Source organism: Paenibacillus alba (assembly GCF_013204855.1).
Classification (GTDB): Bacteria; Bacillota; Bacilli; order Paenibacillales; family NBRC-103111; genus Paenibacillus_E; species Paenibacillus_E alba.
Window position 1 is genome coordinate 115,343 of the sequence record NZ_JABMKZ010000005.1, and the last position, 57,671, is coordinate 173,013.

Here is a 57,671-nt window from a genome sequence, read left to right on the forward strand (position 1 = left end):
ACATTTGTGATTGAGGCAAGCCGTCCCAATGAACTGCCTTCCGGTGAAGTCGTTGTAGTTGAGGGCGATGTCAATATGAGCGTGACCGGCAAAGGCTTCTCTGCCATTTTCTCGAAACAGGTAGGATCTCTGGTTTCGTTGAAATACGAGGGCCGCGAAATGATCGCTACGCCGCCTGCTCCTTTATTTTGGCGGGCAACCACGGATAATGACAAAGGAACCGCAATGAGCTTTACGGCCGGAGCTTGGTATGCAGCCAGTCTGGCACGCAAATGCGTCAAATGGGAACTGCAGCAAGAAAAGGGTTCAGCAACTGTCATTTTTGATTACAACTTCAGCATCAGCGCTGAAGTTAGCGTTCGCATTGCATACACGGTATTAGCGAACGGAACGATTCGCGTGAATACGCATTACAAGGGTGCCGCGGGTCTGCCGAATTTGCCGATACTCGCTGTATCGTTCAAGATGTCTGCGGATTATAATCAATCCGAATGGTACGCGATGGGACCTGAAGAAAACTATATCGACCGTAATTTCGGTGCTCGTTTAGGCATATTTAGTCGTCAGGTGGACCAGTTGCCTACGCCTTATCTGGTTCCACAGGAATCTGGCAATCGTACTGGCGTACGCCGTGTGAATATAACGGATATGACAGGTATCGGTTTATCGATTCAGTCTGACCCATTAGCACCTGTAGAGTGCAACTTGTCTCCGTATACGGCATTTGAACTTGAGCATGCGGATCATGCTTTTGAGCTGCCGGAGGTTCATTATACGGTTGTTACCGTTGCAGGCAAACAGATGGGTGTTGGGGGGGATGACAGTTGGGGTGCACCTGTCCATGAAGAATATCAGATTCCATCCCACCAAGAGATTCAGTTTGAGTTCATCTTGACAAGTTATAACGTGCCTTCGTAAGTAGATGAATTTGATGGTTGTGGTGCAAGAATAAAAATGGATTGCAAATACCCAACAACATTTGGTTAATCTAACGCGAAACTATAGTTTAGGATCTGCTTAGCGGCAGATCCTATTTTGTTTATTGAAGCAGCGGGAGTTTAGTATGATGAACCGGCCCCATAATGTGGTAATATAAATAGTAGCTCGAATTAGAAGTGGGGCATGGTCGACACGTGAGCACTTTGACTATTATGTTTTTCGTTTTCTATCAAAAGGGTTTCAATCGTTAACATGTGGTTCATTCTTGAGACTTTTTGACAGAAACTAAGTATTATATTATAGTCCTACAAGTTATAAAGAGCCGTCACTATGGGAAGAATACGGCAATTAACGCCACTTGGGGTTGATAGTCAAACGAAGTGGTGACCTATTTGACAATGAGGGGAGAAGGACAATTGGATTCACTTTGGTTGGAGTATGCATGGGCATTGCTGATACTTATCGGATTGGAAGGTTTGTTATCCGCGGATAATGCCCTTGTTCTGGCTGTAATCGCAAAGCATTTACCCGAGGAAGAGAAAAAGAAAGCCATCAACTATGGAATCATTATGGCGTTTGTTTTCCGCTTCGCCGCTCTGTTTGCGATATCATTTATTGCGAACGTCTGGCAAATACAGGCGATAGGTGCTGCTTACCTGCTATATCTCGGTTTAAAGCACATCATCAAAGCGTCTTTCTTCAAGGAAAATGAGAACATCCGTGGTGACATCAAGAAAGATTCTGAGAGAAAAAGATTTTGGCCAACCGTGGGGAAAATTGCTATTGCGGATTTGGCATTTGCGATTGATTCCATTCTTGCCGCAGTAGCATTGGCACTTGGTCTTCCGGACTCACCTCTTGGTGAATTCGGCGGGATGGACGGAGGGAAATTCCTGGTTGTCGTGCTTGGCGGAATCGCAGGGCTCATTCTGATCAAATTCGCGGCTTCTTGGTTTGTGAAACTGCTTGCTGAGCGGCCAGCACTCGAGACCACGGCTTATGCGATCGTGGCATGGGTCGGCGTAAAGCTGGCTGTAATTACCCTTGCCCATGAAGATGTTGGTGTGTTAGATCATCAATTCCCACATAGCACAACCTGGACCTTTATCTTCTATGGTGTCTTGATTGCGATAGCCATTTTCGGTTGGTTTGCGCCAGCAAATAAAAATCATTCACAAGCGGATCAACTTTAGTTCTTACATCAACAGTCAGTCCATCGAAATTCATAAAGGGTTCCACATATTAGTATGTACAATATGTGGAACCCTTTTTGTCATCTTGGTGATGGTGGATCTTGGAAATGTGGATGTTACAAAATTGGTGATTGAGCCAATCTTTGCGACGGATATAGTAGCGAATTATTCGGAATGTATTGACAATGTAAGTCAGATAGTTAAAATAATAATTAGTTATTTAGTTAGTTAGTTTTTATAACTAACTAAATTTCGATGACAACCTACAAGGAGTGAAGGAAATGAAGTTATTATGGGGAGATTTACATAATCATTGCGGTATTACCTACGGTTTTGGGAGTCTGGAGAACGCTTTGGAAGCTGCGAAGGAGCAGTTGGATTTTTGCGCTATTATTGGTCATGCGATGTGGCCCGATATGCCGAAACGAAGTGCCGAATTGGAATTTTTGGTCGACTTCCATCTCGAGGGCTTTGCCAAGCTAAGAACGAACTGGGAATCTGTGCGCGAAACAATAAAAGAATGGAATGTCCCTGGGCAGTTTGTTACGCTGCAAGGTTATGAAATTCACTCCAGCGAATTCGGAGACCATCATATCTTATCGCCATCTGATGAGATTCCGCTGATCACTGCGGAATCACCTGCCAAACTGGTTGCGGCGCTCGCTCCATATCCGGTGATTGCCGTTCCCCATCATGTCGGATATACGCCAGGTTATCGCGGAATGAATTGGGACGCCTTCTCCGAGCAGATAAGTCCGGTCGTCGAGGTGTTCTCGAAACACGGCTGCAGCATGTCGGATTCCAGTCCGTATGCCTACTTGCATACCATGGGCCCACGCGATTCGAGGAACACGATTGTTCATGCGATTCAGCGAGGAAAACGATTCAGCTTTGCCGGTTCAACCGATCACCATGCTGGATATCCAGGTTCTTACGGTGACGGCCGTGTTGCGGTTCTGGCGGCGGAGAAGACACGAGAAGCGGTTTGGGAAGCGCTGTTGGCCAGACGCACGTATGCGATAACCGGAGATAAAATCGCATGCCATTTCACCGTGAATGGCGCAATTTTCGGAAGTGAAGTTAAAGACATCGGCAGCAGACAGCTTCAGCTGGATGTAACGGCTTGTGACGGGATCGAAAAAATAACCATATTTAAAAACGGCAAACCGTGGGCTTTGGCCAACGGGACTAGCTCAACTAGCCCAATAATATCAGCGCCTGCAAAAGGCAAATATAAAGTGCGAGTCGAACTGGGTTGGGGCGATAACGAGCAAGGCTACGAATGGCAGGCAAACGCACATCTGGACAGTGGTAAAATCATATCTATCGAAACATGTTTTCGGGGAAGAAGCGTCTTGGCGCCGACGCCAGGAATGAGAGAAAATCCAAATATGAACGCGCTCGGAAACAAGCTCATTTCTTCAACTGAAACAGGAGCACAGTGGTCATGTACGACGTTTAAAAATGCAACGACCCTGCATCCTCAAACGGCGGCGCTTATTTTTGAAATTGAAGGAGATTCCAGCAGTGTCTTGACCGTTGAGGCAAACGGCTCAACATTTGCTTATTCGATCGGTGAATTGCTGACAGGCAGTCGTTCTGTCCATATGAAGCCGCATAATTCTGAAGCGATATTGTTTCATCGTGCTGTGCCAGTATCCGAGTACGTCTTCAATGGGGAATGGACCGATACAGAGAAAGAGCATGACGTTGATGCCTACCATGTGGAAATTAAACAATGGAATGGACAATTTGCGTGGATCTCTCCTGTATTTGTAATTGCATAACGCTTAGCTCGCTGCCGTAAGGCGCCAAGCGACGCAAGTCTGCAGGGACAATCGCTCACGATTGTCCCTCTACATGAATCCGAGAAAAAAATAAGCTCTTAAGGAGAGATTGTCATGTCTGCACAAACAAATGAAGTGTGGGTGAGCGAGGCTTGGAGTAAGACAATGGCCAAAATTGAGCAAACGAGCAAGACGATCGGAGCGAATTTTCCGCATGCTTCCAAGCAAGGGAAATATGACTGCACACAGCCTCAAGGCTGGACAGCCGGGTTTTGGCCTGGTCTTCTATGGCTGAGCTACCGGGATACGAAACGCGAATCGCTGCTGCGAATCGACGAAGAATGTGAAGCTAAGATGGACATAGGGATTGAAGAATATGCGGGACTTCATCATGATGTCGGATTCATGTGGAGTCTGAGCTCCGTGGCTAATTACAAGCTGACAGGAAGCCCAGCTTCAAAGCTTCGTGCGTTGAAGGCGGCTGCCTTCTTGGCGAGCCGATTCAATCTTCGTGGCCAGTTCATCCGGGCCTGGAATGAAGACAATTGGCAAAGCGAGAAAGGCAATGCCGGATGGGCGATCATCGATTGTATGATGAACTTGCATCTGCTTTTCTGGGCTTCGCAAGAGATCAACGACCCGAGATACAAGCATATTGCCATGGCACATGCAGATACAGTATTGAAACAATTTATTCGGGAGGATGGCTCCACCTATCATATCGTGCAGTTCGATCCAGAAACGGGACAACGTGTCGGTGAACTCGGAGGACAAGGCTTTGCGCCGGAATCGGCTTGGGCAAGAGGAGCCTCTTGGGCGATTTATGGTTTTGCGCTATGCTATCAATATACGAAGGAAGACCGCTACTTGCAGGCCAGCAAAAGAGTAGCGCATTTCTTTCTGGCGAATTTGTCGGAGGATTCGGTTCCCTATTGGGATTTCCGCTTGCCGACCCAGGAAGGTGCGCCAAGAGACTCATCGGCTGCAGCGATTGCAGCCAGCGGTATGCTGCTCCTTGCAGCATTGTTGCCAGCGGAAGAGGGATCCTTATACGAATCTTGGGCTAAGCGGATTGTGAAATCACTTTGTGACCATTACACAGTTTGGGACACAAGTGACGAAGCGATTTTACAACACGGTACGGGTCACTGGCCAGCTAATAAAAATATTGATATCGGCCTGATTTATGGAGATTACTTTTTTGTAGAGGCATTGGCCAAACTTCGCGGATACCAGGATGTATTTTGGTAATGATGACAAGATGGAAGGGGCAAGTATAATGTGTGAGAAACCTGTGCAAACGCCTCCGGAGGAATATCCCCGATTATTCATCAGAAAGAAAGATGTGCCTGATCTAAGGGAAAAACGAACAAAACCGGAGATGCTTCTCCTATGGGAACGACTTGTTCATTTCAGCAAGGTGGGTATCGAAGAAGCCTCAACGTGCGGCTATCCTGATGATGTCTATGTCATGGAAGCCAAAGCATTGCTATATGTGTTGGATGGAGACGTCCATGCAGGCTTGCAGGCAAAAACAATGGCGCTTAGAAGCTTAAGGAGAACATTTAACCCTCATTATCCCGATATTTCAAGAACGATAGGCCGACTCATGTTGTCTGCCGCTGTCGTGTATGACTGGTGCCGTGATTTAATCACCGACGAGGAACGGTCCGTGATGATCATTCATTTTCAGAGGCTTGCTCAATTACTGGAATGCGGGTATCCGCCGGAGAAGGGGAGCTCAGCTGTAGGCCATGCAAGCGAATGGATGCTGATGCGGGATCTCTTGGGGACAGGGATCGCCATTTTCGATGAAGATCCCGATATGTTCACCTGGTCTGCCGGACGTTTCTTTGCAGAAATGGTACCTGTCCGGAATTTCTTCTATCCGTCGGGATGGCATCATCAGGGAGACAATTATGGTTCATACCGCTATCAGGCCGATTTGTATGCTACCTGGATCATGGACAGAATGGGCGCTGGAAACCCGTTCCATCCCTCCCAGGAAAATGTCGGCTACCAATGGATTTATACGAGACGCCCAGACGGCAAATTGCTTCGCGATGGCGATACGGACAATCCCTTGTATGAGGAGAACCGGTATATTCAGCTGTTTCCGCTCGTGTATTTGATGGCAGGAAGCTACTACAATAACCCGTATTTTCTGGAACAGCAGTACCGTGAATTTCCTTTGATACCAGACATGTACGTTTTTCATGCCTTTTTATTTTATAACGCTTCTGTGCCAACGAAGTCGATCGCTGAATTGCCTTTGACCCGGTATTTTGGGTCGCCGACAGGGATCATGATTGCGCGTACAGGGTGGGACGAAGGGATAGATGTTGCATCCTCTACCGTGATCGCGGAAATGCGCATCGGAGAATACCAATACAACAATCACCAGCATCTGGATGCAGGCTCCTTTCAGCTTTATTACAAAGGATATTTAGCGATCGATTCCGGTATATATAAAGGCTCTTCGGGAAGTTATCATTCACCCCACAACAAGTATTATTTCAAAAGGACGATTGCCCATAATTCGGTGCTGGTCTACGATCCTGACGAACTCGGGCAGCATCCTTCCATCAGGGATGGGGGACTCGTATGGCCAAACGTAAACGACGGCGGGCAGCGCTGGCCCAACGATGGCCGGCCATCCCTGAATTTGGACGATATCCTGCAAAGCGGCTTCAAGCGGGGGGAAGTGCTTGCCCATGCTTATGGACCTGATCCGATTAAGCCGGCATACTCCTATTTGAAAGGCGATATAACGGCAGCTTATTCGAGTAAAATAAAGCAGTTTCAGCGTTCATTCCTCTTCCTCAATTTGATGGATCAAGCCCATCCTGCCGCATTCATTGTGTTTGACCGGGTTGTATCCGCAAAAGCGGATTTCAAGAAGTTCTGGCTGCTGCACAGTGTGGAAGAACCGCAGATTAACGGCAGTCGAACCGCCATTACTCGCAGCGAGGACGGCTATAACGGTCAATTAATTGCAGATACGCTGCTTCCGGAACCGGACAATCAGGAGATTGTGCCGATAGGAGGTCCAGGCAAGGAGTTCTGCTGTTCGGTACAAATTACGAAAATGATTACCCCGGCACAAAAGAGCAAGGGGCTTGGCGAATTGAGGTCAGCCCGAAACGTGCTGCCGAACATGACTATTTTCTCCATGTGATGCAAGTAAAAGACAGGGATCTCTTGAAGCCATTGGACACCGTGAAGGTGGAAACGGAGACGCATATTGGTGCGAGCATCGGGCATTGGATCGTACTGTTCGGCAAGAGCGGTCTTCGAATTCGGGAGGAGATTGTGTTTTCCATTCAAGCCTTGGCCGGACAGCACGGCCTGTACCCTGGAACAGGCAACAGCGAACAGATGAAGCTGGCCATTGCCGACCTGGGGGCAGGCTTGTGGAAAGCTGTGGTGAATGGCGTTTGTGAATCGCATCTTGTTGCAGACGACGACGGACTTCTTTATTTAACCGGGGTTCAAGGTGAGGTTCGTCTGATCCCGATATTGGGTTAAAAAAGTAAAAAATAGACCCCCTCATGTACAATCACTGTTCTGTTTGGCTATCAAGGCAACAGATTATAATAAAATTGTAGATAAGAGAACTTACCTATTTGAAGGGGGAATACGTTTGAAACGTTTGACAACGAAGGCAATCTTAACGGTTATGATCTCAGCTTTAACCCTCACTGCTTGTACGTCCGGAGAGGAGAAACCGGCGGCATCTTCAAACGGAACAGCAACCGATCCAAAGAAGGAAGAGATTACGATCAAGGTTGCAGGTTTCAGTGATTTTTTTAAGGGGGACGAGAGCCCTGGTATGAAGGTAGTCAAGGAATTCAATGAGAAAAACAAAGGTTCTATCCAGGTTGTTGTGCAATACATGCCAAGCGCCCAGTATAGTACAGCCATTCAGGCAGGCATTGCCAGCAACGATTTGCCAGATATTTTTTTAACACCAACAGGCATGGATATTAGTTCCATTGTGAAAAACGGCTGGGTCAAACCTTTGGACGAATATGTATCCAAGGATTTTAAAAACCGTTTTACGCAAGGTTCTTTCGAAGAGGGAATTAACCAGATTGACGGCAAAACGTACAGTTGGCCTCTTGGCGGAAAAGGCCTGCGCGCCATACTCTATTACAATAAGAAAGTGATGCGGGATGCGGGATTGGATCCAAACAAACCGCCAAAAACATGGGATGAACTGAAGGAAATGTCGAAAGTGATTTCACAAAAAGGCAAGGGTGATACCTATGGCTTGATTTTTCCAGGTGGTGATTACACGCTGCTTGATCAGGTTGTCCTGGGCCTAACTGCTAGTACCGTTCCGGCACATGGAGACTTCCCAGGGTTCAATCTGAAAACAGGCAAATATATTTACGACTCGAAAGGGTGGACGGACGCCATCAAATTGTTGCGTTCGATGAAGAAAGACGAATCCATTCTCCCTTCCTCGTATACGATTAATTCAGCGGAAGCAACGACACTGTTCGGTTCCAATAAAGCGGCATTTTTCATTGATGCCAGATACCGGATGTGGCAAGTGAAAAGGGACACGCCGAATGCTGAATTCGATATGGCACCTGCTCCGCAGCAAGATGGCAAAGAGCCTTTCTATGGCTATACACTGGCAACGAAAACAGGTTATATGATCTCTGCCAATTCCAAGCACCCGAAAGAAGCGGGTAAATTTATTGATGAAACGTTTGCTGCCAAACCATTCTTCAAGAGTACACTGCAAAGCGGCGTTCAGCTATCACCGATCGAAGAGTTGAATAAGGACAAATCCCTGTTCCCTTATCCAGAATTTACTTCGTTCTACAATCTGCACGAAACCGAGATGAGACTTGGTCCAAGCATCGCCAAGCGAAATATCAACACATCTTCCGTCGTAGCTGAGCTTGGCGAAATTAAGCAGCTGAAAATGAAACCGAGCTTCGGCGACCTGTTTATCAAAATGCTCGCGGATGATAAAACCGATGTCGATGCGACCATGAAGGAGTATGCAAATAAAATGAATGCCGGACTGCAAGCCGCAATCGATAAAGTGAATGCTTCTGGATCGAAAGTGAGTCTGAACGACTTTACATTCCCGAACTGGGAGCCTTCGAAAGACTATACGGACGAGGCTTACAAGTCATTAAAGTAATTCACCCATTGGAGGGCTTCCAACCATGAATGTACTGGTTATTATGTCGGACGAGCATTCCAACAATACGATGGGCTGTACGGGCCACACAATCGTGAAAACACCTAATTTGGATCAATTGGCGGAGGAAGGCGCCGTATTCACGAATGCGTATACGAATTGCCCGGTATGTACCCCAGCGCGAGCGAGCTTTGTGGCAGGGCGATATGTGCACGAACTCGGGACTTGGGACAACTCGACACCGTATGACGGACAATTGAAAGACATGCCGCAGCATTTAGCTGAACATGGCCAAGCGATGTACAGCTTCGGCAAATTGGATTTGCATCCGGAAGGCGAGTATGAAGGTCTTGTAGCCGCTCACCCCGGACATCGCAATATCGTTGATATAGGCGCCTTCTTCCGGGAAACGGGCGAAGCTAAACCTAAAGTGGAGGAAAGATACCAGAAAATCGGGATTCGCGAGGGCATTAACAAGGATCAAACGATCCTTGCGGAAACGGTTCAGTGGTTGAAGCAGCACTCCCAGGAGCAGCAGAAGGATCCGGATAAGCCATGGTTTCTATACGTAGGCTTCCTCAATCCGCATTTTCCATTCTATGTGAAACAAGAGCACTGGGATTATTACGATAAGCTGGTGCCGAACGTACCGGCAGAGCTGAACCGTCCTTTTACAGAACTGAATGAGCCGCTTAACGCACTGCGTCATTATTTCCGTTCGGATCTCGTGGATGAAAATACGATCCGCCGCATGCAAGTGGGGTATTACGCACTGACAAGCGAGCTGGACGACAACGTCGGCACGATTCTGCAAACCTTGAAAGAGGAGGGGATGTATGACGACACGCTGATTATTTATACGAGCGATCATGGCGAACAGCTTGGGTGTCACGGACTTTGGTTCAAATGCTGCATGTACGAAGAAACGGCCAATATTCCGCTGATTATGAAAGGTCCTTCGGTAGCCAGGCATAACACCGTTGAACATCCAGTTTCACTTGTCGACATCTATCCTACAGTTTGCGATGCGCTTGGCGTGCCAGTACCGCAAGATGTGCCCGGCCGGTCGCTCCTCAAGCTGGCAGCAGGACAAACCGATGAGGATCGCAAGGACTTCGTCTTTAGCGAATATCATGGACACGGTATACCCGTGGGCATGTACATGATCCGTTGGAAGCAGTGGAAGTATGTGTATTATACCGGCGGATACGCACCTCAGCTGTTCGATGTAGAGCAGGATCCGCAAGAGATGGTGAATCTGGCAGAAGCTTTAGAGCAAACTTCGGATATCAAAGAAGTCTTGCAGGAATGTCATAGCAGGCTGCTTCAACTCTGCGATCCGGAGGCAACCGAGGATCGGGCCAAAGCGTTTCAGGCAAAAACAAAGAAAGAGCTCGGCATCGAATCTTTTGCGGTCGGAGATCCTTCATCTAGCGGATTTGTGAATCAACAATGGAAGATACCTCATCCGGAACCGCTGCTCGGGCAAGCTTAATTATCAGATAGGGCAGTTTCTACACAAGTAGTACCGCCCTATTTTCTTTAGATTCAAGATTTATTTCTGCGAGGGGAAACGCACATGGTAGCAGTGAAGGGAACAAGCAAGAAGGCTATTGGGAAAATAAGCAAAACTCGAAGAAAAAAGCTGCTGTACTGTTACTTATTTATACTTCCGCAGCTGGTTTTATTTCTAGCTTTTACGATTTATCCTATCATTATGAGCTATGTGTACAGTTTTTTTGAATGGAGCGGCTATGGCCCGTTAAAGGGATTTGTCGGATTGCATAACTACCTGGAGACGATATCCGATCCTTTCTTTTGGAATGCGTTCAAGAATAGCTTTGTGTTTATGTTCTTTCTGGTACTGATTCAAGTACCGTTTGCTTTGCTCATGGCTATGTTGTTAAATGCCTCGTGGTTAAAAGGCGCCGTCGTGTATCGTACCATTTATTTTTTGCCGGTCGTTACGACTACCGCTGTCATCGGTGTTATAATGCGGTTTATTTTCGGAGTCTACAAAGGGCTTATCAATGAGATTCTCATCACGTTGGGATTACTGGACAAGCCTGTCGATTGGCTCGGTTCACTAGATACGGCAATGATGATTATCGTCCTGGTAGGCGTGTGGAAGACTTTCGGAATGAAGATGATTTACTGGCTGGCAGCGCTTCAATCGCTTCCGAAGGATCTGTTCGAAGCTGCAAAAGTGGATGGAGCAAATCCCCTGCAGGTCTTCCGCTACGTTATGCTGCCCCTCCTGCTGCCGGTCGGCAGTGTCATTGTGCTCTTGTCTGCGGTCAATGCTTTGCATGTCTTCGATTTGGTAAAATCGATGACGAATGGCGGGCCAGCGTATCATACGGATATGGTAGATTTATATATCTACCGGTATGCCTTCGAAGGCGGAAGCATGCCGAGGGCCGGATTTGCTTCGGCCGCAGGCGTCGTATACGGGTTCGCAATTCTTTTCGTCTCTTTGATTCTTGGATTTATCGTCAAAAAAACGGGTGGCAGGCAAACATCGCACTAAGGGGAGAGTTTCATGAATTTGTCCAGTCAGGGAAAAAGAACGCTGCGAGGTCTTGTTCATTTCATTTTAATCGCGATCGGCATCGTATGGGTATATCCATTCGTGTGGATGATTACTTCGTCTTTCAAAACAAATGCGGAATACATCGCCAAAGGCTATACGTTTTTCCCGGAGAAGTTTCAGTTTGATAATTTCAAACGGGCTTGGGAAACGGCCAATTTCTCTGCCTACTTTTTGAACTCTGTCATTGTTTCGGTGTTTGTAGTGGCGATAGTCGTAGCTGTATGTGCCATGACAGGGTATGTGCTGGGCAGATATCGATTCCCGGGGAGGTTATTGTTTATCTCATTAATTACTGCTACGATGTTTATGCCAAAAGGTTATACGATCATACCGATTTATTATTTGATCAATCTTCTGGGGCTAAACAATACACTGGCGGGTATCATTGTAGCGGAGATTGGCGGTGCCCACGTCTTGTTTATCCTGCTCTTTACGGCTCATTTTAGCGGAATTCCCAAAGAGCTTGAAGAAGCAGCGGAAATCGACGGCAGCGGATTTATGCGGACGTTCGTTCAGGTCATGCTGCCGTTATCTAAACCAATCATCGCAACGACGTGTATACTCCAATTTATGTGGGCGTGGAATTCGTTCTTATTGCCGCTAATATTCACTTTGAACAAACCAGAGCTTCGAACGCTCGGCGTCGGCATGTATCAGTTCGTTGGAGAGAACAGTGTGGACTGGACAGGGATGGCCGCTGCTGCCTGCATTTCCTTGCTCCCGATTATCACTGTGTTTATCCTCTTCCAGCGATATTTCGTAGAAGGGGTTGCCGGCTCCGTGAAAGGATAATATCGGGGGAGAACCTATGAGAAAAGCGCACATTGCTCAGGCTGATTTTTTCCGCAACATGAATATGAAGAACAAATTGTTGATTGTCTTTTTACTGATCGGACTTGTGCCGGTACTTTGTTTCGCTCTGATTACCTATCAGCAATCCACCAAAGCCTTTGAAGCAGAGTTGAGCAAATATACCGTAGAAATTGCCAAGCAGGCGGGAGGGCGTCTCGATTCGTTCGGACAGGAAATGGAAAGAATCAGCAACATTGTGCGTTTTGACGGGGATGTGCAAACGATCTTATATCAGGCGCCTCACCCCTCTGATTCAGAATTCATTCAATCGGTAAGGTCTGTAAGAAATTTATTTGAGACGATTTCCAATTTCCGCAGTCATTTAAAAGGTATTTATCTTATAGAAGATCCGGGTATACTCGTGTACAGCTCCACAGGGGACGTTGCCAATATGGACTTTGCCTTTGATCAAGACCCCTGGTTCAAGCAAATTAAGCAACAGCAGCAGTTCCATTTAAACCCGGTCCATCCCCAGAATTACGTAAAAGGCGATCCTGTGGTGACGTTCTCGACTCGTGTACTGGATAATCGCGAGTTCCATACGAAAGGAACGCTGTTGTTCGATTTCTCGCCGACCATTTTACGTGAAATGAGCGATACGATTCAGTTAGGGAAAACTGGATATGTGTTTATGATGACGGAAGACGGCGAAAGTGTCATTCCAACGGATCACTCACTTTCCTGGCTGAAGGAGAATAATCGATTAGAGCTGTTCAAAGGTCGAACCTCGGGTCACTTTCTTCTCGAAGTCAATGGAAGGAAAACGCTGGTAGGATTTCATACCTCCACACAAACAGGATGGAAAATCGTCGGCGTTGTTCCCTTTGCGGAATTGGCGACAGAGATGAATGCCATTCGTGTAGGTATAATTATCATGATTCTGGCGGCACTGATCGGCATATTTCTCTTATCCACAGCGCTAAGCAAAATGTTCACTGAACCGCTTAAATTGCTTGTACATCATATGAAAGCGGTGGAGATGGGGAATTTTGACGTGTCTCTCGCTTTAAACCGGCGTGATGAAATCGGCAAGTTGAACAACTCCTTTAACCAGATGGTAGAGGAACTTCATCGCATGAAAAATGTCGTGTTTATGGCGGAGGTTCGTGAATATCAGAATCAGCTGCTTCTGAAAGATTCCGAGTTGAAATCGCTCCAAGCACAAATCAAACCTCATTTTCTCTACAATACATTGAATGTTATCGTATGTATTGCAGAAGTGCATGGCGTCGATGAAATCGTGCATGTCAGTCAAGCGTTATCGAAGATGTTCAAATACAGCATAAGCGGCTCGCCAGTTACGACACTGGAAGAAGAAATCGAACACTTGAAAGCTTATTTGAGCATTGTGCAGGTCCGTTTTCCGAACCGATTTGAGGTGCAGGTGCAGGTCGATCCTGAGCTTATGGATATTCAGGTTCTGAAGCTGATTTGTCAGCCAGTCGTGGAAAACTGTGTCAAGCATGCTTTCCTGGGGAAGGAAGGTCCTGGGCAAATTCTGGTGTCAGTCAAGGCTGAGAACGGCAATCTCATCTTTCATTTTAAGGATGACGGCATTGGAATGGGCCCAGATCAATTGCGCAAATTCCAGAAACAGCAGCAGCCCAAACAGGATAAGCATATTGGGCTTGCCAACGTACAATTGAGATTGCAGATGGTTTACGGGGATCGTTTTGCTATGAACATCAAGAGTGAGGTAAACGAAGGCACTTGTGTCGAAATTGTACTTGCGGGAGTGGTTGACCATATATCACGCATTGATCGTTGATGACGAGTTTTGGATGCTGGAAGGGATGAAAAAGGTAATCAAACGTGACTGCCCTGATTACACGGTGACCGCTGTAGCGAAGGACGGCAAGCAGGCGATTGCATATTTAGAAAAGGAAAAGTTCGATATTGTCATTACGGATATCCTGATGCCTCATATGGACGGCTTGCAGCTGCTGCAAGAAATCAGAAGGAGAGGCTGGAAGATTCCGGTATTAATTATCTCCGCGCACAGCGAATTCGAGTATGCGAAACAAGCCGTGCATTATGGCGCTTTCGATTATATCTTGAAGCCTTTGAACAGAACGCTGATTCGATCCGCCTTGGAAAGAGCCAAGTCCGTCATGGCTCCTGCTTCGAGAACCGGCGAGGATGTGTTGAATATGGCGACTGTGAGTCAAACGCAGGGGAAGGAAATAGTGGAAATGATCAGGCGATCCCTTCAAGTATCGTTTATGAACAATTGGTCTATTTCTGATTACTCGGAACAGTTGGGGTATAACACTTCCTATTTAAGCCGATTGTTTAAGCAGGAAACAGGAAAAGGCTTTGTTCATTATTTAACGGAGCTTCGGATGGAAGCGGCCCAAAAGATGATTCAGGACGGCAAGCTCAGTATGATGGAAATTGCCAAACAAATCGGTTACAAGGACTATAGGCATTTCCGCAAACTGTTTAAACAATTTACAGGCACGGGGCCGAAGGAGTACCAAAACACGCAGAACAGGGGAGATTTAGTGCAGCAGGAACAAGCGACTGAAACGAAACGATGAGCGATTGCAATAACAACTATTCGATAATTAAGGAGCTGTTTGTATGCGGGGATCAAAATTATTGAAAAAAGTAATCGGTATTTTCCTTGTAACGAATTTCTTAATGCTAAGTTCGTCAGTTGTTCCACTCAACAACCAGAAAGCTTTCGCAGCGGATGATTATTCCAATACCGAATCGTTTGAAGCCCCTGTACTTCCACCCGCATGGACAACGGAGAACGGTGGATCCATCTCCCTCTCGAATAAACATTTCAAGCAGGGGAGTCAATCCATGGCATGGACGTGGAGCAACCATTCCAAACTGCGCGGTACGAACCTGAACAATCTGGCAGCAGCCAATACGAAACGTGGCGGTATGAAAATATGGATTTACAATGAAACCCCGATTGCTGATGAGGTAACGTTTAATTTCGGCAAAACCACGGAGCTCGATAACGGAATTTACCACTATTCATTTAAAGCGAGCCTGAACTTCAAGGGTTGGAGAACGCTGTGGATTCGTTTCAGAGAGGAAGGCAACAATCCGGCTTATACCCAGAACATAAGCAACGCCCTGCAGGCGATGCAGGTCGTACCCCCGAATTCGGTTTCATCGGGCACATTATACATCGATAGCATGGAGTTTTCACCAGAAATGATTACGGCCAGGACAGCGGACTATCAGATGCCGAAACCAGGACTAGACGTTGGATCAGGTACTTGGGACAATTTATACTATTATAGTCAGAAGCAGCCCACGATCCCTCTGGAGCCGACGATAACCCAGGCGCAGATCACTTCCTTTCAAACCATATCGAACAGATATGAAAAATGGGTTCTCGGTGATTCGCTTAACTATGCTGGATTAACTAGCGGTCCGCTTGGAATCAGGTATGATGCTCTGAAATCGTTCATTTCGGCAGGGCTGACTGCCTATAATAGTCTGAATATTAAGAAATTTTTGGATGGAACGATCACAGGCGAAGCGCTTTATGCCAGCAGGGATCCTCATTTGAAAAAATTTGGAGAAGATGTAAGTAAACGCGTGCTTCTGCCCCTGGTCTTCGATTATAAGATTAATGGCAATGCATCCAGTAAACAAAAAGTGATCGATGTCCTGAATTACATGAATGATCAAGGGTGGGCATTCGGCAGCGCGCTTGGTACGCAGGATCACGAAACGAACAAAAATAACGCCTATTTTCATACTGTTTATTTGATGCGCAATGAGTTGAAAGCAGCAGGAATCTTCGAGCGGGAGATGAAGACCTGCAATTGGTTTATTAACTTTGGCAAAACTTTCGAATCCGCTGCCTATGAAGAAACAACGTCAGATGAATATCGCACCAAGTTCATGTACAACTTGCTTTATGTACTTGGTTTGGACAATACCCCAACCAAAGTGCAGTACATGAAGGAACTTCTCAACTTGTACAACTTACAGATAGGGACGCGAGCGCCAGGTTATGCAGATGTCATCAAGCCTGACGGAACGCTCTTCCATCATCGAGGTACGTACATGAATGCATACGGGAATGACGCGATTCATATGGGATCCCTGCTAGCTTATTTCTTTAGCGGTACTTCTTATGCGTTATCTGAAAACGCTCTGGGTAATCTCAAGAAAGCTCTGCTGACGATGGAGAAAGTGTCAAATACTCATGATATGGCAATCGGCGCGACAGGCAGATTTCCGGATTCTACGAAGATTATCTCGGATCTAGTTCCTGCTTATGCGTATTTGGCGCTCGCCCGAAATCCCGTTGATGAAGAATTGGCGAAGACCTTTATGAGATTATGGGATCCTAACAACACCACATTATTCGCGGCCGCCGATTCCTATGGTGTAGCCTATCTCGACACAATGGGAGGACTGCAGCTTGCCCTCAACCTTGTCAACCAGGGTTACACTCCGAAAGCGAACCCGCAAGGATTCTGGGTGCTGCCGTATAGTGGTATGGCCGTTAACAGAGTGAATGACCGAATGGTGAGTCTCAAAGGTTGGAGTCAATATGTATGGGATTTTGAAAGTACGAACAGCTTTAACCCGCAAACGACGGAAACGTTGGCAGAAAATCTGTATGGCAGATACCAAAGTTACGGGAATATGGAGGTTTTGAACAGCGGCGGCTTGTTGGCAAGCGGGATCAATACGCAAGCCGGATGGGATTGGAGCAGATGGCCTGGAACGACAGTGAAGCATTTATCTCTGGAAGAATTGGCATATCCTCTGGATGGTCCGCAGCGTTCATTCACCGACAAGACGTTTACAGGCGGTACTGCGCTGGGGAATAAGTATGGTGTTTTTGCGATGGATCTGCATGATACGGTCTATGACACTTCTTTCAGAGCCAAAAAATCAACTTTTTTCTTTGGTGATAAAGTCGTTGCGCTAGGTTCCGATATTACCAATTCGGATGCGAATCACCGAACAGAAACGGTATTGTTCCAAAGCTTCATGCCTACGGCATCAATGCCCTTTTATCTGAATTCGATAAATGCAATCACCAGCGGGACCTATCAAACTTCGCTGAACGGCACGGGCAAAGTCTGGATGGTAGATCCTTATGGAACCGGATATCTGCTCCCCAATGCTTCGGGAACGGTTGTCACCAGAGGGGTGCAAAATTCCAAGAACAGCTCTGGGAGCAGTGCTACTTCGGGGTCTTATACGACGGCATACATCGATCACGGTTTGGCGCCAAGCGGATCTGGCTATGAATATGCGATGAAGTTGGGAGCAGGGGCTGCAGGAACTAAACGCTTTGCTGAGAACCCAGAATATACAGTTCTGCAGAAAGATAGCAACGTCCATATTGTGCAGAACACAACAGTCGGACAGGGTGCTACAGGTTACGCTATTTTTAACAGTTCCCAACCAATTAATAAAGGTGCCCTGCGAGGCAGTACCGCGCCTGCGATGGTTATGATTCAAATGAACGGCAGCTCAGAAATGAAGCTAAGTATGTCGGATCCTGATTTAAGGCTTCCACAGTTTACCGGGCTTTCTACGATAACGGCACAGCATGTGATTATACCGAGCGTGATGAAAAGACAAACGCTAACTATTCAGGGGAAATGGACGCTTAAAGTGCCAAGCTCGGAAGCAAGAATCATTAGCGCAACGGCGTCTGAAACGAAGATTGAATTTGACTGCGTTGACGGGAAAACGATTGAAGTGGAGTTTATCGTTTCGGCCTAAACACTTAAAAATAGGTTTCCTCAAAGACGCTTCGCTAAAGCAGTCCCGGTTCTCTTTATTAAAGGGGGCCGGGACTGTTCTTTAGAGCGCAGCATGCTAGTAAACGATTAATAATTGACAACTCCTATAGTTAGTACGTTATAATTATGAAGTTGGTTAGTTCTTCTAACTAACTAAATTGTAATAATTACTATATTGGCTGACTAAGAGGGTAAATAACATGAAGCAGATGAAGATGATAAGTAAAAATGATATGAAAGAAACAAACCGTATGAGTATTTTGCGAACAGTGAGAAGGGGAATTTGCTCACGAGCGGAAATTTCTGCGGAGCTTGGTTTAAGTAAGCCTGCTGTATCCGCACTAGTGGATGAATTAATCAAAGAGGGTTTAATTTACGAAACAGGTAGAGGTGATTCCACAGAGGCTGGGGGGAAAAGGCCGATATTGCTGGATTTAAATGCGAATGCTGCCTACATTGTGGCGGTATCTTTCAACAATGAGTGCTATGAAGTGGCTCTGTGCAATCTGGTTGGTAAAGTTTTGTTTTATGTCACAAAGAAGATCGAAATTTATGAGGATTATAAACGAACGCTGGACATGATTGTTGAGGACATTCACCAGATTATTCAGGAATCACGAGAACAAGGAAATAATCAGCCTATTATCGGAATTGGCATGGCTGTCCGCGGTTTGATTGAAACAAGATCAGGAATCTTTCTTCATTCCTCGGCATTACCTTGGAGGGGCGCACCAATCGGCGATTATTTGAAGGAACGTTTAAACATCCCGATTGTTATTGAAAATGACGCTCGTGCAGGGACTTATGTGGAACTTCTGAATAGCAACGGCGAATATAAGGAAACGCTTGTCTGCGTCAGCGTTGGTTTGGGAATAGGCACTGGCGTGGTCATTCACAACGAAGTTTACAGGGGGGCTTTTGACGCTGCTGTTAATATTGCGCATGCCACAATCGATCATGATGGACCCCTATGCCGCTGCGGCAATCATGGATGTTGGGATGCGCTCGCTTCCATTACGGCTTTAGGCGAACAACTATCGCACAGGGATAGTAAGTACAACTCGCTCGATTTCGAGTCGATCCTGAGTTTGTATTATGAAGGTGATAAAGTAGTCGTAGATGTACTGTTGAATTATACAGGCTATTGGTTAGGTGTTGGGATTGCCAATATACTGAATATTTTCAATCCAGAAGAACTGATCATTCAAGGCGATATTACGAAAGTAGGTCCGGAGTTGGAGCGCAAAATTATCGAGGTAGCGCAAAAAAGAGCACCGTCTGCCGTCTCTAAAAACGTCAAAATTGGATTTTCCAAAGATTCTGAAAAACTTCAAGTTAGGGGAGCAGCGGCAGTTATTAGCAATCATTTTTTCTCGGATACCTTACACCGCGTCTTTTGGAACTAACCTAATATGCTATGGAGGGAGGGATAGCCTTCTTTAAGGAATATCAACTTCTTATAAATTATAGCCTATATTGTGTTCTGTTACATAGGAATTTTGAACTCCGAGGCAATTCTTGAGATGTACCCTTTAGCTTGCTGATAGGCTTCGTTGCTTGAAAGATGCTCAATAATAAGCGTAGTATCGGGGTGCAGCTTGTTTAGTTCTGTGAGGAATGTCCGATAATCCAGATGACCCTGACCAGGTACAACCTCATCCAAATGGACGGTTAACTTGCCTCTCAGCAGAATATCCTTGGCATGGCAGTTTCGAATATGGGGGCCAAGTTTCGCAAAAAAATCGCGTATCATGTCGCCATTGCGATAATACATACGGGGACTGGTGATGATGTTCACAGGATCGAAATGTACGCCGAAGCCTTTACGGTCAATAGCCTGAACTAAAGCAAGGTAGGAGTCTGCAGAATCCGGGAAAATCCAAGGCATCATCTCTAAAGCAAATACGGTACGCTCAGGCTTAACGGCGTCTATAATTTCGCGGGTTGTTTCCACAATCAATTCAAAAGTGTCATCACTAAAATTGTCCGGATCTGGCCCGTCCCATTGCTCTCCTCGGGATCCAGCGATATTGACGCAGCATTGCGCGCCGATCCGTTCGGCCAACTCCAGCCTTTTGATGCAGTAGGCGATGGCATTCCGCCTTGTTTCCTCGTTTCGGCTGATTGGATTGCTCCAGGAGCCGACTTCGGAGATGAGGATGTCATATCGCTCAGCCAATGCCAAATAATCCTCAAGCTCACTGATATCCTCCTCGCCATTAATCGGGCAAGTTGTTGCGCGAAAGCCTGCTTCTTTGAGGGCAAACGCCCAATTCTCCGGGTTCTTCTCTTTAAGAAATACTTGACCGCCAAGACGCATCGGAATCCCATCCTTTGTAAATATATAATTGTTATACCACTATGTTGAAGCTAAGAATGAGCTAAAAAAACATTGACAACGATTTCTAGGCGTGTGTATGATGTGCGTAAACACGCGTTCGCGAAAGAGGATGAGCAACATGAAAAAATCAGATATCAATAGCACAGAGATTGCTCGGCTTGCCGGAGTTTCCAGGAGTACGGTAAGCAGGGTCATCAACAATTATTCCAATGTACCTGCTGAAACACGCGACAAAGTTTTGAAAGTGATACAACAGTATAATTATTTCCCTAATGTGTCCGCTCAGGTGCTTGCAGGCAAGCGAGCACGGACGATTGGGTTGTTTCTCATTGAGGAAGGGAACGTATCCGGCGATATGCTGACGAATATGCTTATCGTCAGTGTTATTGAACACGCTTCCGAACATGGCTACTATGTCCTTACACACATTATTCGTGATGCCAAAGATACCGAAATGATCAAAAATGTAAGAGAGATCTTCTTTCAGCGTAGAATCGATGGAGGCATCTTTATCGGAGCAGCCATTCGTGAACCGCTCATCGAAGAATTGATCGATGAAGGCTTTGTGATCGGTATCGTTGATCAATCGCTTTCGGATCATCCTGAGCCCAATCGGATCGTATCCCAATTTAATAATGACTCGGGCATGAAACAGGCTGTAGCCTATTTGGCAGGGCTCGGCCATTCTAGAATAGGTGTCATCAATGGGGATATGAATCGTCTATCTGGCCAGACCAAATATGAGGGTTACAAAACAGCGATGCGCATGTGCGGCTTACAGGTGAATCCGAACTGGGTTCTAGATGGCGATTTTCACGAGAGAAGCGGTTATATGGCCATTCAAAAACTGCTCAGTCAGGAAGCAGAGCTGCCAACAGCGATCATAGCAGCGAATGACAGTGTAGCATTTGGTGCAATTCGCGCGCTTAAAGAGCATAAACTGCGCGTTCCCGAAGACCTATCCATTATTGGATTTGATGATCATGCTTTGAGTGAGAAACATCATCCCGCCCTGACAACCATTCGTGTCGATTTTAGCGACATGTTGAAACGCATGACCTCCTATTTAATCACCAAAATTGAACAGAAGACGTCGGATATCAAAGAGATCACCATTGATTGTAGTCTGGTCGTAAGAGATTCGTGCAGAAGGATCTAAATTTGGGTTTCGTTTCCCGGGCGGAGGCACGCACCAAGATGCCGGTATCCGCTGGCCAGTCGGGACGCGCCTCGAAGACTAACTCGAAATCGCTGTAAACCCCATCGCTCTGCGCGGCACGTTTGTATGCATAATACCTCCTTGTGTTCAACAATGAGTTAAATGTAATCTGTTTGATAATTATACCATAAACACGCGTTTAGACAATCGGAATTATGAAAGACGCTAACTTAATATTTGGAAATGTACAGAAATTAAAGATTGACAGCGCTTTTATGGGTTGTGTATGATGAGTCCATAGACACGTGTTTACAGAAATACTCAGTCATTATTTGAAGAATGAAGCGCAAGTGCGTAGAGTTAGCCCGAATAGCCAGAAAAACAGTTAGAAACGGGTGGATAATGGGCTAGATATTTTTTTAGCCAAAAATAAACGCGCGTTCATTCACTTTTTGATGAGTCATAAGTCAATTTCCCGAAAAATTAACACGTGTTTATAGTGGCGTGAACTTCTGAAGGGATTTAAGCAGGTGTGTCTACCTATTCATCAGCCATTGCTTTATCACGGCTTAAAAAAGCTGTGTCACCATAACAATTCAAATATAGGAGGAATTGCACGTGAAAGAGCTGAAAATCAAAAGAGTTCTACCGCACGCCTTGGTGGCCCTACTGACGGTTTTTACTATTTCAGCTTGTGAAAGCGCTCCCACAGGGTCTGATGCAGAAAGCACTATCCATCCCGCAGAAAACATGGACGCCGCTGGTAAGTATCAGAAACCAGTCACAATGACTTGGGCTGTTCAAACAGCAGCCGCTTCCAAGCTCCTTGACAAAGAAACCTGGGAAGATAACCGTTGGAGCCGCTTGTTCAAAGAGAAGCTCAATATCGATCTTCAGGTTGCTTTCACGGCCGACAGCAGTACTGACGCCTATAAAAATAAACTGAATGCCATCATTGCTTCAGGAGATCTGCCGGACGTATTCAAAACGCAGGATCCAAACGTATTTCTGCAGTTGGCACAGAATGGACAGCTTGCCGATCTCACCGAGGTTTATAACAAATATGCAACGGATTCAATCAAGGAATATCAGAAAAGATTTGCTGATTCTTTTAAGGGAGCTACGATAGACGGCAAGCTTTACGCCATACCGCGTATGAACGACAACTTCCACGAGGCGCCGTTTCTCTGGATACGTGAAGACTGGCTCAAGCGAACGAATTCTCAGCCGCCCAAGACCATTGAAGAACTTGTTGCTCTTGCTAAGAAGTTCGCCACCGAAGATCCGGATGGAAATGGGAAAAATGGCGACACGATTGGGCTTGCCCTTAATAAAGATCTCATCAGACAAAATCATGCCAGTATTCTTGGTTTGGTTTCCGCATTTGGCGTTCCCGGACGTGACGAGAGCATGTTCTACCGCGACCAGAATGGTAAAATGACGTTTGCTTGGATTCAGCCGAACATGAAACCGGCACTTGCCATATTGGCAGATATGTATAAGCAAGGACTAATCAATAAGGATTTTACCTCCAAAAATGAATCCGCACTCGTAGAAGATATTACTAGCGGTAAGATCGGCATGGCTTTCGGCAGCAACTGGGGCACCTGGTATCCATACAATAATGTTTATAAAAAGGATGGCGTTATCGTACGCCCATACCCCATACCAACACAGTCCGGATACGATTACAAGATTGGTATCGAGAGCAACGCGGTTGGCCAGATGACGATGGTCAAGAAAGATTACAAAAACCCAGAAGCAATCATTAAGATGCTTAATCTGTACGATGAGACCGTTAATTACTCAACAAAGGATGTCTACGATAAATACTGGGCGAATGAGCAATATCGACTATCGCCAATTTACATCGATCAACCAGGTGAGGTTTACGCAGCTGATTTGCTGAAAGCTATGGATAAAGGCTCTTCTGACGGCTTACCTCCTGCCGCAAAGCCCTTATATGACTACATTGCAGGCTTTGAGAACGGATCTCTTGCCAAAGATGACAATGCCTTCGGTACTTGGGGGCAAATGTCCAAGTCAGGCTCTTTGCCTATCGTATTGAACAAGTACATCCCCGACAAGGCGATCGTCCAGAGTATACTGGGCATTCAAAGGCCCGACGTATGGTTAACGAACGTTTCTTCCTTGGATACCCTTACCATAACGACCTTTACTGATATTATAACAGGCGCTAAGCCTGTCGATTATTTCGATACCTTTGTGCAGCAGTGGCTGAAGGCAGGCGGGCAAAAGTCACTTGACGAACTTGATAAGTTGTACCCGGCCAAATAAATACGTGTATGGCTGCGGCGGGGGTTTTCTCGCCGCAGATAAGAAAAAAAGGTAGTGCGCATCGCTCGAAATCATTGACAGGTGGTGGTGAACAGGTGTTTGCGAGTCTGAAACGAAAAGACAAGATGCTAAGAGAACTGCCCTTATATATCATGCTGCTCCCCGCTGTCGTTCTGGTGGCAATCTTCAGCTATGGCTCCATGGCCGGCGTAATTATCGCGTTTCAAAAATTTGTTCCAGCGAAGGGGATGTTCGGGAACCAGCAGTGGGTAGGTTTTCAAAATTTCGTTACGTTGTTTTCCATGCCGAATATAGGGATGGTCATTCGGAATACGGTTATTATCGCCTTGTGCAAAATGATTGCAGGCGTCGTTGTTCCGGTTGGGTTTGCCCTGCTGCTCAACGAAGTCAGGAATCATTTAACCAAGCGTATTTTCCAGACGCTGGTCTATTTGCCGCACTTTTTGTCTTGGATCATCTTATCCGGAATTTTATTAAATCTGTTGTCACCAAACGAGGGCTTTGTCAATATTGTTCTTGCCAAGTTTGGTATTGAACCCATCTTTTTCTTAGGCAACCCGAATGTGTTTCCAGCTACGATGGTCTTAACCGATATCTGGAAAAGTTTTGGATTCGGATCTGTGATTTATCTCGCTGCTCTCACAGGCATAGACCCTGCGCTATATGAAGCCGCAGTCATTGATGGCGCAAATCGTTGGCAGCAGACAAAGCACATCACCTTGCCTGGCATTTCATCTATGGTCGTACTGATGACCGTGTTGGGGCTTGCCAATATTCTTAACGGCGGTTTCGATCAAATCTATAATATGTACAGTCCTGTGGTCTACTCCACCGGTGATATTTTGGATACATTCGTATTCCGTCTGGGCATTGAGCAGGCGCAATACGCGCTCTCCACAGCAGCTGGCCTGTTTAAGTCGTGTGTGTCGCTGATTTTTATCGTTGTGTCCTATTACTTGGCTGACAAATTCACCGGATATCGCGTCTTTTAAATAGAAAGGAGGGCAGACCATGGGAATAAAGGATTCCATTTCACGTAAAATATTCCTTGTGAGCAATTCCGTGTTCCTGCTGCTTGTTGCACTTTTATGCATTGCGCCGTTTATCAACCTGTTGGCGGTATCATTTTCAGACAAAGTAGCAGTAGCTGCAGGAGAGGTTACTTTTTTCCCAGTTGGTTTTACAACAATCTCTTATCAATTTATTACGAATACCTCGAAGTTTTTCATGTCGCTGCTAGTCTCTCTCAAACGTACGGCCATAGGCGTTCCGCTCAACTTACTATTGATCATTCTAACTGCTTATCCTCTTTCTAAATCAAAAGAAGATTTTGGTGCCCGCAGTATTTTTTCATGGTTTTTCGTTGTGACCATACTCTTCAATGCCGGATTGATTCCTACCTACATGGTGGTGAAGAGCACCGGATTGATGAATTCCATCTGGGCGCTTGTTTTGCCGGGGGCGCTCCCTGTGTTCAGCATGCTGGTCGTGATGAATTATATGCGCAGTCTGCCGAAGGAATTGCTGGAGGCGGCGTATATGGACGGCGCGAGTCAAGTGCAGACGCTGATCCGCGTGGTTTTGCCAATTTCAGTTCCCACGCTTGCAACCGTTACGCTGTTTTCTTTCGTAGATCATTGGAACAGTTGGTTTGACGGCATGATTTATATGAACAAAATTCAAAACTATCCGTTACAAACCTATTTGCAAACAGTTGTCGTGAATCCGGAAGAATTTATTCGCAACAACACCGATCTTAGCGGCAATTTATCCAAATATTTGTCGATGGTAAGTGCTCGAACGACGGGAGCTGCGCAAATGTTCTTGGCGATGATACCGATTTTATGCATCTATCCCTATTTGCAAAAGTATTTTACAACCGGGCTAGTGATGGGCAGTGTCAAGGAATGAGGCAGAAGAAGCGAGAAAATGAAAATAGGATGGTGTAAAAATGAAGAATAACCTTAGCTTTGACGGTTTTATTCAGATCGCTATTGTCGTTAAAGATATCCAGAAGGCTGCTGAGACTTGGGCAAATTTATTGAATTTTCCTGTGCCAGAGATTCGTTATCAGCCTCCTGTGCATAACCCTGATCTGACGTATCGCGGAAAGCCGGCCTTCTATGGCCTTAAGCTCGCGAATATACGAGTTGGCAATTTCGTTATTGAATTGCATGAACCAGACGAGAAAGACAGCACTTTCCGGGAGTTTCTTGATCAGCATGGCAATGGCGTACATCATCTGGGTTTTCAGGTGGGCGAGAAGCGCGATGCCATCATCGGCGAGCTGGAGGAGATGGGTTATGCCATGCGGACCATTGGTTATTATCCTGGCAGCAGCTGGACCATTGTCGACGCAGAGGACGATTTGGGCGTCAATTTGAACATCAAGCCCCGGGCCTAACATGGGCAAAAAGGAGAAGCAGATATGAATATTGTCATTACTGGTGCAAACCGTGGTCTGGGGTATGAACTGACACTCGCTGCAGCACAGAGAGGTCACAAGGTAATAGCCGGAATTCGTTCACCGCAGGAAGCGGGAAAAATGTGGGAACTGGTCAGCCGTTTCCCTGGCCAAATTGAGGCCGTCCAGCTCGATGTATGCGATGAAGAATCGATAGCCCGGTTAGCAGAGACGTTGCGAGCAGAACGCAAACAGGTTGATGCAGTCATTAACAATGCTGGTATTTTGCTCGGCAGAGGTGTTGCTATAGAAGAATTGCCTATCGAGGATGTCGTTCGTTCCTTCGAAGTTAATTTGTTTGGTCCGATGATGGTCATCAAACATCTGCTTCCTCTAATGGAGGGAGGTGACTTGCGGTCCGTTCTTAACATTTCATCAGAAGCAGGCAGTATATCCAATGCCTATGGGGGGGATTTTCCGTATGCGATTTCCAAAACGGCGATCAACATGTTCTCTAAACAGCTTAAAAGGTATGTAAAAGACAGAGGAATCCGTGTGTACGCCATTCACCCAGGCTGGATCAAGACAGACATGGGCGGAGAGAGAGCTCCCGGAGATCCAAACGAAAGCGCTAATGGCATTATCGATATAGTTGAAATGAAAAAAGAGATGGATCCGGAATCCTTTTTTGTCAATTACAAAGGTGAACCGATGCCTATTTGACAGTTAGGGGAATTGAAAACGAAGGAGATTCGCGATGAATACATTAAAGGAATCACGGAAGGTAGAAACAAGAAACGTCATCAGTATTTTGGAAACCGTAGATGTGATTAGTGGAGAACGGAACATCTTGGCTGAATTCGATTTTCTAATTGAGGCACCCAATTGGACCCGTGATGGCAACCATCTTGTATATAACAGCTTAGGGCGTCTTTATAAGTTTCAGCTCACGACGAGGGAAAGTACAGTGATTGAATCCGGCTACGCCATCCAATGCAATAACGACCATGTGCTTTCACCGGATAATTCGTATGTCGCGGTAAGCCATCACACTCATGAAGATGGTCTTTCTCGTATCTATACGTTTCCCTTGCAGGGGGGCGAACCGATGCTCATTACGCCGATAGCGCCAAGCTATTTGCACGGTTGGTCACCGGACGGAAGCACGCTAGCTTACTGTGCAGAGCGGAACGGCGAATATGACATCTACACCATTCCCGTAAACGGGGGCATAGAAACACAGTTAACGCATACCACTGGGTTGAATGACGGCCCGGAATATTCACCTGACGGTCAACACATCTGGTTCAACTCGGTACGATCAGGTCTTATGCAAGTATGGCGTATGAATGCCGATGGCAGTGAACAGACCCAAATGACGTTGGACGAGAGCAATAATTGGTTCCCCCATGCGTCCCCAGATGGAGAATTGGTGGCATATATAACTTATCGCAAGGGCGATGTCGCTCCCGGCGACCATCCCGCTAACAAGCATGTAGAAATTCGTGTAATGTCCAGCTCTGGGGGCGGACATCGTACGATTGTCGAGCTGTTCGGGGGACAGGGGACCCTTAACGTCAATTCTTGGTCGCCCGACAGCAGGCAATTGGCTTTTGTTAGCTATCGGACCAAATCTTCTTAAAATAAAGGAGCAGAACAATGGAACATACAATTCTTGGTACAACCCTGGTTTGTCAGATTGCAATGATCGTTCGTGATGTGGAAAAGGCGACCCTCCGTTTTGCCGAGCTTTTAGGCGTTCCTGCTCCTACGATCATCATGGCTAATGAAGATGGCAGCGATACGGTTAGTTACATGGGGCAACCCACGAAAGGAAGGGTGAGGCTTTCCTTTTTTCACATGGAGAATGTAGTCATTGAGTTCATTGAACCTACGAATGACCCTTCAACCTGGAAGGAATTCCTTGAAACAAAAGGTCCGGGGGTCCATCACATCGCATTTAAGGCGAAGGATAGAATGCTTGAAACAGCTGCTAAGCTGGAGGAATTCGGGTTCCCGCTTATTCAAAATGGCAATAAATATGCTTATGTGGAGAGCACAGACGATTTGGGCGTTATTCTTGAGCTTCTTGATATTGATTGAAAGTACATATCAGGGCTAAGCGTTAACACGTTCTAGTAGAACAGTGTTAGCGTTTTTTGTTTAGTTATTCCAGCGGCATAAACGAGTTATGAGTTAACTAAAGGTGAACTTTAGCTCAATAAAACACGACAGCGTATAGGAAGGAAATTTTGGAGGTGTACCTCCTAATGTGGATTTTAAGGGCTTTTGACCCGTTGCGTAATCCCATCGTACAGAGGCGCTCGTTTTTGTTCAAACTCCAAATTATTCGTTTTACAGGAATTCTAACGGGACAAGATAGTGCTATCAATGAAGGGCAGACCAGAATTTGGTCTGCCGCTCTGTCATTTGACAGTCGATTTCATAGAGCTTTTTTCATTGTCCGTTAAATGAGGTCTTGGACCAGTAAGGTTTATTATTACTGAGCAATATATGAGTCTACCTATAGTAGTTGCTCATCTTCTTTATAAATATAAAAGAACGGAGAGCCAATATACTACAATTCCAAGATTTTTATTACCGTCAGTTCCATATCATACTTGATAGCCACACTCAGCTTTTCAAATATCTCGGCAAGCAGTTTTCCTTGAGGCATTGTCTGGCATATGTAGCTCGCGAGACGGGTCATTCTCTTGATAGACTCCAATTGCATCTCTCTCATATGAAAATAATCCTGCCAATAATAGTTTTCGGAGCTAATTAACGAATTTTCTAATGCTTTGTTAGCTAAGGCGGCACCTCGCTTAATCTCTTCTTTTGCCTCTATAAGCTCCTTATAATCCCAAGTGAATGGATTTCTCCAGCAGATGTTGTGTAATAAGAGAGAGTATGTCAGAAAATAAACTCTCTATCTTGTACCAAGACCAATCCCTAGCATCTTAAATTCATCGAGAATGATTGCTGGGGATGCTGATTGGTAACCGATTAAATGAAACACAACGACGGTACCTGTAACGATTCCCTCGCGGTTTCCGATGCGATGAAGAACTGTAAATACGAGAAGCACGAACAGACCAACAGCCCAAGGATAAAAGCCACAAAGCCAGAAGATTGCTGATCCAGTACCCAGAGCGAACACAGACGCCGTTATCGATTAAGGGCACTGCGTATTCCTCTGCGCCTTGTTATTTCTACCCCAAGAATGGCCAGTAATCCGGTATTGGCTGGTGAATGAATCCCGAATAGCTCTGCTGCGTACATGGCAACAATCGCTGCAAGCGCCGATTTGAGAATACGAAGGCCCATGATAGAATTACCTCTTTGCCATCGTGAGTGCTATCGGATCGTTATGCGATTTCTTTTTAGGCAACAAGGTAGCAAAGACTACTCCGCAGACAATGAGAATGGAACCGCCGATTTGTGTGAAGGTTACCGGAGTACCGAGCATGAAGTAGCCAAGGACCATGGCTACGAATGGCTGGAGATTTAGAAATACGGATGCTTTGGCAGCACCGACCTTCCGAATTTGGTTGTTCCAAATGATTGCACATAGGCCTTGAATGAGCAGAGCAGAGCCGATTAAGAGTACCCACCAACCAAAGGAATGAGTACTCTGTTCATGAGGTTCGCGCCATACAGCCACCGGAAATACGAGCATACAGCCGAGTAAAGTTGAATATGCGGTCGCTGTGAGCGCATCCATTCTTTCTGTCAGCTTTCTCATTAGGACGGTAGCTCCGGAGAAGGCGAGCATGCAAATAAACATGATTCCCATACCCGTTGTTAGTGATATATGCAATCCTCTGCCTTGGCCGACTACGAAGAAGACGCCGGTAAGCGCGACCAGGGATCCTACGGCCATACGCAGAGTGAATGATTCTTTTAGGAAGAGTCGCGCAAGTAAGGCAGTGAATATTGGAGAAAGTGATAATATAAGCGAAGCTGTCGTCGCGTCTATCGTCTGCAATCCTGTAAAGAACGAAACTTGGTGCAGCAACATCCCAATTAGAGCGAGTGGAATTAAGTAGACGACATCCCGTGTAGTTAGTCGAATCATACGCTTGGCTATGATCAGATAGCCAATCAGGAACACCGAGGAGACAGCAAGTCGGTATGCGGATAGGTGCATTGCGGGAAATTCTCGCAGCAAGAGCGAGCCGAATACGAAGTTGCTTCCATAGAGAGTCGCGCAGAGTAAGAGAAGCAGATAAGTTCGCAAGCAAATGCGCCTTCTTTCAAAATTTGGCTAGTACAGCAGCCTTATTAGTTTAACTGTCGTTTGATGGCAACCAGTTCGATCTCGATCTCGGCGCTACGTGGCAGTTTGGCTACCTGCACGGTAGTTCTAGCGGGATGATGGTTACCGAAATAATGGCTGTAGACGTCATTCATTTGCCCAAAGTGATCTAGATTCGTCATAAAGACGGAGGTCTTCACAACGTCTTCTAGAGTATAGCCAGCTTCTGATAATACGTTCTGAAGGTTTGATAAGATCTGTTGGGTTTGCGCAACGATGCCTTCCTTCAACTGGCCCTCCGTATCTATTGGGAGCATTCCTGATGTGTAAATAACAGATCCGGCAGCAATGGCTTGTGAATAAGGCCCGATTGCAGCCGGCGCTTGAGCTGATGTAATAGCTGTTTGATTCATGGTGCATGTGCCTCCTTTAATGTATACAGGTTTTGTCGTATAGCGTTCGGTTATTAAAGAGCCCGCAGCAACTAGCTGCGGGTCTCAGAATAGCTAGGAGATAGTATTGAAATCCGCTAATGTTGCGTCGTTATTGGCCCGCTGGCGTATAAGCTTCGTCTAGGAATGATTGAACCGCTTGGAACGCCTGAAGTCTATTTTTCTCGAGCAGTACCATATGAGTGCCTTCTCCGATCTCAACCCAACGGCGATAAGCAGCACCTGTTAGGGAGGTAAAGAAGTTTTGTGCCAATTCTAAGGGCACATCTATATCCCACTCTGCGTGGACGAGGAGCACAGGTACGGTGATAGCTTTAGGCTCATAGAAGGCTTTCCCAACCGTCCAGTATTCGCGTATATCCAGAATAGGCCCGTTGGTAGCACGAATATGTTCTGGGTGTACTGTCTTGTTATTAGGATCGGATGCCAGAGTTGCTTCAACCCATTTCTCGAACCAACCCTCAGGGATTAGGCCGTCACGTTTCCCTTCGGGAGCTGCACTTAACCAGCGTTCTTTAGTGGTGCCTGCTGGCACAAGGCGGTAAGAACCAAGCGGACCGCCTGTATCGATAGGTATTGGCTTGGTGCTTAGCCATTGAGGAGCGATGAGGGATAGCTTGTTTACTTTGTCGTTGTTAAGGCTTGTGTATGCCCCGGCCACCGTACCGCCCCAAGACATCCCAAGTACATTGACCTTTGTTAGATTGCGGTGTTTGAGGACGAAGTCTACGGCCGAGCCAAAGTCACGCACTCCGGTTTCTGTACGAACAAGCGGAGGATTTTGATCCGCTGGCTGCTCCATCTCTGGAGGTCTAGTGGATCCGCCGTAGCCGCGAACGTCTACCGCATAAACGTCATAACCGTGGCTGGCTAGGTAATCAAGGAAAGTGAATCCGTCTAGCTCCACGTCATACAGGCTGCCAACTGGATAAGTAGCACCATGGACCATGACGATCGTTTTCTCGTTAGAGAAGACAGTCATAGATGCAGGGCGTTTATTGCGGATCGATAGCTCGATACCAGGCGTGTCGCTGGCTATATTAAAGTTCTCGGCTACGATGTTAATAGATTTATTGAATGTATTGTTAGACATAAATATTTCGCCTCTTTTCGTTATATTAGATAAAGCGCCAGTTGAACCCATCGTCACTTCTGGTTACATAACCTGCTGAACTCTCTGGAAAGTGCGTACTGAAATAAATAATTGGGCGATCGGCGACGTATTCCAAAGCCCACCTGCGGGAGACTCGAGCTTGATCACCAAATTCACAGTACATAGAGTTCCATTCAGGTTTCATGACTTGGAATGGATGATGCATAATGTCAGCGCCGAACAAAGCTTCTTCTCCACCTGATGAAAGGCGAATGGACATTTGTCCGATACTGTGACCTGGAGTCGGAATGAATGTAAATATATCTAGAAACTTCCCGCCTTCTGGACCGATTGTTTCCGTCAAGCCAGCCTCTACAACAGGGAGTACACTCTCTTCATAAACATTGAAGTTAGCTTCGTTTTCTTTGTTATGACTTGCTTCACTGGAGTAATATTCTTGTTCTTTAATAGGGAAAACATACTTAGCATTCGGGAATGTCGGTACCCATTTGCCGTCGACAAGCTTCGTATTCCAACCGACATGATCGACATGCAAATGCGTTAATAACACGTAATCAACTTCCTCTGGAGTAACGCCAGTCTCTTTAAGCCGCTCGAGATAAGGCAATTGTAGATTGGCGAGATCCGGATTTAGTGGCAGGTTTTTATCATTTCCTGTTGCTGTATCAATAAGAATCGTATGCTTGGGCGTTTTCACGACCCAGGTGCCGATGCTAACGATGAGCTGCGAATTGTCATCTATTAAGCCTTCAGGGAAGGATTGTTTGTTCTCTTCCAAAAAAGCGGGATCCCATGTGCCTGGGAAATATATTTCTGGTAGAACGCCACTAATTACCATTTCTGTAACACGGGTAACAGTGGTATCGCCTACGGTGTAAATCTTGGGTAGCTTTGTCATTTGGTTCATCGCCCTCCTTGAAAATTTCGCTGAAACAAAAATATTATTTTAAAACTTATTATGTGTATATGTCCCGGGATCGTATTTGCACATCAGCCTTGTTAAAATCTTAATCCAATAATGGCGACAAATCAACGTTTTTACACCGAAATTGAGACCCCGTGAGAGGACTTGATATTGCTCATTATTTTGATTACGATCATAATATAAATTTCGCTGACAGCGAAAAATATGTATCGATAGGAGAATTGGCAGATGGATTCTATTGAAGAGGCTATAAGAAATACCCGCAAAAAACAGAAATTAACGCTCAAAGAGGTGGCAAAAGCGGCATCCATTTCAGTATCTTTTCTCAGCGAAATCGAACGCAATAAAGCGAACCCATCCATAAGCGTCCTGAAGCGAATCGCAAATGCGTTAAATGTTAACTTCACCGATTTATTCGGAAATAAAGAACAAAGCATTGTCGTGAGAAGAAATGAACGCAAAACGTTGGTACATTCTGAAGGCTCTCGTATTACGTGGTATTCCCTTAGCGAGGGAAGTAGAAATAAGATGGGGGCAATCTTGGGTGTGCTTGAAGAAGGTGCAACCTCCGGTGATGTAGGTGTAGGGCACAGCGAAGGAGAAGAATTTCTGCATGTCCAATCGGGGTGTATAGAGTTCATGCTAGGGAATGATAGATACATTCTGGAGGAGGGAGACAGTATTTATTACGACGCTAGAACACCGCACCGCTATAAGAACGTATGGAAAGGTGAGACTTTGGTGCTTGCTGTATCGACGCCTCCATATTTTTAAGTTAAAGAATGATGTTCTCGAAATTAATTTGAAATATCGTGAATTATCGAAATAATAATCATATGAAACGAATTGATATTTAAGACACTGTCTAATGAATCAAGGTTGCAAATATTAGAATGGCTTAAAGAACATCATAGGTAGACAAGCAATCTCCATTGTTTGGGCAACTCCGAAATGTCTTTTAGTCTTAGAAACTATAAACTGTTCCTTTGCAAATGGTCATATTCCATATTTCTTTACTGCGTAATGCAAAAGTTCAGCCTCTATAGCATTTACTGCTGACCCGGGAACGCTTAGGATGGCCTCCACAATATTCAAGTCTAATCGAAGACCTGGAGCAGGGGCATTACTTTTATAACGAAATGAATGCGGTGACCATGAGACCCTTGGCCATGAATACGTAGGGGGATAAAGATACGATGTATCTTGTAATTTTGCTTGTTGAGCTACACGACAAAGTTAACCACACCTTTGTATACAGCGCATTCATCGAGCCATTCCGCAGGGAATGGCTTTTATTTTAGTCTCATTTCTATTTCTGTAACACCTATAAGATCACTTCAAACATCTTCCCCTTGCTGCGATAAAACTCGAAAATCATTTAGTGTATCTTTATAAGCATCTCCCCAATTCCTCATAGACAAAATGATCGACTCCAACGTTCTTCCGAATTCAGTCAGTGAATATTCCACCTTGGGAGGTACCTGTTTATAAACTTCGCGGTGAATAATGCCGTCCCTCTCAAGTTCACGTAGCTGAAGGGTAAGCATGAATTGCGTTATTCCCGGATAGAGGCGTCGGAATTCACTAAATCTTTTCGGGCCATCGATCAGTTGATAGAGAAGGAGTCCCTTCCACTTTCCTCCAATAACCTCCAAAGTTGTTTCTACAGGGCACCCTTCTACGTTCGGAGTAATGATGTTTTTATTTCTTCGTTCGCCCAAAGCCTTATCCCCTCCAATAGTTTGATTTTTAATACTATACCATAAAAATATGCGTACTTTACTAAACAAAATATACATCATATTATTTGGTAAACCAATAACGCTCTTCGGGAAGGATAGTTTGATCATTCGTCAGGTGAAGGAGGCACTTTAACAGGAGAAGCGTGAGAGGACACATTAAGCAAAACATACAGAATAGAGAAGGAGAAGAATCATGAGTTTAAAAGGCTTGATAACAGGTATAATTTTTACTGTTCTATATTCATCTGGAGCTATTATCATGAAAATCGGCTTACATTCAGCGTCTCCGTTAACACTAGCAACATTGCGTTTTCTGATAGCTGGGATGCTGCTGCTAATCTTTATTTATGTATTTAGAAAGGGGAAATACCCATTACCTAACAAAAGAGAATGGGGCATTTTAATACTTCTGGGTTTGCTGAATACCTCGTTGTTTGTTGGACTGGGCAACTTAGCACTTCGAAACATTTCGGCTGGGATATTCAATCTCTTTTTACCCATAAATCCTTTTGTTTTTGCGATTTTCTCCTTAATTTTCATGGGTAAAAGCATTCGTGCAAAAGAATGGATGGGTATGGTTGTATCCGCTATAGGTCTATTCATAGCAACCTACCCATCATTGGCAAATAGCAACGCCAACTTAAGCGGAATTTTATTGCTTGTTTTAGCAATGGTTTCCATGGCTGTTGGAAGTCTTGTTTTTAAAAAGGCAAACCTTCAGTTGCCTACTCTTGTGATAAACGCATGGCAGGTATTCATCGGGGGGATTATTTTAATTATCCCGACCCTTTTCTTAGAGTCTGGGAAGCCGTTACATGTAGATGTTCACCTTGTAGTATATCTTCTTTGGTCTGTCATCGTTCTCTCTATTATTAGTATGGGGCTCTGGTTTCATTTGCTGAAACATGATGCCGTCAGAGCAAATAACTGGCTGCTTTTAAATCCTGTTTCAGGCTATATTCTAGCTGCCATCGTACTGGGCGAACCCCTTACATGGTATGCTGTCATCGCCACCGTTGTTGTGCTATCGGGACTCTATCTGTCGGGGAATTTTCAAATCAAAGAACGGAGTAGTTCAGCAAAATAATTAGTATATGCGTTCATTATTTTGAATAACAGCAGTCGCGGGACTTAAAAGGATGGGCTGGGAGGACCGTGTTACTGAAGTTCTATATCCAGAAACGTTCTTGCCTGCTGTCAAAACCTATACTGGGGAATCCCCTATTCAAGTAGGTGAAGATGTAGCAAAATTACTGATCGGCAAGGGAGCTGAGAAAATCTTGGCTGAAACATCGTTAAGCTAACAGTGAACGATAGTGAAAATTAACAGGGAGCAGATCGCCGCGGCAGCTGTTCCCTTTTGCTATTAAGCTATTGGGCAGATTAATTCAAAACACGATTATCAAGGAAAAAAATTGACTAAAGCAATGTTTTGATTTAATATTAATTTATCTTGATAAACAAGATACTTTATTATCAAGATAAATTGAACGGGAATGGAGGAGATACAATGAAAATTAACCACTTAAACTTGACGGTAACTGACGTTATCGAGGTGAAAAATTTTCTGGAAACTTATTTTGGTTTAACCACTAACGTAAGTGCAGGAAAAGCATTTGTGGCCATGACGGACAACGATGGATTTTTATTAAACTTAATGCATGGTAAGGATATCAATTATCCGGATACTTTCCATGTAGGATTCCCTCAAGAAAATAAGCAAGAGGTTGATAACTTGAATCAACGTCTAAAAGAAGATGGAATTAAGGTGGAAACTCCTGCAATTGTTCATGGTTCCTATACCTTTTATCTTCAGGCTCCGGGTGGGATTACTCTTGAAGCATACTGTCTACTCGAAGGGGAAGATCCCACGAAAGGTCCTCGTCCGTCATTTGGGAAAGAACCGATTTAAGCAGTGGAAAATTTATAACTAAAGTATGATCTGGTTGCAGTCGGCCGTGCACTGCTAGTTGATCCGCATGGGCGGCTAAGGTCCGCGATGGCCGGCTTAACGAGCTGATGCCTTTCACCCCTGAAGCACTGGGTTCGCTATCTTGATTCTACTGTAATTCTAATTTTTTGACGATTTGATCGGGCACTCCGAGTTAGTGGGAGAGCCCGTTTTTTTGTAATGTTAGTGACTGAAGGAGAAGGGGACAGAATTGCTCGATCTTCGCGGAAAATTGTTCACTTTTTCATTGGCTTTCCATATCTCACTAAAACATGCCAGAGTAATTTTAATTCTTGCAGAACTTCTTCGTAGGTTCCTCTATCGCTCCAATTACTTGGATTTTGTTTCAAGTCCATAGCTGCAGAGCCAATCATATTTACATCAATAAAATCACTTTGCGCAATTCTTTTGGCTAGTGAAGGCATTGAAGGACCTCTGAAATTCATAGGAACCTCATCAACCAAAAGTGTAAAGCCCATGTGCCAGTGAAGATCAACGGAATACTTTAAACATATCTGTTCTAAGATTCGTCCGGTATGGGTGCCCTTATATGATGGATCGGCAACAAGCATCTTTACGTCTTCTTTAAGAAAAATGTCACCATGAACCTGAGCTTCGATATAGTGGTTAAGATTTCGGTTTGGCTCTTTGTTTGATGGATTTTGGAATGGTTTCTCAAGATTAATGAGCATATGGTCGATTAACTTTCCAACCGTCAGATTTCTTTCACCAATGGCAAAATCTTTATAGAACGCGTCACTCATGAGAGCAGCCAAAATGAGGTCAAATTCCTCATACGTCCCTTTTTCCTTGGGGTCTTGGTGAGAGTCCAAATAAGTATAAGTGCAGCGATGAGAGACCTCAGTGGATAAAAGGAAATAGCATGATCCAAAACGAGGAGCAGGACCATCAGGATGTAACATGACATTGAGTGCCCCATACTTGGGCCGTTCACTATTGGTTGAGCCATTTATTTGGTAAGCTCCGCCAAACATTTTATTCTCCCATACGTCACGTTCACCACCTGAAAATGCTGATACACTTCCATTCGATAGGAAGGTCTCAAACTGGCTTTTATAAATTCCCTGCTCAAGCAGTGCTTCAGCAACGCTTTTCATGTTCGGGTCTAATCGATCTGGGTGAAAGTGTAGTGCAATACTTGCGTGAGATTTTAGTTTAGTGATAGCATCTTCAAATGTTTTCAGCTCGATGCTGGACATTCGAAGGATTTCCCTTATTGTTTGCTCCACTTCATTTTTGCGGCTTCTTGCGTAAGTTGTTATATGCTCTTGAGCTAATTGCTGAGACCTCGATAATTTCATGGGCAGAAGAGTCCCTTCCCTTTTTATAGAATCATAATACATGATGGACAGTAAGGGAAATTGCAGATGGAGATATTAAATTAACAAAGGGTCGCGAAATAGATCCATTTCTCAATAAATAATGAAGGACCTAGATAAAATGAAGAGACCATAGCTCGTTGCTATGGTCTCTTGCTATGAAGCAGTCAGTAAAATTACTAGCTACGAAATTCGCCTCACTCACTTCAACTGTCTGTCAACGCCTACCGCTGAATCGTTTGATCGCTTCCTCGGTCACCGGCGTAAAGAGGTTAATCAGGTTGCCGTCGGGATCGCGAAACAGCACAGCACGGTTCCCCCACGGCATCGTGGTTGGTTCCTTTACCCACTCGTCGACAAACGGCTTCAAGCGCTCGTATTCGGCATCGACATCGTGGACGCGGAACTCAAAGATGACAGTGTGATTGTTGGCCGCCACTGCGGAACCAGCGCCGAACAGCTGCACCGTCTGGGAGTGGCCGATCGCCAGGGTGAACGATGGCATAACAAGTTCGGCAAAGACGGGCGCGGGGCGTTCCGCCGAAACACCCATGACTTTCTCATAGAACTCGACGAGACGATCCAGGTCGTCTGTAATGATGCGTACAGAAGCAAAATTCACGAGATACCATCCTTCCTATCATAAATGATACAATACCGTATCCTATCATTTTGGGCCAAAATACTTCGCATTTATTTCCCACTCCTTTACGGTTACTTACTCCGATTATAAAATACTGCTACTGACAACAGCATGTCAGTAGCAGTTTAACATTTTTTTGGCTTCCTCCCGAATTCGATTTCGGAATGCGTCAGTACACGAAATGCTCTTTCATGCAGCACTGGAACGTTAGCCAGTCGTAGTGTTAAACTAGAAAAATAAAGTTGTAGAAAATATTTTCGCATGATGTAGAAATTCATCGATCTGTATCGTCTTTATAGTGAAGACTTGAAACAACCCCATTATGAATGATGAGAGGAGCAATAACGATGAAATACACATTGCTAATGTATGAATCGACAGAGGATTTCGCCAAACGAATCGATCCGATTCACAAGGAGGCATATGTCGGAAGCTGGACCCATTATGTCACAGCAATGATTGATTCCGGCATTGTGGTAAGCACCGCAGGTCTCCAGTCCCCGGAGACGGGAACCACACTCAGCCGTAAGGGCGGCGAATTGCGGGTTCAGGATGGCCCGATCACCGAAACCAAGGAGCAAATTGGTGGTTTGGCCATCATCGATGTGCCAGATTTAGACACCGCCTTGGAATGGGCGGCACGTTGTCCTGGCAGCTCGGTTGAAGTCCGCCTTAACTTGTATCAATGAGCGACATGAATGCTCACCAAATGATTGAACAGACGGCCCGTGATTCCTACGGCCGTCTGGTTGCTTTTCTGGCTGTACGCTGGCGTGACCCGGCTGCAGCGGAGGATGCGCTTGCCGACGCTTTCCTGGCTGCGCTGAAAGCATGGCCTGCGACTGGAGTGCCGGAGCATCCCGAGACCTGGCTGCTTACTGTTGCGCAGCGTCGACTGATCGATGGAACCCGGCATGCCCGAGTGCATGCCGGTGCGGAGCAGGCTTTGATCGCAATGGCGAACAATATGCAGCAATTGGCAGGACTCGAAGCGTCATTTCCGGATGAACGGCTCAAGATGCTGTTTATTTGCGCCCATCCCGAAATCGACCCTGCCGTGCGCACGCCGCTTATGCTCCAGTCCGTGCTTGGTCTCGACGCGGCCCGCATCGCTTCGGCTTTTGTTGTCAAACCTGCTACGATGGGACAGCGCCTTACCCGGGCTAAAGCGAAGCTGAAGAGCGATGGCATCAGATTCGACTTGCCCGGCAAGGACGAATGGCCGGAGCGCCTTGATGCCGTGCTTGAAGCTATCTATGCAGCCTATGGAAGCGGCTGGGATGACATAGCCGGCGTAGATCCGCGCCGGAAGGGTCTGACCGAAGAAGCAATTTACCTGGGAAGGCTGATCGTGCGATTCATCCCAGGGGAACCGGAAGCGCTGGGCTTGCTGGCTCTTATGCTGCACTGCGAAGCGCGCCGCCAGGCGCGGCGCGATGAGGTAGGCGGCTATGTACCCATATCCGAGCAAGATCATTCACGTTGGTCGATCGAGATGATCGAGGAAGCGGAGCATTGCCTTCGCACTGCCGCTCAAGGGAACCGCATCGGTCGGTTCCAGCTTGAGGCGGCGATTCAATCCGTGCATGCGCAGCGTGCCTGGACTGGCTGTACGGAATGGGAAGAGATCGCGCTGCTGTATGAGGGACTTGTGGGCATTGCTCCAACGATCGGCACAATCGTCGGCCGTGCGGCAGCCGTTGCCGAAGCGCGCGGCGCCGAAACTGGGATGGCACTGTTGGATGAATTACCAGCAGAAGCGGTTAAGAGCTATCAGCCTTATTGGGCGCTGAGCGCCCATTTGTTCAAAAGGATGAAGAGGTTCGAGGAGGCCCGTGCCTCATATAGCCGGGCCATCGGACTGTGCATGGATCCTTCTATTCGAGCGTTTCTGGAGAAGCAGTTCGCGAATATTAGTTGTTTCTTTTGAAAGATTTGTTCAGTCTATCCTGAAAATAATCTGTGGTGCCCCTGATCGCTAGGGTCAGTAATACACATCATTTCTGGATTGCCTTTCGCACAGCTGGAGCGATCTCTGTTGCCAATCTTTCAATATTCTCCGCTACTTTTTTAAATGGCATCCCGCCCATATCCATTTGGGCCATAAATCGCTGATGTCCAAATAACTCGTATTGACGCAAAATTTTTTCAATAATCTGCTGGGAACTTCCAACAAACAAGGCAGTCTCTTCTCCAGACAGCCGTTCAAAATCCGCCCTTGAAATATCATTTTCCCAATAACTAATATGATAGGGATAGAATTCCTCTCTCGCCTTCTGAGTTGTTTCAGCAATATAGACATGCCCGGTTACTCCAACCTTCAAATCTGCCGGAGCATGGCCAGCTTCATAGGCAGACTGCCGATATCTATCTACAAGCGGCTTGAACCGAATCGGATCGCCATCAAACACCACTAGCGCAAGTCCAGTTCCAAATCTGCCGGCCCTTGCAGCACTTTCTAGACTTTCTTGAACGCCGATCCATAAGGGGATATTTTTCTGAAGAGGTCGCGGCGAAATTTCAGCGTCCAGGAATTCGGAGCGAAAGCGCCCCGTCCAGGTAACCCTTTCATGAGCACTCAGCTCTCGAAATAAATGGATATTTTCTTCGAACAAATCATCGCAATTGTCCAAATTATAGCCAAATAGAGGGAAAGACTCTATATAGGCTCCACGCCCCGCCATGATTTCGGCGCGTCCATTGGATAAAAGATCAAGTGTCGCAAAATCCTCGAATAGACGTACAGGGTCTACCGTATTGAATATAGTTGCAGCACTGGTCAATTTAATTCGTTTGGTAACTTGCGAAATTGAAGACAAGACCATCTGCGGCGATGATACTGCATAGTCCAGACGATGATGTTCGCCAACGCCAAAAACGTCCAGCCCTGCTTCATCTGCCATTTTCGCCGCTTGTATGATTTCGTTCAGCCGCTGTCTTGCACTGATACGTATCCCCGTATATGGATCTGATCTTAAATCTGCTAATGTATATATCCCAAATTCCATGCCTGAATGATCGATCTCAGGCTCTACCTTCATAATTATTTCCTCCTAACACCCCAGTTAACGACCAAGAATGATCAAATATTTATTAATCCGCCATAACCTTCATCAAAGATGCTGATCTTACATAATATTCTGTTTTTCCAAATGGTTACAGTGTAAGCATACTTAATCTAATTAAAGAGCCCCCAAACCACGTTTAAGGTGAATTTGGAGGCTTGCCTTATTTTTTGATAAGTTTTCCATTCTCTAGGAAAAGTACTCGATCACAAAGTGCCAGCACTCGGTCATCATGCGTAACCATAACCGCACTCTTTCGCTGATCCTTTACTTGTTTCGCGATCATGCTTACTACATCGTGACCTCGAGATGCATCTAAGCTTGCAGTCGGTTCATCGGCGAACAGGACAGCCGGGTCATTCATTAAGGCTCTTGCGATAGCGACCCGCTGACGTTCCCCCCCTGAAAGCTTCTCAGGATATGCCGTTCGACGATGAAGCAATCCCATCTTATCGAGTAACTCTTTTGCTCGTGTGGCTGCCTTCTCCTTGTCCATTCCGGCAAGTTTGGCTACTACCATCAGTTGTTCGTCCACTTTCAAGTATGGAATTAAGTTGGCGCTTTGAAAAATAAATCCAATTTTTCGAAGTCGCATTTCAGAAAGTTCTTGTTTGTTTTTACCAATGATCGATTCTCCATCGAGTAGAACATCCCCGCTCGTTGGTTCAAGAAGTGCTCCTGCAATGGACAGAAATGTACTCTTACCTGAGCCAGAAGGTCCCATTACTGCGACCAGTTCACCTTCGGCCACCTCAAGATTTAGCTTATCCAAAATCGTTCTTTCGATACCGCCATCCTCAAAAGTCCGTGTAATCTCCTGTAATACAAGTCTGTTTCTCATGCTGCAGTCCTCCCAATCGCATCCAAAGCGTCAATTTTGGCGACCTTCCACACCGAAAATAGCGAACCGGCCAGAGACATGGCTACAAAGGACAAGCAAGTAAGTGCCAAGGTGGAGAAACCTAATTGAAATGGCATCGAACTTGGCAATACGGACTCAAACAATTGTACCAGCAGGACGCTAATGACCAAACTGCCGACCGATAAGAGCAAAACCTGCATCGTCACACTCCTAGCTAAATAGGCAGTACGTGTACCGATGGCTTTCAAAATACCAAATTGACTGGTTTTCTGGATCGTAATGACATAAAAGAATACCGCCAGGACAAAGGCAGAAATAACAAACAAAAATACAATCATCATCATAAGAGAGCCTTGCTCTTCTTTGTAACCAGGAATTGCTGATACTGCCTCAGACTTCGTTATAACTTCTGTATTGGGCAGCGCGGCCTGAAGATCCTTAGCTTTTTCGTTCGAGTCTTTAATGGCAATCGCATTGTAAACTTGACGATCTGCTGATTTCGTTCCTTGACGGGTAAGTGTCTGCGCCTGGAGATTAAGCCAGTCTTGTTTATTAAGAAAAACAGCCGGTGTATGACTGAATGACTCATTCTTCACAAATCCGTTTACAGTCCATTTTGTTCCTGAAGCTTGATCGACAATGATAGTGCCTATTTTGACTCCAGAAGCAGACAGCTTTTGATCAACGAGAACATGCCCGCTTATCTGATCTGAGAGGGATGAACCTTCTGTTACTGTTGGCGCTAGCCAGCCATCGAGATTGACCGCGAGCAGGGTAACATCAATCTTCTCCGTACCATCAGATGGAATAATCGTTGTCATTTTTACGCCAAGCGGTTCTGCATTCTCTTTTCCTACGATTAATCCAGCCTTTTCAAGCTGATTCTGATCGACCTGAGACCTAGTGAAGCGGTGATTAGAATCCTGTTCCAAGACAAAATGAGTTGCAGCCATATTCTTAACAGAAGCCGCGTTATCATAGGCAAGCCCCTGTGCAAGACCAGTGACAAACAGAACAAGAAATGAAACAAGCACCATAATTGTAGCGATTAACGTATACCGGGCCTTAGCAAACCTCATTTCTCGAATAGCTAAATACATGTCGTTTCCCTCCTTCGTAATATCTGAAGTATAGAAAGCGAAAATGAACGGCAAATGAACAGCATGTTACAAGTGAATCGATGTTGGATAATGTTGATTATACTGGGTAAATTAATGAAAATTGGTTTGAGTGTGGGTGGAGCAGGGATGAGGAATCTTTTAAGAAAACTGATTTCGAAGGGTAGGGAAGAAAAAAGACCATTCATGGAAGCGGAAGTTTTCCCTTCTTTACCCCAAAATATGGCATATATTCAAAACCAGTTGTTCCATTCGAGTGATCTGAAGTGGCGAAGCATTAGGTTTAATCAATTGGAGGGTCTGATCATCTTTTTGGAATCACTCTCTGACCAACAGAGAATTCAAAAAGAAATTCTTAAGCCCATAGAAGAAAAAAAAGAAGGAACCGTAGATGAACTGGTTACTTCGATGGAGATTACGAAAAAAACGGATCTCAATGAGGTATCTCAGGCCTTAGTTCAGGGGAATTGCGTGTTGTTTTTCGAAGGCATCGCAGAAGCTTTTATTTTCGATGTATCAGCAGTTAATAAACGGAGTATATCAGAGCCGGTGAACGAAGCTGTCGTTCGCGGCGCACATGATGGTTTTATAGAAAACCTCATCACGAATCTTTATTTGGTTCGTAAACGCGTTGAAAATACGAACCTAGTCGTTCGTTATTACAAGGTCGGAAAGGCAACCAAAACAAAATTAGCTCTGCTTTATATGCAGGATCTGGCGAATCAGGATCTGGTTCAAGAAGTGGATCACAGACTCGGTTCTATTACGATGGACACCGTGATCGCACCTGGATTCATAGCGGAATGGATTGAAGATAACTCTTTTTCTCTCTTTCCACAAATCTTATTTACGGAAAGACCGGATCGGGTGGTAGCCCATCTCATGGAAGGCCGTGTTGTTATTTTATCGGATGGAGATCCGTCCGCACTCATTTTGCCGGTGACTTTTTTTGCCTTTTATCAAAGCCCGGATGATTATCACAACAGGTGGATTGTCGGATCGTTCATTCGATTGATTCGACTGGTGAGCTTCATCATTGCATCTCTAGGACCTGCTTTATATATTGCGATTATTGGCTTCCATCCGGAAATTCTTCCTTCAAATATGATATATACCGTAAAAAGCAGTATTGATAGAGTACCATTTCCACCTATCGTGGAGGCTCTTTTTATGCAGATTGCTTTAGAAGTACTGCGTGAAGCAGCGATTCGGTTGCCGAGCCGAGTCGGTCAAACCGTAAGTATTGTTGGCGGCTTGGTCATCGGTGATTCTGTCGTGCGGGCCGGATTAGTTTCCTATCCCATGGTCATTGTTGTTGCCTTAACTGCTATTGCGTCGTTTGTGGCCCCGTCAAGCGAAATAAGTACGGCCACTCGCATTCTGGGCTTCCCGCTCATGATCTTGGCCGCGATGTTCGGTTTAATTGGTATCACGTTTGGCCTTCTTTTCATCTTAATCCACTTATGTAAATTAGAAAGCTTTGGTACAGCCTATTTTGCGCCTGTTATGCCGCTTCGAATCAAAGATATGAAGGATGCACTAACACGCTTTCCAATCTGGAGCTTGAATCAGCGCCCTCATGACCCGCATCCAAAAAAGTTAAATCAAGTACAAAATCCAAGGGGGTGGGAACATGATGATTCCGGAAAAGAGTAGAATTACTCAAGGACAGCTCATGTTTTTTGTCATCCAGTCACAAGTCGGGGTCGGAATTTTATCTCTTCCTCATAAGATGCAGGCTATAGCCAAGGGAGGCGGGTGGATTTCAACATTAATCGCCGGGTTGGCCGTACAAGTGATTATATTGATTCTATGGGCTCTTTGCAGACGGTTTCCTTCCGATACGATATTCAGCTTCTTACCGAAAATCGCTGGCAAACTTATTGGAAATCTGCTTGGCCTTGTTTATATTGGCTATTTTCTGTTTTCGGCGGGAAAGGTTTTAACCTTATTTGCCGATGTCATAGGAAAATGGGTTCTCCAAAGTACGCCAAGATGGGCATTATTAATTCTCACCCTCCTCACCTGTATATATTTGGTTAAGGAAAATATTCGAGTGATAGCCAGACTGTTTGTCATTTCTTCGTTGACGATCATTGTAATGGTACTCCTATCCTTGATGGGTTATGTCAATATGAATATCGACTATATATTTCCCATAATGGAATCTGGATGGGGGAAAATCTTCGAAGCTGCGAACGAAGCGTTGTTTCCTTTAATCGGGTATGAAGTGATATTGGTGATCTATCCTTTTGTAGAAGGGACAAGCGTCGAGAAATTAAAGGCAGCATCTTTGGGGAATCTGGTGATTACCCTTTTTTACTCATTTGAGGTGTTTACTAGTTTAGTCATTTTCAGCCCGTCGGTCATGCCCGCGATTGCGGAACCTCTGCTCTATATGCTGAAAGGATTTTCTTTCCAGCTCATTCAACGAATCGATTTAATCTTTCTATCATTATGGGTTTTTATTGCTAGTACGGCTATTGTCTCTTGGTTATATATGGCAACAACTGGATTGGGTCGTCTCTTTCACGGGGGAGAACATAAAAAGGCAGTCCCCTATGCCGCGCTCATTATCTTTATTCTGGCTATGATTGCTCAGGATCCATCGATCACCGACTTTTTCGATCGAATCATTAAGATTTCTCATTATATCCTAGTGATTGGGCTTCCTTTGATCCTGCTCATCTTCTCGTATTTGACAAGAACAAGGAGAGTGTAAGTCGGATGAAAAAGTGTTTCTTTTCAATCGCGATTATTTTTATTCTCTTATGGATGACCGGGTGTTGGGATCAAGATCTTTTAAAAAATGCTCGGTTGCTTTATGGAACAGGGTTCGATCTCGCACCGGATGGAAAGCTTCTCTCCACCTTTGTCATACGGGACATGACTGGAATCGAACAACAGAGTCCTAAAAACGACATTATTTATACGGATAGCAATACGACACTGGAAGGCCGTGATAAAATAGATGATAAGATATCCCGGTTTCTTCGAGCTTACAGAAATCGGATCATTCTTATTGGAGAGGAACAAGCCAAGCAAGATATTTATCCGATTCTTGATAATATTTACCGCGATCCCAAGAGCGCTTTAAATGCGAGGATCGGAGTAGCACAAGGGAAGGCGTCAGACTTACTTTCCCTTAAAAAAGTAGGGAATGTCTTAATTGAAGAAGAAATTGATGAATTGATTAAGAGCAAAGAACTGACGACAAGCGTTCCCAAAGTGACCATAGAAACGATTTATCCTGTGATAAAGGACTCTGGAGAAGACTTTGTTCTTCCATACCTCATCGAAAATGGGAAACGAGTGGACGTTTCGCAAAGCGCCATGTTTCATAAGCGTCAATTCACAGGGATACTGAATTCGGATGAATCTACCATGTATTTATTGATGAAAGACGACATGGGGAAAGTGGCGAGATTCACCCGAAAAATAAGTAAAGGTCAGCAGAATGGTTATGATTTTTTAACATTTAATGTAAATAAATCGAAACGAAAAATGAAAATACAGGCTCAATCAGGCGATCAAATTACGGTTATGCTGGATTTGAAATGGAAGGTGGGTATTGTAGAATATCCGAAAAGCCACTTAGATGATAAAGAAGTGGTTGCTCAATTAAATCAGATACTTTCTAAAGAGATGAATCTTTTGATAGACGAAACGATAAAAAAAATGCAAACTGCCCGCTGTGATGGACTAGGTATCGGCAGAAAACTCCGGGCGTTCCATCCCGAAATTTGGAAGAAACAAAAGGAAGACTGGGGGAGCAACTATCAAAAGGTACATTTTGTTCCTAATATTCAGGTAGAAATTACGAAGAAAGGGATAGTAAACTAAGCTTACTTTTCAAGTGCATGCAATACTTTTCGGAATTAGTGAGGATAGATTTTCAAAATTGTTGAGAAATCTATGATAATGCATTAACATACAGGAAGTAGTTTATCCAAGTGTTCAAAAGTAGATTCATTCTAAGTTTGGAACGGAAATAAAGGGAAGTAACGGTGGAAGCCTTTCTCATAGCCATTTTACTTCATAGGAGCGTTTAAAGGAACATGATGAAGAAAGAACTCGCACATATTCGCAAGCAGCTTAAGCTGGATCACGAAAAGCTTGAAGTTTTCAACATTCTTAACGTGTATATCATGAAGGAAAGCAACGAGATCTATCATTGGGAGCGTCAGTCATTTTCCCTATTGGACAGGGAGAAGCAGGAACTATATATGGCTAATTTCAAAAAACTGCTGACCGGCGAATTAGATCAGAAGATGTTCGAGTTAAAGTTTCAGGAGGATGCAGAGTCGCCTTCACAGGTGCTTCTTCATCAAGGTATCGTGACCGGTAATCCGGAAGAATGGCAAGACCTGATGCTCTTGTTGGTGGAGAAAATGTTGGCGGATACCAAATATGAACGGGATACGGTCATTACTTTCATCCACGGACAATATTTGAAGCCGACCAAGATCAGGAATGAAGAAGCTGAAGTGAGTGAAAAGGACGAGATGTTCGCGAATCCGTTCATTCTATGCAGTGTGAATTCCACGGAAGAACAGCGGAAAACCCTCATGTTTGATTACGTCGAGCGGGAATTCAAGTATAATTTCTTCGTAGATCCGATCATTAAGTTGAACTCGCCGGAGCAAGGTTTTTTCTACCCAAGTGTGACGGACAACTATTCCGACATGAATCGCATTCTGTATTGCACGGGCAAAGCCAATGAACCGAATTGGCATTTCATCGAGCAAGTTTTGAATGCCGAGAAGACCGTGACGGCGCAAGAAGAGAGAGTCATTTTTGAGGAAATCGTGAAAGAAGTGGCGGGAGATCAGCTTGACGCTTCAACGATCGCTCACGTGTACGAGGAAATTCATCGGGTCATTGAGACTAATGAGGAGGAAGAACCTCCGAAGTTGGACTATAAAGATGTGGAACGCATGCTAACCGTGAGCGGCGTGGAGAACGTGACGCTAGAAAAGGTGGAACGAGCGTTTCAAACGGTTGTCGACAACAAAAACTATGAACTCAAAGCAAGCAGCGTTCTTCCGAAGTTCAATTCGAAATCGATTAAGATTGATACGAAGATCGCCACGATTTCAGTCAGTCCGCAAGATTTAAAGTACGTGAAACAGGTGAATTATCAAGGAAAACGATGTATCTTGATCGAGGTCGACGAAGACGTCGTGATCGAAGGATTTACCCTCAGTACGGAGACGTTGTAGTGTAGGGAGAAATGTTGAGTGTTGCAGGGGGTTACACGCAAAGGGACCGTCAGGATGTTTATCCTGACGGTTTTTCGGGGTTGACTTACTTGTATTGTTTCATAAATTGTTTAGGCGTTTGGCCATAGGTTCGTTTAAAAATACGGATAAAATAACTGGTCTCCATGCCCAGTTGGTGGGCTACTTTTTCAATCGTGATAGCAGGATTATCCTGAAAGAGTTGGATGGAGCGGCGCATCCGGATTTGCTGAATATATTGCTGGGGAGAAATACCATAACTGCCTACGAACAGCCGGTGAAAATGTTGAATGGAGTAACCGACGGCTCTAGCCAAGTTGGACAAATGCAAGTGTTCGTTATAGTGAGCATGTATGAGTTTGACTGCCTTTTGTAGAGCGGCATTAGACTGCCCTGCTGGATTGACGTTTTGCTTTACCTCTTGGTCTGATTGTCCTTCAAGAACGGATAGAAGCATGTCATACATCCGTCGTGAAGCTGTCCAATAGCCGCATTCTCCGTTTAGGCTGATAAGCTGCCATAAGGATTCAAGCTTATCCCAAAGCTCATTAAACTGAGTTTCCGTTAAAGGAGTGGGCTTTTGAAAGCCCAGTTGCTCCAGCATGGGACTGGCAGCAGAGCCGCTAAATGCCACAAAGCCTAGTTCCCATTCATCCTCTCCTTGAACTGGGAAATATTCATGAGAAACACCGGCGGGAAGGATGAGCATGGTTCCTGGAGTCATCACCATATCGAGTCCATTCGCCATACGAAAAATTCCCCTGCCATTTCGGCATAAGAAAAGCTGATGAGCTGGGTAGCCTTCAGGTCTGAGAAGATGTTTTTGTTCATGGCTACCAAGACAATACACATAGAGAGGTAGTATGTTCTCAAGCGTTGCTAATTCAGCTAGAAGGAAGGGCATCATGTTGTCATCACCACCAATGTTCATATTGTACGATTTTCTATTTCGTCTGTTCTACTATTGTATGCAGAATTTGTCCTATAATCAAAATGAATAAGAGAATACGACGATATATAATTAGGAGAGAATGATAATGACACAGAAAATTCCACCTATAAGCGGTAAACTGCCTGTCTTGATGCACGGCGCTGATTATAATCCTGACCAATGGTTGCATGACCCACGGATTTTGGAAGAAGACATCCGGCTAATGAAGCTAGCAGGTTGCAATGTGATGGCAATTGGCATTTTTGCTTGGGCTGCACTGGAGCCGACAGAGGGGACCTTTACTTTTGAGTGGATGGACCGTCTTCTGGATACGTTTGAGGAGAATGGGATCTATGCTTGGCTGGCAACACCGAGCGGTGCACGCCCTGCCTGGATGTCGGAACGTTATCCGGAAGTTAGAAGAGTAGCGGCGAACCGTGTACGCAATTTGCATGGCCTCAGGCACAATCATTGCTTCACAAGCCCTGTATTTAGGGAGAAAACAGCGATTATAAATAAAAAACTTGCTGAACGTTATGGGGAGCATCCAGCGGTCATTGGGTGGCACATTTCCAATGAATTTGGCGGAGAATGCCATTGTGGGTATTGTCAGGACGCCTTCCGTACGTGGTTGCAAAAGAAATACAGTACTCTGGAAGCATTAAATTCGGCATGGTGGACCTCATTCTGGGCGCATGTCTATACGGATTGGAAACAAATCGAATCCCCAGCACCGCATGGTGAGAATATGGTACACGGACATAATCTGGATTGGCGCCGATTTGTAACGGATCAAACGGTCGATTTCTGTAAGCATGAGATCGATACGGTTAGGCGGGCGAATCCCGACCTTCCAGTTACGACGAACATGCATATGATCGAAGGCTTGGATTACCGCAAATTTGCCCCAATATTGGACGTCATTTCTTGGGATGCCTACCCAACTTGGCATGAACAGCAAGATGACAGTGGGCTGGGAGCTTCCGTTGCCTTCTATCATGATCTGTTCCGCTCGCTGAAGCAGAAACCTTTTCTGCTGATGGAAAGCACGCCAAGCCTGACGAATTGGCAGTCGGTGAGCAAGCTAAAGCAGCCGGGCATGCACAAATTGTCTTCCCTTCAAGCGGTAGCGCATGGTTCCGATTCCGTGCAATATTTTCAATGGCGTAAGAGCCAAGGCTCCAGTGAGAAATTCCACGGTGCGGTCGTTGACCATGCAGGACATGAACACACGCGTGTGTTCAAGGATGTAGCAGAGCTAGGACAGACGCTAGCTAATGTGTCTGAGGTGGCAGGCACAACTACGCCAGCGGAAACCGCTATTCTGTTCGATTGGGATAACCGTTGGGCGATCAAAAACTCCCAAGGTCCGCGCAATATGGGCATCCACTATGAGGAAACCGTTCTAGCACATCACCGCGCGTTCTGGGAGGAAGGCGTTCCAGTTGACATCATTGGCGCGGAAGATGATTTAACCAAATACAAGCTGATTGTTGCGCCTATGTTGTACTTGTGCCGTGAAGAAACGGGCCGCAAGCTCGAAAAGTTTGTAGAGCTGGGCGGAACGCTGGTAACGACGTATTGGTCCGGCGTTGTGAACGAGCATGACTTGTGCCATTTGGGTGGTTTCCCTGGTCCGCTTCGCAAAACGCTCGGCATTTGGGCCGAGGAAATTGAGGGTTTATATGATCATGACCGAAATGGTTTATTAATGTTGGCTAATAATCCACTCGGACTAACGGGAACTTTCGAGTCACATGAAATCTGTGAAATTATCCATTCGGAGGGTGCAGAAGTATTGGGTGTTTACACGGACAGCTTTTATGCAGGCATGCCCGCTCTCACAGTCAATCAATTGGGCGAAGGTCAAGCCTATCATATGGCGACGCGGCTCAAGCCGGATTTTCTCCAAGCGTTTTACAAAAAAATAATTGAACAAAAGGGAGTAGCGCGAGCAATGGATACCGTTCTCCCACATGGAGTAACGGCTCAAGTACGAACGGACGGTTTGACTGATTATATATTTATTATGAATTTTAGCGGGAAATCGAGCTGTGTTTCCCTTGATAACGCAAGCTACTCTCGCTTGGAATCGAATGAAACGGTAGAAGGTACCATCGAGTTGGCGGTTAACGGGATTGAGCTGTTAAAACGTCAGGCAAAATGAAACAGGTTCTGGCTGCATGCTTGGAAGCCAACATACAATTGCAAGAGCCTTATGCATCCCGAAGGGTGTGCATAAGGCTCTTTTTGCGAAGCGAGAAGCTGAAAGGCAGTGCGTTGAATTTAGTAATTAACGATAACAACGAATCTCATAAACAGCTGCAGATGAATCCCCATTTGTCGCCGTAACCGTCAACCGAAGGCGATCAGTCTGAACGGCTTGATCCAACGTATGTTTAACCAAACGTTGGTAGTTCCCTTCCACCTTAACGATGGTAACCCATTGTTCTTGAACATACGCCTCGATCGTGTAGTCTTTCGGACATTGAGGATCACGATAGAACGGCTCATAGCGATGATATTCTTGAAGCAAATGCCCTGGGAATGTGGCCTCAATCTCACGAATCGTTTGCGAATTCGTCCATTGCAATTGCACATATTGCGGCAGCGGCTGCGCTGGATCGGACATCCACATATTGGTGTATTGGTGTGGACGAGTTACACCGCTTGTGACATTGACCGCACCAAAGCTGTGTTGTGCCGGTGTAATGCGGTAACTGAGTGTGCCTCCATCATTCAAATAGCGGCGCATTTTTCCGCTGCCCATGTCGTATGCCGAAATGTGACCTGGGATAATTCGGTTAGCCGAATGCCATTCAACCGACGGATTAACACCTAGCTGGAGCTGAACGAAACGGCTGCCAACCGAAGGATCTTGCCAATTCAGCTGCCATTCCACCCAAACATGCTGTCCGACGGGAACCGTCAACGTCGTTTCGGCATACACAGCTTCCGTTTCTGTGCGATAATCCCAGATGTGATCGACCGGAATTATTTTGGCCGCCACCTGTTGAGGGCGATCCGTGTTGTTGCTCAGGCAGACAGAAATGGCTTCAATGCTGCCTCTCTCGATGGCAATCCATTGACCGCGCTTGAAGGTAAGCGGCTCAGCCAGTTGCTTTCTATTTTCTTGTTCATTTTTGGAACGGAAGCCGAGTGTGAAATCGCGGCTTTCTGGTCCGACGCCATGAATAGATGCGGTGCTGCTGGCGCTAATCGCGGCCTGCTTAGCAAGATCCGCAGCATCCTCATTCTTGTAGTTCGGAAGGAAGCATCCGTCGCGAAGCAGAGCTTGCTGCAAATTCACGATATGTTCGCCCGACATGTCGGACAGGCTCAGCTGGTTGCTCAGCGCGTAAGCAGCACCTGCGCCTGCTGCTTGCCCCATCAGGGCTGTCGTTGACATCACGCGGACAGTTCCGAGCGCGGCGTGGGTAACGCTGACGTTGCGTCCCGCCATCATTAGGTTGCTAATATCTTTGCTAACCATAATGCGGAATGGAATACCGTAGGGGCCGCAGTAGCTCTTTTGGGCATATTCGCTCGTTTCGTTGTAGCCTTCCGCACTAGCTGGCTCTGCGGTTGGAGCCAGGAGACCTCCGGGCGTGTGAAGATCGACAAACCAACCGCCATAAGCGATCTCGTCCTCGAATACCGTGCGTTTTTGAATGTCATGTTCAGTCATGAAGTAGCGGCCCATAATACGGCGGCTCTCCCGTTTACCTGGAACTTGACCGATCCAATCAAGCGCAAGATTGGCTGTTTGTTCCTTCAGAAGCGGATCGCGATTTTTCATCCAATCCCAAATGCCAAGGGTATGTCTGGTCAGCTCGTGACGAATGTTTTCATTATCGTAAACGGTGTTATAGGGGACACCGATCTCAATCCACCAAAAACCGGATTCCGTATCATAAAAAGTGCGTCCTTGCTTATAGAAATAGTCAGCATCTTCGTGATGGATCGCCCATTCAGGTGCTTTGAAAGGTACAGGGCGTCCCATATCTTTGGCGCGGAAATGGATGGAGTTGCCCATCGTATCGGAGCTGGCAGCAAGCGGAGCATGAGGCTCGTTGAACTCATCTCGCCCTTCGGAGCCCCAACGCCACTCGCAGCCGGCCATGTCAGCAACGATGCCGTCGCCGGTACAGTCGATGAATACTTTTCCGGTAATCTCAAGCTCAGTCTCCGCATTCGCAATAACGGCCTTAATGGAAGTGAGTTTACCGTCCGTCACTTGCGCGCTGTGGACAGAGGTATTCAAATGGAAACTCAGATTTGGCGTTTTTACAGCCATGTCGTACATAACCATATCCCAGACGCTGTTCGTCCAACCGTTTTCACGAATTTTTTCATGATTAACAGCACGTTCTTCAATCAGCAGCTCCGAAATAATGCCTGTTTCTCTGCCATAGGCATGAAAGGCAGCGGCGCCGTGAGGCGTTACTCGAATTTCAGAGGAGCTGTTGCCCCCAAAAACAGGTCTATCTTGAATAAGACACGTCTGGGCACCCTTTCTTGCAGATGCCACAGCGGCGCAAAAGCCGGCTAGTCCGCCACCGCAAACGACAACATCAAATGCTTGTTGAATAGTTTTCATGATCATAGCCTCCTGAGTATTTACTCGAGTAAATTAATTTCATGAGCACATTGTAACACTCCTTTTATTGCTTGCTAAGCATTTATTAAGTATAATTTACACGAGTAGAAAGTTCGGGGAGGATTATTGAATGGCGAGTCGTCAAGAAGTAGCGGAACGTGCTGGTGTCTCCGTTGCCGTCGTATCTTACGTGCTGAACGGCAAGACCAACGTTAAGAAGGAAACAAGCGAGAGAGTCCTCGCTGCTATGAAAGAATTGGGATATGAGCCGAATCTATTGGCTAGAAGTTTAAAAACAAAGAAAACGGGACAATTGGCTGTGCTGGTTAACTATCTCGGGAATCCGTTCGAGGCCGGGTTATTATTGCACATAGAATCCGCGGCGAGAGATGAAGGGTTTCTGGTATTTTTTCAGAGCTACACGGCGGATACGGAGGAGCAATTAATTTCAACGCTGCGCGGGCGGGTGGATGGTATTATCTTACTTGGACAGCAGCTGATGGCACAGACGTACGAGCGGCTTCTTGTCTGGGAAGTACCTCTACTATCTGTGACCCAAGGCCCGAAAGTCCAAGAGTGGGGAATTCCCTATATCGATATAGACTGGTCTGTTCTTTACAGGCAGGCTATTCAACATTTGAAGGACAAAGGGCATACAAGCATCGGTTATATGACGGATGCCGAATCGTCCTCTTACCATGTGAATAGACTGCAACTCTTTCGGGAGGCTATGCTGGCAGAGGGATTGGAGCTGCGAGAAGAGGCATTGCTAAGCGGGAGAGGGCGATTGGAAAATGCGTCTGAGGTCTTTGGCAAGTATGTGGAAGGCCAACCTGCGGGACTCTCTTTCAGCGCGATCATTTGCTCCAATGATTTGATGGCAGCAGGTATTCTTGATGTTTGCAAAAAGAAGGGAATTCAGATTCCGGAGCAATTAGCTATTCTCGGTTCAGAGGATATTTTGATGACTACGCATACTGAGCCTAAATTGACGGTCATTCATTACCCGCGGGACGAAGTGGGAAAACTTGCGATGAAAATGATGAAGGAGTTAATGGAGAAGCGGCAAGTGGCTTCGTGTACGATATCTGGACACCTACTGATCAGGGGCTCGAGTTAGAGCTCCTTCGGTTTGGGCGCAAGGCGGTTTTGTTTTCCAAAAAGATGGCATGTATTATTGGTTTTGTTGATTTAACCCATTTAAATAACACTTTAAAAGCGTTTATGGAACAACAGCGTTTGAATATATGGCTCAAAGTTGATCTTTATAGAAACCTACAAAAGAAATCAGCCGACGAGATTCGTCGGCGTATGATTCGTGATTCTTTACAATTTCAATCAGGATTACATTCCCCTTAACATGAGCTCAGTCCAACTCCGCGCGAGTGAATAGATCGTGAATAAGTACCTCATCCTCACAAGCAGATTTGAACGCCCTTGCAAACTGTTCTACAGCGGCTCCATGACTTGAGTAGGCACAGAACATATCTGCTTCCGGGTCAAAATGAATCGTGTCCGCGAGCTCCGGCATCCGCTCATTCAAGAACACCGCCGCCAGTGAAGCCCAATCGTAACCGTTGCCTTCGAAGCCCTCGTCCGCCCGGGTGCCGAATAGCTCGGTCAAATAGCTACCGACTGTCAGAATGACAGATTTGCCGCCATTTTTCTGTTTCACCAGGATAAAAGGGGCTATATCCTTCGTTTCTCCTGCAGCTTTCAATGCCTGTGCAGCTTCCGCTTCCGCTGAAAGCTTTGCTATCACTGCGCTGCGTGCCTCGCCCGTGAAACGGAGAACACCATTCTCCTGAACGATAAGGCCTTCCCCGATCCGCCCATCCAGCCAATCGCTGATGAAGCCGGGAGCGTACCCTCCTTGGCCGAATTCGCCGCCGAAAGCGATCATTTGATCATAGGTATCCAGATACTGCTGACGGCTGGTAGTCGGGTAAGCGTTGGTGTATAGCCAGAACTGCACATCGTACATGAGATGAGACCGCTCATCCGCATGAAATGAGAAATGGCCTTTTTCCTGGACGATCCGGGTACAGACGCTGCGTATTTTGGACTCCAGCCCTTCCAGCTCAGAGGCTTGACCGCAGAGTTCCGTGAGCAGGGGAGAAAATTTTCCTTCAGCCACTTTGTGCAGATCGTTCTCTTTATCTTCTTCGGAAGTGTCGTAATCCTCATCCTTCACCAGACCGCGGATGAACGTCTCGAAGTCCGGTGCCAAGAATGTTATCTCGTAATCATCTTCCTGATCGACATGGATGACTGCAGGTTCGCCGTCCTTCCCACAGTGACGGTAATCCAGCATCACGACATCGTGCCCTGCCGAAGGGCAGTCACAGATTACTACGCCGATATCCGGATATCCCCACTCCTCAATCATGAACGGACTGCCGAGATCACCGCAGATCGAGTAGCTTTTGTCGCGCCCGATCCCCATAATTCCCGTTATAGCAATATGATCCTCAGCCCAAGAGGTAGCTTCATCTGTCGGAAAGGAGGTATGATGGGGAACGCCCCCGTTCTGATGCTTCATCAGAGCGATATAGGCTGCCGGCAGCTTATAGCCCAGTTCTTCTTCTATAGAAGAAATCAGCTCATCCGTAGGCGGATCAGAGACATATTGTTCTCTGGCATAGTTACTGTCTTCCCAGAAACTGTCGAGATCCATACCTTCAAAAGGGATCGCTCCCGGGTCTTTCTGTTGCTTGCGGAGTCTGCGCTGGGATTCGGCCTTTTGTTGTTTTTGCCATTTGCTATGGCTCCAATCTAGCAATCTGGCTGAATGCTGATCGCCAGGATTCAGCTCCAGCGCGGTGCTTAGCACACCTGCCGCTTCCTCATACCGCTTCATATAGTAATAGGAATAGCCTACGCGAAAATACCACAATGGATCATGTTTTCCCTGCTCAGCAATGAAAGCAAACTGTTC

General features: G+C 45.8%; 48 protein-coding genes and 2 pseudogenes (2 of these 50 running past the window's edge). 34 read left to right on the top strand and 16 right to left on the bottom strand.

Annotated features, from left to right (window positions below; genetic code table 11):
- From lacZ to HQN90_RS09450, 14 genes are all read left to right on the top strand, one after another.
- Window positions 1-918, top strand: partial view of a beta-galactosidase, LacZ type gene (gene lacZ / locus HQN90_RS09385; protein ID WP_173217540.1) — the end only. 2,133 nt of this gene lie to the left of the window's left edge; the window shows 918 of its 3,051 coding nt (coding positions 2,134-3,051); the start codon falls outside the window, past its left edge; its stop codon occupies window positions 916-918.
- 437 nt (window positions 919-1,355) lie between these two features.
- Entirely contained in the window at window positions 1,356-2,132 is a 777-nt protein-coding gene (locus HQN90_RS09390; RefSeq protein WP_173217542.1) for a TerC family protein, read from the top strand.
- A gap of 281 nt (window positions 2,133-2,413) precedes the next feature.
- Complete coding sequence (locus tag HQN90_RS09395) at window positions 2,414-3,919, top strand: hypothetical protein (protein WP_173217544.1); 1,506 nt, start codon at window positions 2,414-2,416, stop codon at window positions 3,917-3,919.
- 114 nt (window positions 3,920-4,033) lie between these two features.
- Window positions 4,034-5,170 carry a glycoside hydrolase family 88 protein gene (locus HQN90_RS09400; RefSeq protein WP_173217546.1) on the top strand — a complete coding sequence of 379 codons (1,137 nt, stop codon included), beginning with the start codon at window positions 4,034-4,036 and terminating at the stop codon, window positions 5,168-5,170.
- A gap of 28 nt (window positions 5,171-5,198) precedes the next feature.
- Window positions 5,199-7,097, top strand: a complete 1,899-nt coding sequence (gene hepB, locus HQN90_RS09405; RefSeq protein WP_173217548.1) for a heparin/heparin-sulfate lyase HepB — start codon at window positions 5,199-5,201, stop codon at window positions 7,095-7,097.
- A gap of 23 nt (window positions 7,098-7,120) precedes the next feature.
- Window positions 7,121-7,447 carry a hypothetical protein gene (locus HQN90_RS09410; protein ID WP_173217550.1) on the top strand — a complete coding sequence of 109 codons (327 nt, stop codon included), beginning with the start codon at window positions 7,121-7,123 and terminating at the stop codon, window positions 7,445-7,447.
- Window positions 7,448-7,562: 115 nt separating this feature from the next.
- Window positions 7,563-9,083, top strand: coding sequence for an ABC transporter substrate-binding protein (locus HQN90_RS09415; protein WP_173217552.1), 1,521 nt, complete (start codon window positions 7,563-7,565; stop codon window positions 9,081-9,083).
- A 25-nt stretch (window positions 9,084-9,108) separates the two neighbouring features.
- Complete coding sequence (locus tag HQN90_RS09420; protein ID WP_173217554.1) at window positions 9,109-10,578, top strand: sulfatase family protein; 1,470 nt, start codon at window positions 9,109-9,111, stop codon at window positions 10,576-10,578.
- A gap of 84 nt (window positions 10,579-10,662) precedes the next feature.
- Window positions 10,663-11,613 (top strand): carbohydrate ABC transporter permease, encoded by a 951-nt coding sequence (locus tag HQN90_RS09425; RefSeq protein ID WP_173217556.1) that lies wholly within the window; start codon window positions 10,663-10,665, stop codon window positions 11,611-11,613.
- Between the two features lie 12 nt (window positions 11,614-11,625).
- Window positions 11,626-12,468, top strand: a complete 843-nt coding sequence (locus tag HQN90_RS09430; RefSeq protein ID WP_173217558.1) for a carbohydrate ABC transporter permease — start codon at window positions 11,626-11,628, stop codon at window positions 12,466-12,468.
- A 16-nt stretch (window positions 12,469-12,484) separates the two neighbouring features.
- Entirely contained in the window at window positions 12,485-14,296 is a 1,812-nt protein-coding gene (locus tag HQN90_RS09435) for a cache domain-containing sensor histidine kinase (RefSeq protein WP_173217560.1), read from the top strand.
- A 25-nt stretch (window positions 14,297-14,321) separates the two neighbouring features.
- Complete coding sequence (locus HQN90_RS09440; RefSeq protein ID WP_173217562.1) at window positions 14,322-15,068, top strand: response regulator transcription factor; 747 nt, start codon at window positions 14,322-14,324, stop codon at window positions 15,066-15,068.
- Window positions 15,069-15,111: 43 nt separating this feature from the next.
- The gene (locus HQN90_RS09445; protein WP_173217564.1) at window positions 15,112-18,249 is read left to right on the top strand and encodes a chondroitinase family polysaccharide lyase; all 3,138 of its coding nucleotides are present in this window, start codon (window positions 15,112-15,114) and stop codon (window positions 18,247-18,249) included.
- 220 nt (window positions 18,250-18,469) lie between these two features.
- Complete coding sequence (locus HQN90_RS09450; RefSeq protein WP_173217566.1) at window positions 18,470-19,675, top strand: ROK family transcriptional regulator; 1,206 nt, start codon at window positions 18,470-18,472, stop codon at window positions 19,673-19,675.
- A gap of 80 nt (window positions 19,676-19,755) precedes the next feature.
- Here HQN90_RS09450 and HQN90_RS09455 read toward each other — a convergent pair whose 3' ends face one another.
- Window positions 19,756-20,589, bottom strand: a complete 834-nt coding sequence (locus HQN90_RS09455; RefSeq protein WP_173217568.1) for a sugar phosphate isomerase/epimerase family protein — start codon at window positions 20,587-20,589, stop codon at window positions 19,756-19,758.
- Between the two features lie 139 nt (window positions 20,590-20,728).
- Here HQN90_RS09455 and HQN90_RS09460 point away from each other — a divergent pair, with 139 nt between their 5' ends.
- The 8 genes from HQN90_RS09460 (at window position 20,729) to HQN90_RS09495 (ending at window position 28,595) form a co-directional block, all read left to right on the top strand.
- A complete protein-coding gene (locus HQN90_RS09460) occupies window positions 20,729-21,769 on the top strand; it encodes a LacI family DNA-binding transcriptional regulator (RefSeq protein WP_173217570.1) in 1,041 nt (346 codons plus the stop codon).
- A gap of 618 nt (window positions 21,770-22,387) precedes the next feature.
- Window positions 22,388-24,067: an extracellular solute-binding protein gene (locus HQN90_RS09465; protein ID WP_173217572.1), complete on the top strand. Its 1,680-nt coding sequence runs from the start codon at window positions 22,388-22,390 to the stop codon at window positions 24,065-24,067.
- Window positions 24,068-24,192: 125 nt separating this feature from the next.
- Window positions 24,193-25,080, top strand: a complete 888-nt coding sequence (locus HQN90_RS09470; protein WP_173217861.1) for an ABC transporter permease — start codon at window positions 24,193-24,195, stop codon at window positions 25,078-25,080.
- 19 nt (window positions 25,081-25,099) lie between these two features.
- On the top strand, window positions 25,100-25,999 hold the full coding sequence (locus HQN90_RS09475; RefSeq protein ID WP_173217574.1) for a carbohydrate ABC transporter permease: 900 nt from the start codon (window positions 25,100-25,102) through the stop codon (window positions 25,997-25,999).
- 40 nt (window positions 26,000-26,039) lie between these two features.
- Window positions 26,040-26,492, top strand: coding sequence for a VOC family protein (locus HQN90_RS09480; RefSeq protein ID WP_173217576.1), 453 nt, complete (start codon window positions 26,040-26,042; stop codon window positions 26,490-26,492).
- A 24-nt stretch (window positions 26,493-26,516) separates the two neighbouring features.
- The gene (locus tag HQN90_RS09485; protein WP_173217578.1) at window positions 26,517-27,215 is read left to right on the top strand and encodes an SDR family oxidoreductase; all 699 of its coding nucleotides are present in this window, start codon (window positions 26,517-26,519) and stop codon (window positions 27,213-27,215) included.
- A gap of 34 nt (window positions 27,216-27,249) precedes the next feature.
- Window positions 27,250-28,134 carry a TolB family protein gene (locus HQN90_RS09490; RefSeq protein WP_173217580.1) on the top strand — a complete coding sequence of 295 codons (885 nt, stop codon included), beginning with the start codon at window positions 27,250-27,252 and terminating at the stop codon, window positions 28,132-28,134.
- A 17-nt stretch (window positions 28,135-28,151) separates the two neighbouring features.
- Window positions 28,152-28,595, top strand: a complete 444-nt coding sequence (locus tag HQN90_RS09495; RefSeq protein ID WP_173217582.1) for a VOC family protein — start codon at window positions 28,152-28,154, stop codon at window positions 28,593-28,595.
- 475 nt (window positions 28,596-29,070) lie between these two features.
- Here the strand turns inward: HQN90_RS09495 and HQN90_RS39900 are convergent, their stop codons facing one another.
- The 6 genes and pseudogenes from HQN90_RS39900 to HQN90_RS09530 all read right to left on the bottom strand — a co-directional run bounded on the left by HQN90_RS39900 (window position 29,071) and on the right by HQN90_RS09530 (window position 33,214).
- Window positions 29,071-29,409 carry a hypothetical protein gene (locus HQN90_RS39900; RefSeq protein ID WP_173217863.1) on the bottom strand — a complete coding sequence of 113 codons (339 nt, stop codon included), beginning with the start codon at window positions 29,407-29,409 and terminating at the stop codon, window positions 29,071-29,073.
- Between the two features lie 12 nt (window positions 29,410-29,421).
- Window positions 29,422-29,819 (bottom strand): annotated as a pseudogene (locus HQN90_RS39560) (aromatic acid exporter family protein).
- 7 nt (window positions 29,820-29,826) lie between these two features.
- Window positions 29,827-30,732 (bottom strand): DMT family transporter, encoded by a 906-nt coding sequence (locus HQN90_RS09515; RefSeq protein ID WP_173217588.1) that lies wholly within the window; start codon window positions 30,730-30,732, stop codon window positions 29,827-29,829.
- Between the two features lie 44 nt (window positions 30,733-30,776).
- The gene (locus HQN90_RS09520; RefSeq protein ID WP_173217590.1) at window positions 30,777-31,163 is read right to left on the bottom strand and encodes a Rid family detoxifying hydrolase; all 387 of its coding nucleotides are present in this window, start codon (window positions 31,161-31,163) and stop codon (window positions 30,777-30,779) included.
- A 130-nt stretch (window positions 31,164-31,293) separates the two neighbouring features.
- Window positions 31,294-32,295 carry an alpha/beta hydrolase gene (locus HQN90_RS09525; protein ID WP_173217592.1) on the bottom strand — a complete coding sequence of 334 codons (1,002 nt, stop codon included), beginning with the start codon at window positions 32,293-32,295 and terminating at the stop codon, window positions 31,294-31,296.
- A gap of 25 nt (window positions 32,296-32,320) precedes the next feature.
- Entirely contained in the window at window positions 32,321-33,214 is an 894-nt protein-coding gene (locus tag HQN90_RS09530; protein WP_173217594.1) for an MBL fold metallo-hydrolase, read from the bottom strand.
- Between the two features lie 255 nt (window positions 33,215-33,469).
- Here HQN90_RS09530 and HQN90_RS09535 point away from each other — a divergent pair, with 255 nt between their 5' ends.
- Window positions 33,470-34,015, top strand: coding sequence for a helix-turn-helix domain-containing protein (locus tag HQN90_RS09535; protein ID WP_173217596.1), 546 nt, complete (start codon window positions 33,470-33,472; stop codon window positions 34,013-34,015).
- A 563-nt stretch (window positions 34,016-34,578) separates the two neighbouring features.
- Here HQN90_RS09535 and HQN90_RS09540 read toward each other — a convergent pair.
- A complete protein-coding gene (locus tag HQN90_RS09540) occupies window positions 34,579-34,962 on the bottom strand; it encodes a winged helix-turn-helix transcriptional regulator (protein ID WP_246362206.1) in 384 nt (127 codons plus the stop codon).
- A gap of 214 nt (window positions 34,963-35,176) precedes the next feature.
- Between HQN90_RS09540 and HQN90_RS09545 the strand changes: the two genes are divergently transcribed.
- The 3 genes and pseudogenes from HQN90_RS09545 to HQN90_RS38605 form a co-directional block, all read left to right on the top strand.
- Complete coding sequence (locus HQN90_RS09545) at window positions 35,177-36,070, top strand: DMT family transporter (RefSeq protein ID WP_173217597.1); 894 nt, start codon at window positions 35,177-35,179, stop codon at window positions 36,068-36,070.
- 423 nt (window positions 36,071-36,493) lie between these two features.
- The gene (locus HQN90_RS09550) at window positions 36,494-36,895 is read left to right on the top strand and encodes a VOC family protein (RefSeq protein WP_173217599.1); all 402 of its coding nucleotides are present in this window, start codon (window positions 36,494-36,496) and stop codon (window positions 36,893-36,895) included.
- A gap of 21 nt (window positions 36,896-36,916) precedes the next feature.
- Window positions 36,917-37,041, top strand: a pseudogene (locus HQN90_RS38605) (12-oxophytodienoate reductase); the annotation flags it as partial.
- Window positions 37,042-37,170: 129 nt separating this feature from the next.
- On the opposite strand, the gene HQN90_RS09555 reads toward HQN90_RS38605, so the two are convergent.
- Both HQN90_RS09555 and HQN90_RS09560 read right to left on the bottom strand, forming a co-directional pair.
- A complete protein-coding gene (locus HQN90_RS09555) occupies window positions 37,171-38,256 on the bottom strand; it encodes a DUF3626 domain-containing protein (protein ID WP_173217601.1) in 1,086 nt (361 codons plus the stop codon).
- Between the two features lie 235 nt (window positions 38,257-38,491).
- Entirely contained in the window at window positions 38,492-38,896 is a 405-nt protein-coding gene (locus tag HQN90_RS09560) for a VOC family protein (protein ID WP_173217603.1), read from the bottom strand.
- Window positions 38,897-39,282: 386 nt separating this feature from the next.
- Between HQN90_RS09560 and HQN90_RS09565 the strand changes: the two genes are divergently transcribed.
- Together HQN90_RS09565 and HQN90_RS09570 are read left to right on the top strand one after the other, a co-directional pair.
- Window positions 39,283-39,606: a YciI family protein gene (locus tag HQN90_RS09565; protein ID WP_246362208.1), complete on the top strand. Its 324-nt coding sequence runs from the start codon at window positions 39,283-39,285 to the stop codon at window positions 39,604-39,606.
- A gap of 20 nt (window positions 39,607-39,626) precedes the next feature.
- Entirely contained in the window at window positions 39,627-40,847 is a 1,221-nt protein-coding gene (locus tag HQN90_RS09570; protein WP_246362183.1) for an RNA polymerase sigma factor, read from the top strand.
- A 67-nt stretch (window positions 40,848-40,914) separates the two neighbouring features.
- Here HQN90_RS09570 and HQN90_RS09575 read toward each other — a convergent pair whose 3' ends face one another.
- The 3 genes from HQN90_RS09575 to HQN90_RS09585 form a co-directional block, all read right to left on the bottom strand.
- Window positions 40,915-41,958, bottom strand: coding sequence for an LLM class flavin-dependent oxidoreductase (locus HQN90_RS09575; RefSeq protein ID WP_173217609.1), 1,044 nt, complete (start codon window positions 41,956-41,958; stop codon window positions 40,915-40,917).
- Between the two features lie 187 nt (window positions 41,959-42,145).
- On the bottom strand, window positions 42,146-42,823 hold the full coding sequence (locus tag HQN90_RS09580) for an ABC transporter ATP-binding protein (RefSeq protein WP_173217611.1): 678 nt from the start codon (window positions 42,821-42,823) through the stop codon (window positions 42,146-42,148).
- Window positions 42,820-43,944: an ABC transporter permease gene (locus HQN90_RS09585; RefSeq protein WP_173217613.1), complete on the bottom strand. Its 1,125-nt coding sequence runs from the start codon at window positions 43,942-43,944 to the stop codon at window positions 42,820-42,822. Before HQN90_RS09585 ends, HQN90_RS09580 begins: the two co-directional genes overlap by 4 nt.
- A gap of 171 nt (window positions 43,945-44,115) precedes the next feature.
- Between HQN90_RS09585 and HQN90_RS09590 the strand changes: the two genes are divergently transcribed.
- The 4 genes from HQN90_RS09590 to HQN90_RS09605 all read left to right on the top strand — a co-directional run bounded on the left by HQN90_RS09590 (window position 44,116) and on the right by HQN90_RS09605 (window position 49,184).
- Window positions 44,116-45,618 carry a spore germination protein gene (locus tag HQN90_RS09590; protein ID WP_173217869.1) on the top strand — a complete coding sequence of 501 codons (1,503 nt, stop codon included), beginning with the start codon at window positions 44,116-44,118 and terminating at the stop codon, window positions 45,616-45,618.
- The gene (locus HQN90_RS09595; protein ID WP_246362184.1) at window positions 45,596-46,684 is read left to right on the top strand and encodes a GerAB/ArcD/ProY family transporter; all 1,089 of its coding nucleotides are present in this window, start codon (window positions 45,596-45,598) and stop codon (window positions 46,682-46,684) included. Before HQN90_RS09590 ends, HQN90_RS09595 begins: the two co-directional genes overlap by 23 nt.
- 5 nt (window positions 46,685-46,689) lie before the next feature.
- Window positions 46,690-47,805, top strand: a complete 1,116-nt coding sequence (locus tag HQN90_RS09600) for a Ger(x)C family spore germination protein (RefSeq protein WP_173217615.1) — start codon at window positions 46,690-46,692, stop codon at window positions 47,803-47,805.
- 215 nt (window positions 47,806-48,020) lie between these two features.
- On the top strand, window positions 48,021-49,184 hold the full coding sequence (locus HQN90_RS09605) for a DUF4317 domain-containing protein (RefSeq protein WP_173217617.1): 1,164 nt from the start codon (window positions 48,021-48,023) through the stop codon (window positions 49,182-49,184).
- Between the two features lie 85 nt (window positions 49,185-49,269).
- Here the strand turns inward: HQN90_RS09605 and HQN90_RS09610 are convergent, their stop codons facing one another.
- Entirely contained in the window at window positions 49,270-50,133 is an 864-nt protein-coding gene (locus HQN90_RS09610; protein WP_246362185.1) for an AraC family transcriptional regulator, read from the bottom strand.
- Window positions 50,134-50,239: 106 nt separating this feature from the next.
- Here HQN90_RS09610 and HQN90_RS09615 point away from each other — a divergent pair, with 106 nt between their 5' ends.
- Complete coding sequence (locus HQN90_RS09615) at window positions 50,240-52,300, top strand: beta-galactosidase (RefSeq protein ID WP_173217619.1); 2,061 nt, start codon at window positions 50,240-50,242, stop codon at window positions 52,298-52,300.
- Window positions 52,301-52,426: 126 nt separating this feature from the next.
- On the opposite strand, the gene HQN90_RS09620 is transcribed toward HQN90_RS09615, so the two are convergent.
- On the bottom strand, window positions 52,427-54,733 hold the full coding sequence (locus HQN90_RS09620; RefSeq protein WP_173217621.1) for an FAD-dependent oxidoreductase: 2,307 nt from the start codon (window positions 54,731-54,733) through the stop codon (window positions 52,427-52,429).
- Between the two features lie 130 nt (window positions 54,734-54,863).
- On the opposite strand from HQN90_RS09620, the gene HQN90_RS09625 reads away from it, so the two are divergent.
- On the top strand, window positions 54,864-55,853 hold the full coding sequence (locus tag HQN90_RS09625; RefSeq protein ID WP_173217623.1) for a LacI family DNA-binding transcriptional regulator: 990 nt from the start codon (window positions 54,864-54,866) through the stop codon (window positions 55,851-55,853).
- A 246-nt stretch (window positions 55,854-56,099) separates the two neighbouring features.
- On the opposite strand, the gene HQN90_RS09630 is transcribed toward HQN90_RS09625, so the two are convergent.
- Window positions 56,100-57,671, bottom strand: partial view of an Imm51 family immunity protein gene (locus tag HQN90_RS09630; protein WP_173217625.1) — the 3' portion only. Its footprint extends 165 nt past the window's final position; 1,572 of the gene's 1,737 nt are visible here — the last part of the coding sequence; its start codon lies off the right edge, out of view — the gene reads right to left on this strand; its stop codon occupies window positions 56,100-56,102.

Bases quoted from the DNA above. Each gene is read 5' to 3' on its own strand.
- HQN90_RS09525 (WP_173217592.1), bottom strand. From the start codon at position 32,295: ATGTCTAACAATACATTCAATAAATCTATTAACATCGTAGCCGAGAAC.
- HQN90_RS09620 (WP_173217621.1), bottom strand. From the start codon at position 54,733: ATGAAAACTATTCAACAAGCATTTGATGTTGTCGTTTGCGGTGGCGGA.
- HQN90_RS09440 (WP_173217562.1), top strand. From the start codon at position 14,322: ATGAAAAAGGTAATCAAACGTGACTGCCCTGATTACACGGTGACCGCT.
- HQN90_RS09475 (WP_173217574.1), top strand. From the start codon at position 25,100: ATGGGAATAAAGGATTCCATTTCACGTAAAATATTCCTTGTGAGCAAT.
- HQN90_RS09585 (WP_173217613.1), bottom strand. From the start codon at position 43,944: ATGTATTTAGCTATTCGAGAAATGAGGTTTGCTAAGGCCCGGTATACG.
- HQN90_RS09400 (WP_173217546.1), top strand. From the start codon at position 4,034: ATGTCTGCACAAACAAATGAAGTGTGGGTGAGCGAGGCTTGGAGTAAG.
- HQN90_RS09480 (WP_173217576.1), top strand. From the start codon at position 26,040: ATGAAGAATAACCTTAGCTTTGACGGTTTTATTCAGATCGCTATTGTC.
- HQN90_RS09470 (WP_173217861.1), top strand. From the start codon at position 24,193: ATGCTAAGAGAACTGCCCTTATATATCATGCTGCTCCCCGCTGTCGTT.
- hepB (WP_173217548.1), top strand. From the start codon at position 5,199: ATGTGTGAGAAACCTGTGCAAACGCCTCCGGAGGAATATCCCCGATTA.
- HQN90_RS09430 (WP_173217558.1), top strand. From the start codon at position 11,626: ATGAATTTGTCCAGTCAGGGAAAAAGAACGCTGCGAGGTCTTGTTCAT.
- HQN90_RS09575 (WP_173217609.1), bottom strand. From the start codon at position 41,958: ATGAAGGTAGAGCCTGAGATCGATCATTCAGGCATGGAATTTGGGATA.
- HQN90_RS09530 (WP_173217594.1), bottom strand. From the start codon at position 33,214: ATGACAAAGCTACCCAAGATTTACACCGTAGGCGATACCACTGTTACC.
- HQN90_RS09610 (WP_246362185.1), bottom strand. From the start codon at position 50,133: ATGAACATTGGTGGTGATGACAACATGATGCCCTTCCTTCTAGCTGAA.
- HQN90_RS09535 (WP_173217596.1), top strand. From the start codon at position 33,470: ATGGATTCTATTGAAGAGGCTATAAGAAATACCCGCAAAAAACAGAAA.
- HQN90_RS09625 (WP_173217623.1), top strand. From the start codon at position 54,864: ATGGCGAGTCGTCAAGAAGTAGCGGAACGTGCTGGTGTCTCCGTTGCC.
- HQN90_RS09615 (WP_173217619.1), top strand. From the start codon at position 50,240: ATGACACAGAAAATTCCACCTATAAGCGGTAAACTGCCTGTCTTGATG.
- HQN90_RS09600 (WP_173217615.1), top strand. From the start codon at position 46,690: ATGAAAAAGTGTTTCTTTTCAATCGCGATTATTTTTATTCTCTTATGG.
- HQN90_RS09545 (WP_173217597.1), top strand. From the start codon at position 35,177: ATGAGTTTAAAAGGCTTGATAACAGGTATAATTTTTACTGTTCTATAT.
- HQN90_RS09555 (WP_173217601.1), bottom strand. From the start codon at position 38,256: ATGAAATTATCGAGGTCTCAGCAATTAGCTCAAGAGCATATAACAACT.
- HQN90_RS09550 (WP_173217599.1), top strand. From the start codon at position 36,494: ATGAAAATTAACCACTTAAACTTGACGGTAACTGACGTTATCGAGGTG.
- HQN90_RS09435 (WP_173217560.1), top strand. From the start codon at position 12,485: ATGAGAAAAGCGCACATTGCTCAGGCTGATTTTTTCCGCAACATGAAT.
- HQN90_RS09485 (WP_173217578.1), top strand. From the start codon at position 26,517: ATGAATATTGTCATTACTGGTGCAAACCGTGGTCTGGGGTATGAACTG.
- HQN90_RS09455 (WP_173217568.1), bottom strand. From the start codon at position 20,589: ATGCGTCTTGGCGGTCAAGTATTTCTTAAAGAGAAGAACCCGGAGAAT.
- HQN90_RS09565 (WP_246362208.1), top strand. From the start codon at position 39,283: ATGTATGAATCGACAGAGGATTTCGCCAAACGAATCGATCCGATTCAC.
- HQN90_RS09395 (WP_173217544.1), top strand. From the start codon at position 2,414: ATGAAGTTATTATGGGGAGATTTACATAATCATTGCGGTATTACCTAC.
- HQN90_RS09425 (WP_173217556.1), top strand. From the start codon at position 10,663: ATGGTAGCAGTGAAGGGAACAAGCAAGAAGGCTATTGGGAAAATAAGC.
- HQN90_RS09490 (WP_173217580.1), top strand. From the start codon at position 27,250: ATGAATACATTAAAGGAATCACGGAAGGTAGAAACAAGAAACGTCATC.
- HQN90_RS09450 (WP_173217566.1), top strand. From the start codon at position 18,470: ATGAAGCAGATGAAGATGATAAGTAAAAATGATATGAAAGAAACAAAC.
- HQN90_RS09460 (WP_173217570.1), top strand. From the start codon at position 20,729: ATGAAAAAATCAGATATCAATAGCACAGAGATTGCTCGGCTTGCCGGA.
- HQN90_RS09420 (WP_173217554.1), top strand. From the start codon at position 9,109: ATGAATGTACTGGTTATTATGTCGGACGAGCATTCCAACAATACGATG.
- HQN90_RS09495 (WP_173217582.1), top strand. From the start codon at position 28,152: ATGGAACATACAATTCTTGGTACAACCCTGGTTTGTCAGATTGCAATG.
- HQN90_RS09520 (WP_173217590.1), bottom strand. From the start codon at position 31,163: ATGAATCAAACAGCTATTACATCAGCTCAAGCGCCGGCTGCAATCGGG.
- HQN90_RS09595 (WP_246362184.1), top strand. From the start codon at position 45,596: ATGATGATTCCGGAAAAGAGTAGAATTACTCAAGGACAGCTCATGTTT.
- HQN90_RS09580 (WP_173217611.1), bottom strand. From the start codon at position 42,823: ATGAGAAACAGACTTGTATTACAGGAGATTACACGGACTTTTGAGGAT.
- HQN90_RS09605 (WP_173217617.1), top strand. From the start codon at position 48,021: ATGATGAAGAAAGAACTCGCACATATTCGCAAGCAGCTTAAGCTGGAT.
- HQN90_RS09445 (WP_173217564.1), top strand. From the start codon at position 15,112: ATGCGGGGATCAAAATTATTGAAAAAAGTAATCGGTATTTTCCTTGTA.
- HQN90_RS09570 (WP_246362183.1), top strand. From the start codon at position 39,627: ATGATTGAACAGACGGCCCGTGATTCCTACGGCCGTCTGGTTGCTTTT.